Genomic DNA, 54,487 nt, shown 5'->3' with positions numbered 1-54,487 from the left:
CTATCTGTCGAACTACGCCCTGCTCAACATCATCGACGAGCTGAAACGTATCCCTGGCGTGGGTGACACCGCCCTGTTCGGCGGCACCGACTACGCCATGCGGATCTGGCTGCGCCCGGACCGGCTGGCGCAGCTGCAACTCACCCCGAGCGATGTGATCGGCGCCATCCGCGAGCAGAACACCCAGTTCGCAGCGGGCAAGATCGGCTCCCAGCCCACCAGCACCCCCACCGACTTCACCTACACGGTGCAGACCAAGGGGCGCCTCGATGACGTGAAGGAGTTCGAGAACATCATCATCCGCGCCATGCCGGACGGCTCCAAGATCCGTGTCCGCGACGTCGCCCGGGTCGAGCTCGGCGGCAAAGACTACGACGTGCTGGCCCGCGCCAACGGCAAGCCGGCCATCGGTATCGCCACCTACCTGCAACCGGGTGCCAACGCGGTCGCCGTGGCCGAGCAGGTGCGCGCCACCTTGGAGCGCCTGCAGCAACGCTTCCCGCAGGACGTGGAGTATCAGATTCCCTATGACACCACCGACTTCGTGAAGATCTCCATCGAGGAGGTGGTTCACACCCTGCTCGAGGCGATCGTGTTGGTGTTCGTGGTGGTCTACCTGTTCCTGCAGAACTTCCGTGCCACCCTGATCCCCTGTATCGCGGTGCCGGTGTCGCTCATCGGTACCTTCGCCGGCATGCTGATGCTGGGCTTCTCCATCAACCTGCTGACCCTGTTCGGCATGGTGCTCGCCATCGGTATCGTGGTGGATGACGCCATCGTGGTGCTGGAGAACGTCGAGCGGATCATGAGCGAGAAGAAGTGCTCCGCCAAGGAGGCCGCCGTCCTCGCCATGCAGGAGGTCTCCGGCCCCGTGGTCGCCATCGTGCTGGTGCTCTGCGCCGTGTTCCTGCCGGTCGCCTTCATGGGCGGCATGACCGGGGTGATGTACAAGCAGTTCGCCATCACCATCGCCGTGTCGGTGGCCATCTCCGGCCTGGTGGCACTGACCCTGTCGCCGGCCCTGTGCGCCATCTTGCTCAAAGAGGGTCACCACCAGCCGGCCCGCTTCTTCGTCTGGTTCAACAACGCCTTTGATCAGCTGACTCGCCGCTATGTGCGCGGGGTGGCCTTCCTCAACCGCCGCGTCGGCGTGGCCTTCGGCATCATCGCCATCATCCTCGGCAGCAGCTATGTGCTGTTTCACAAGGTGCCGGGCGCCCTGGTGCCGGACGAGGATCAGGGCTACCTCATCGGCTCGGTGATGCTGCCCGATGCCGCCGCCCTGACCCGTACCCAGGCGGTCGCCAATGATTTTGACAAGATGGCCATGGCCAACCCCAATGTGAAGGATGTGATCACCTTCTCGGGCTTTGACATCCTGTCGGGCTCCATCATCAGCAACCGCGGCCTCACCTTCGTGACGCTCAAAGACTGGAGCGAGCGTAACGGGGCAGGACAGGACTCCTTCTCCCTGGCCAAGACCTTCCAGGGGATGAGCCTGATGGGGCTGGCCGATGGCTTCACCGCCACCTTCAACCCGCCCCCCATCCAGGGCATGTCCACCACCGGGGGCCTCGAAGGCTATCTGCAGAACCGCGGCACCGGCGACGTGCACGCCTTCGCGGGTGAGGTGCAGCGTCTGCTCGACGCGGCCAAGGAGCGCCCTGAGTTTGCCAGCGTGACCACCACCTTCCGTGCCAACGTGCCCCAGGTCTTCCTGGATCTCGATCGCGAGAAGGCCAAGGCGCTGGGGCTGCCCATCAACGCCGTGTTCGACACCATGCAGGCCACCTTCGGCCAGGTCTATGTCAACGACTTCAACCAGTTCGGTCGTACCTACCGGGTGCAGTTGCAGTCCGAGGCGGACTACCGCGCCAAGAAGGATGACATCCGCAACGTCTATGTCCGCTCCAACAGCGGCGAGATGATCCCCCTCACCAGCCTGGTGACGGTGCGCGATGCCACCGGCCCCGAACTGGTCGAGCGTTTCAACATCTTCCCGGCCGCCAAGATCATGGCCCAGCCGGCGCCGGGGGTGAGCTCGGGCCAGGCCATCAAGGCTCTGGAAGAGGTCGCCGCCCAGACGCTCGGCAACGACGCCAAGCTGGAGTGGACTGGCGCCGCCTACCAGGAGAAAGCGGCCGCCGGCAGCGCCGCCATGGCATTTGGCTTCGGCATCGTGATGATCTTCCTCATCCTGGCCGCCCAGTATGAGCGCTGGAGCCTGCCGTTTGCGGTGATCACCGCCGTGCCGTTCGCCCTGTTCGGCGCCCTGCTCGCCACCTGGGCCGTGGGGCTCACCAACAACGTCTACTTCCAGATAGGTCTGGTGACGCTGGTGGGATTGGCGGCCAAGAACGCCATCCTGATCGTGGAGTTCGCGGTCATGAAGCATGAAGAAGGGATGAGCCTCATCGAGTCGGCCCTGGAGGCGGCGCGCCTGCGCTTCCGTCCCATCGTGATGACCTCGCTGGCGTTTATCCTCGGCTGTGTGCCCCTGGTCACCTCCAGCGGCGCCGGCGCCGCGAGCCGCCACGCCCTCGGCTGGCCGGTGATCGGCGGCATGCTGGCGGCGACCTTCATCGCCATCTTCTTCATCCCGCTCTTCTTCCGCCTCATCATGAAAAGCTCGGAGAAGCGCCAGAAGCAGGCATAACTGCCAATAAGAGAGAAAACGGCGGCCCACGGGCCGCCGTTTCGTTATGGGCCCCTTGCGGGCAGCCACACCATTGCCCTGAGGACCGTTCTGACGCAAGATCTGGGCGACCGGGGCTAGGTAACATGCCCACGGGAGAGCGGGTTGCTATATCGCGCCCCGCATCACCTGCCCCCCTATCGCATGCCAACAAGAGATGCCCATGTCCAACGCGCCTGACTCCCTCTTCGCCGTCATCCTCGCCGGTGGCCGTGCCACCCGTATGGGGGGCAGCGACAAGGGATGGATCCCCCTTAGGGGCAAGCCCCTCATCTGCCACGTGCAAGAGCGCCTCGCCCCCCAGGTCGACCGCCTGCTCATCAATGCCAACCGCAATCTGGCCCGTTACCAGGCGCTCGCCCCTATCGTTCGCGATACCCTGGCCGACTACCCGGGTCCCCTGGCCGGCATACTGGCAGGACTGGACGCCGCCGAGAGCGACTGGGTGCTGTTCGTCCCCTGTGACACCCCCTTCCTCCCGCTGGATCTGGCGCAGCGCCTCTGCGCCGCCCGTACCCCTGAGTGCGAGGTGGTGGTGGCCCACGACGGCGAGTGGCTGCAGCCGGCGGTGGCCCTGATCAAGCGCAGCCTCAGGGCGTCGCTCGCCGACACCCTGGCCGCCGGGGAGCGCCGCGTCGATCGCTGGTACGCCCGTCACGCCATGGTGTTGGCCGATTTCTCCGACTGCCCGCACGCCTTTGACAACTTGAACAGCCCAGATGAGCTCGCCCGCCATGAAACCGACTGACCCGGATCTCCCCATCATCGGCTTCGCCGCCTGGAGCGGCACCGGCAAGACCACGCTGCTCGAAAAGCTGATCCCCGAGCTCACCAAGAGGGGGCTGCGTCTGGCCGTGCTCAAACACGCCCATCACGACTTCGATCTGGATCAACCGGGCAAGGATAGCTGGCGCCTGCGTCAGGCCGGGGCCAACCAGGTGCTGATCGCCTCGGCCCGGCGCCACGCCCACCTGACCGAGACCCCGCAGGGTGAGCCCTCCCTGGCCAAGCTGGATCGGCGCGCCCTCGATCTCATCCTGGTCGAGGGGTTCAAGCACGATCCCATCCCCAAGATAGCCCTGCATCGCGCCGCTCTGGGCAAGCCACTGCCCGAGGTTCGCCCCGAGGAGCTTCTGGCCGTCGCCTCGGACGTCCCCCTCGACCTCACTGTGCCGCAACTGCCGTTCAATGAGATCGGCATCGCCGACTTTATCGAGGCCCGCCTGGCCGCCTCGTCCCCGGATGACGGCGCCCCCCAGAGCGCCGCCCCCCTGTCGGTCGAGCAGGCTCGCGGGCGCATTCTTAAGGCCCTCATCCCTCATCCCCACCACCAGACGCTGCCCCTGGCCCACTGTCTGGGCCGGGTGCTGGCAGGGGACCTGACAAGCCCGGTAAACGTACCGCCCCACGCCAACTCGGCCATGGATGGTTACGGCCTGTGCGGCGCGGATCTCGCCTGCGGCCAGTGGCAGCTGGTGGGTGAGGTGCTGGCCGGTCACCCGAGCCCACGCCGGGTGGCACCGGGCGAGGCGGTACGGATCATGACGGGGGCGCTCCTGCCGGCCGGGGTCGATACCGTGGTGATGCGCGAGCAGGCCGTTGAGGAGGCAGGCGTGGTGCGCTTCGGCGCGCCCATCACGCGGGGCCAGAACGTGCGTCAGGCGGGGGAAGATCTCGCCGCCGGCACCGTCGCCATTCCTCACACCACCCGCCTCAGGGCCCCAGAGCTGGGGCTGGCCGCCTCTTTGGGGTACCGGGAGTTGACGGTACTGACGCCCCTCAAGGTGGCGCTCTTTAGCACGGGGGACGAGGTGCAGGCCCCCGGAGAGCCTCTGCGCCCGGGCGCCATCTACGACAGCAACCGCGTCACCTTGCGCGCCCTCATCGAGCGCGCCGGTGGCGAGGTGGTGGATCTGGGGATCTTGCCCGACCAGCAGGCCGCGATAGAGAGCGCCTTGAGTCTGGCCGCGGCCGAATGCGATCTGGTGCTGAGCTCGGGTGGAGTATCGGTGGGCAATGCGGACTTTATCCGCAACGCCCTGGCGGCGCTGGGAACCGTGGACTTCTGGCATATCCAGATGCGCCCGGGGCGCCCCCTCGCCTTTGGCAAGCTGGCAGGGACGCCCTTCTTCGGCCTGCCGGGCAATCCGGTGGCGGCAGTGGTCTGCTTCCTGCAATTCGTGCTGCCGGCCCTGCATGCCCTGCAAGGCCGCAGCTGGCAACCGTGGCGCCTCAAGGCTCGCGCCCTGGAGCCGATACAGAGCCGCCCGGGGCGCAGCGAGTTCTTGCGTGGCATCGCCGAGCAGGATGCCAACGGTCAGCTGGTGGTGCGCACCACAGGGCCTCAAGGCTCGGGGATCTTGAGCTCCCTCGCGCGCGCCAACTGCCTCATCGAGATCCTGCCCTCCCAGGGCGCGATTTACCCGGGCGAGGCGGTCTGGATCCACCCCCTGCAGGGGCTGCTCGGTTAAGCGACAAGGTCCCTTCGTCGGGGGCCCGGAGGAGAGATGATAAGAGGCATCGTCGGCGTCGTTATCGCCTTGCTGGCCCACTGCGTGTCAGCCGAAACACTGAAGGTTGGGGTCAGCTTCGCCATCCCTCCCTACGTGATCCGTGAAGATAGCGGCGGCATCGAGCTCAACCTGCTGCGGGAGGCGCTGGCCGAGACCCCCTACCGCCTCTCGTTTCACTACCTGCCCCTGCGCCAGACTTTCGAGCTGATGGAGCAAGGCAAGCTCGACGCCATCATCAATGTCAAACCGGGCATGCTGAAGCGGGGATACTTGTCGGCCCCCGTCATCACCTTCTATAACCGCGTCTTCACCCTGGCCCCCCGCAGGATCAAGCGGCTCGACGAGCTGGCGGGCCTGCATCTGGTCGCCTTCCCCAAGGCTCGCGAGATCCTGGGGGCCGATTTCGACCATGCGGCCGCCTTGGGCCACTCCTATCAGGAGCAGTCACGCCAGGCACAGCAGGTGCGCCAGCTGTTCGAGGGGCGGGCCCAGGCCATAGTGCTGGAGAGGCGCATCTTCGAGTACTACCGGGCTCACTTCGCCAGGAAGTCGCCGGCCCTCTATGACAGAGGCAGAGCCATCGAGAATCCGCTCTTTGCCCCCACCGTCTATCACTTCGCCTTCGGCGATCCCAAGGTGCGCGACCGCTTCGATGCGGGGCTGCGCCACCTTCGCACCAGCGGCCGCTATCAGACTCTGTTGAGCGGCCACTAACGACGACAGGGCCCGCAGGCCCTGTCCATATGATGCAGCGGCATCAGAAGTAGAGACGAGTGAGCGACTCGATGACGCAACCGGGGCGACGCACCCCTTCGATCTCTACCTTGATCTCCTTGAGGAGCTCGATCCCGCCCTTGATCGGGGTCACTCTGGCCAGCTTGGTGCGAGCTCGAACGCGACTATCCACCTTGATGGGATAGGGGAAGCGCACCGAGTCGAGACCAAAGTTCACCACCATGCGGGCGGTGGGAAACTCGGGGTTGCTCTCGTCCACCGAGCCGGTCAGCTGCGGGAGCAAGGCCAAGGTCAGGAAACCGTGGGCTATGGTGGTCTTGAAGGGAGACTCGGCGGCGGCACGCTCCGGATTGGTGTGGATCCACTGATGATCTCCCGTGACCCGGGCAAAGCCGTCGATCATGGCCTGATCCACCAGTAACCACTCACCCACGTGGGTCTCTTCACCCACCCGGCCGAGCAGCTGCTCATAGACGGCGGCCGCCTCCCCTTCCAGGGCAATCGTGCTCACTTCGGGCGATCCGTTGACCACCTGGGCCTCGGCAACGTGCTGGGCCGTCTGTGCCTGCGGTTGGGCGGCATCGCCCCACTCGATCACCCGGCCAAACAGGGGATGGTGCTGGGCTTTTTGCTGAAACTCGTGCCAATAATCGCGTATGGCGGGAGAGAGCCAATCCTTGAGCTCGAATGGATGTTGCGCCAGGATCTCCTTCTTGCGCTTCAGAAAATCGACAACCTTCATCAACCTTTCCTTTCAGTCAGGGTGTGCCTTGGACAGGTCAAACCAGTGACTATTTTAAGAAAGTCGCAGGTGAAATTGCAAAAAAATCTCGGCGTACAGCTGTACCAAAGGGCGAAGTGGACACTCACATCCCCCCTGGAGGCTGGGCTCATGACCCCATTTTGGGGAAGCGCCAGGCCAGGATCCGGGTCACCTTGTTGCCCTGCTCCATGGGGATCACTCGCACCTCGCCGGCGTTGACCGCAGCCAGTGCCTTACGAGCCGGGGCCAGGTTATCCCCCTTGGAAACCAGGGTGGTAAACCAGCCACACTGGGTCGCAAACGCGGCACTCTCGGCAATCATGCGGCGCAGGAAAGCCAGCTCCCCACCATCGCACCAGAGCTCGTTGTGCTGGCCGCCGAAGTTTAGCCGCGGCCCCTTGCCGCCCTGCGGCTGGCGATCCCCACGGGAGCGGGCCAGATTACGCAGCTTGCGCTCGCTACCGCTGCTGGCCTCTTTGGCCGAGGCATGAAACGGAGGATTGCAGAGGGTTGCCGCGAAGTCGTCGTCCGGCTTTATCAAGCCTTGGAAGATGTGGCGCCGATCAGGCTGTAGACGGCACTCTATCTGCCGCTGCAGGGCGTTGCTCTGCACGATAAGGCTCGCGCTCTTGAGAGAGGCTGACTCCACATCCGAGCCGACGAAGCTCCACCCGTACTCCTGATGCCCGAGCAAGGGGTAGATACAGTTGGCACCGGTGCCGATGTCGAGCAGGCGCACCTCTTTACCACGAGGCACCGTCTTGCCGTCCGCCAACAGATCCGCCAGATGGTGCAGGTAGTCGACCCGACCCGGTATCGGCGGACAGAGGTAACCGGCCGGAATGTCCCAAAATCGCAGACGATACATGGCGAGCAAGATGGCGGCATTGAGGGCCTTGACCGCAAGGGGATCGGCAAAATCGATGGTGAGTCGCCCATGAGGGCCGGGTCTGACGAAGGGAGCCAGAGGCGGGTGCGCCTGGGTCAGTGCCTTGAAGTCATAGCCATTGCGATGGCGGTTGCGGGGGTGAAGACCATTGCGGGGTGGGGTCGACATGAGAAGGCTCGCCTGAAAAAACCGGCGCTCACTATAGTGGCGGTCTGCACAAATGCCAAGGGCCCCCGAAGGGGCCCTGACTGTCTATCTGGAGAAACGGTCCAGGCTGCTTGAGCCGTTTTTCCAGAGGGACGAGCCATCAGATCTCGATGCGTCTTGCCTGCCAGAACTTGGCCCGCCAGTAGCGGTCATCCAGCTTGGAGCGGGTCACGCCCTTGCGGGTCGAGGCATGAATGAACTCACCGTTCCCCACATAGATGCCGACGTGGTTGAGGCGGGAGTTGATCTTGAAGAAGACCAGATCCCCTTCCACCAGCTCGTTGCGTGCAACCCGGGTCCCTTCGTGCACCTGAGAGCGGGTGGAGCGAGGCAACTCGATGCCGAGGGCATCGCGAAACACCTCACGGGCAAAGGCGGAGCAGTCAACGCCGCGCTGGGTGGTGCCGCCCATCCGGTAAGGAACGCCACGCCACTCCTTATAAACCATCATGATGTCGTCGAGGCTGGGGGCACTGCTCTCGGGCTCGATGACCGGCTCGACCATGGAGACTTCGATCTTGCTCGCCAGATCAGGATCGGGCGTCGAAGAGCAGCCCGCCATGCCCAGCGCAACCAACAGTAGCATCAGATAACGCAATCCCTTATCTCCTAAATGTAATCAATAGGTTACAATCAGGTTCCCAGAACCTTTAAAGACAATAGGTTTCGACTATAAAGAAGAAACGGGTCAGATCAAGAAATAAAACCCATCGACATCACATTTTTTTGCAAAAAATCCTTATTTTTCATGTCAAATGTGATCGTGGCCAAACAATAGACAATTCTCGGCAAGGCTATCTTGCCGATAGCAAATGTGGTTTTATTGGCGCTTCAAACCCTTTTTGGAGTGAAAAATGGCGCATCGGGTCGACCTCTTCCTGCTCTCCCTCACCCAGGTGCAGACGCCGATTTCACCCGAGCTGCTGGCGCTGCTCTCACCCGACGAACGCCAGCATGCGACCACGCTTTCCTCTCCCCACAGGGCCAGGCAGTGGCTCCTCAGTCGAGCCCTGCTGCGCCGTGAGCTGGGCCATCGCCTGCCGGATCAGGCACTGCACTTTGGGGCTACAGAGCAGGGTAAACCCCGGCTGCTCGACGGGGAGTACCACTTCAACCTCTCTCACAGTGGCGACTGGTTGGTGCTGGCACTGTGCCGGAGCGCGCCGGTCGGCGTCGATCTGGAGCTGGGTGGACGGACGAGGGATCTGCTGAAACTGGCCCGACGCTTCTTCGCCGCCGACGAGAGCCGCTGGCTCGAGACCTTGCCCAGCGAGGCGCTGGCAGATGGCTTCTACCGGCTCTGGGCGCGCAAGGAGGCGCTTCTCAAGGCACACGGGGGTGGGCTGGCAGCCGGTCTCGACAAGATCATCTTCCATCCGGCGCAGCACTGGCGACTGGAAAATCGTCTCGACCAGCACTCTTATGAGGTGAGTGACACCCCCTTTGAGAAGGGGTGGCTCGCCGTCGCGACCCCAAACGCCCATCAGCTTGTCTGGCACTGGCTCGACGAGAGGCTTGAAATCTGCCCCGAGCCCCCCCATCTAGGCATTAATCCGTAGCGAGAGCCTCCGTATGATCGTCGACATTACTCCCCAGAATTTTCACGCCGCCCTGCTCGATGCCTCCATGCAAAAGCCGGTGGTGATTTATTTCCATGCCCCCCAGATGCCCGAATGCCAGGCGATGACCCCGGTGGTTGAGGCCCTGGTCGGCCAGGACAACCCGGCCGTCACCCTGGCCAAGGTCGATATGAATGACCCCCAGCTGCAGTCTCTGGCTACCCAGCTGGCCCTGCGCGCCCTTCCGGCGCTGGTGAAGTTTCATCAGGGTCGCCCGGACGAAGAGGGTTTTCTGGAAGGTCCTCAGGACGAGGCCGCACTGCGTCACTACTTTGCCGCCTTCGCGCCCCGCGAAGAGGAGACTCTGCTGGGTCAGGGCCGTGAGCTGCTGGCTCAAGGCGCCGCCGGCGATGCCCTCCCCCTGCTGACCCGCGCCCATCAACTGGCGCCGGAGCGACATGACATCGCCCTCTGGCTCATTCAGGCGGAGCTGGATCTCAACCAGCTGGATCAGGCGCAGCAGCGCCTCGCGACTATCCCCATGGTGGCGCAGGATGATCACTACCAGCAGCTCTGCTCGCGTCTGGATCTGGCGCGTCAGGCCTCAGACAGCCCCGAGCTTCGCGCCCTCGAAGAGCAACATGCCGCTCGCCCCGACGATTTCGCCATCAGCCAGGAGCTGGCCGTGCTGTACCATGCCGCAGGCCGACAGGAAGAAGCACTGGAGCTGCTGATGACCATACTTCGCAAGGATCTGGGATTTGGCGAGGCGAGGAAGATCTACCTCGACATTCTCAATACCATGGGGACCACGCCGGTCGCATCGGTCTGGCGGCGCAAGCTCTATAGCCTGCTCTACTGAGATGAGAAGCCGGTCGCTCGACCGGCTTTTTTGATTCCGGTAAGCATAAAGAGGGAAGAAAGGAGAGAGTGGTCAGACCACCTGATTGGAGGCGAAAAAAATGGCGCAGTTGCCTGCGCCACTTTTTACATGAATTACTTCTTGTAGGAAGTAGCCATGTTGTCCAGGCGCTGGTTAGCACGAGCAGCTTCAGCCTTGGCATCAGCTACGTCGGCAGCGATCTTGGACTGGTCAGCACGAACGGCGCTAACATCTTGAGCCAGTTGATCAACCTTGTTAGACAGGTTCTGAACAGAGGTTTCCAGCTCGGTGTTAGCACAACCGCCCAGCAGAGCAGACAGACCTACAACACCTACCAACAGCATTTTTTTCATTTTTAGCTCCCTTTAACTCGCCAGACGTTTAGCAAGCGGCGTAATTATGGCACAAATAAAAAGAAGTTTGCATAGGGCTTTTCAAGGATAAATGCATTAATTCACTCATTTTTTTTCGATCGCCCAAAAAAGCATCAGGCGAAACAAAAATTGGTGAAATTCCCATCAAAGCCGAGACAGAGCGTAACCAATTGCAAATGAAATGACAAACCTCATCTGCCATTGAGCCCCTATCTCAACAGCGCCAGACGATACTGCACCAGATCCTCTATGGTCAATACCGGCATGCCCTGTTTCAAACCGAAGGCGACCAGATCCGGCAAACGGGCCATGGAGCCATCCTCCTTGGTCAGCTCACACAAGACACCAAACGGCTTGAGACCCGCGAGCGTCATCAGATCCACGGTTGCCTCGGTGTGGCCACGGCGGGTCAGTACGCCACCCTCACGGGCGCGCAGTGGGAAGACGTGACCGGGACGGTTGAGATCGGACGGACGGGCATCGTCGGCGATGGCGGCGCGAATGGTGGTGATGCGATCGGCCGCCGAGACGCCTGTGGTGACCCCCTCGGCCGCCTCTATGGTGACGGTGAAGGCGGTCTGATACTGGCTCGAGTTGGCCTCAACCATCATGGGCAACTCGAGGCGGCGCACCCGCTCCTCGGTCAGGCAGAGGCAGACGATGCCGGAACACTCGCGGATCATCATGGCCATCTGTTCGTGGGTCATGGACTCGGCGGCGAAGATGAGATCCCCTTCATTTTCACGGTCTTCATCGTCGGCAACCAAGACGCCACGACCCTGACGCAGGGCCTCGAGGGCCGCCTCGACACGCTCGAGAGGGGATCCGAAGGGGGAAAGCAGAGACTGATTCATGGTAATACTCCGTTAATTAACACATACCAGAATCAGGGCACAGAAAGGCAGACAGAAGCACAGAGGCGCAGACACTATGTCCGCACACCCGCGCCCTTATCCTCTTTCATCCGGACTATCACCGTCGGCTCCGGCCTCTCACCGGATCTGCTGACCCCGACCTGAGTCGGGCGCTCGCGGGCTCCCTGCCGAGGCAGGATACCGCCGGTGGGGAATTGCACCCCGCCCTGAGAATAAGCAGCGACAGGGTAGTGAAAACCTTTGCTCGAGACTAGGGTGCACCGGAAAAAAGTTCTTCTCTGTGGAAGCGGTCACGCAGTCGTGGCGCCTGCGCCTACTCTCATGGCATAGTGCGACAAAAACGGCGCGCGACGCCCATCACAATGGACACGATGACAGAGAAAATGGAAAAGAAAATATTGCTGACCGACTGCCCCGACGCCAAGGGGCTGATCGCCAAGATCACCAACATCTGCTACAAGCACCAGCTCAACATCATCAAGAACGATGAGTTCGTGGATCATGAGCAGGGACGTTTCTTCATGCGTACCGAGCTGGAGGGACGTTTCAACGACGAAACCCTGCTGGCCGACCTCGATGATGCCTTGCCTCAGGGCGCCTCACGCCGTCTGGTCAAGGCGGGGGCCAAGCGGGTGGTGATCCTGGTCACTAAAGAGGCGCACTGTCTCGGCGACATATTAATGAAGAGCTATGCCGGTGCCCTCGATATCGAGATCGCCGCCGTCATAGGTAACTACGATGCCCTGGCCGAGCTGTGCGGCAAGTTCGATATCCCGTTTCATACCGTCTCCCACGAGGGGCTCGAGCGCGGCGAACACGAGCAGCAGGTGCGCCAGATCATCGACGGCTATACCCCCGATTACGTGGTGCTGGCCAAGTATATGCGGGTACTGACCCCTGAGTTTGTGGCGGCTTATCCACGCAAGATCATCAACATCCATCACTCCTTCCTGCCCGCCTTTATCGGGGCTCGCCCCTATCTGCAAGCCTTCAACCGCGGCGTCAAGATCATCGGCGCCACCGCCCACTTCGTCACCGACGACCTGGACGAAGGCCCTATCATCGAGCAGGACGTGATCCACGTGGACCATGCCTTCGATGCCGAGGCCATGGCCAAGGCCGGCCGCGATGTGGAGAAATCCGTGCTCTCGCGCGCCCTCGAGCTGGTGCTGTGTGAGCGCGTGTTCGTTCACGGCAACAAGACGGTGGTGTTCAAGTAGTCACAAAAAAGGCGCCCGAGGGCGCCTTTTTGATGAGGGCTACATGAGCGGCAGGCTATTGATGGTCACCTTGCCCTGTGCCAGATTGATGTCGGCCTTGAGGCTATCGCCATCGCGCTTGAAGTAGCCCATCTCGGTCAGACTCTGAAGCGCCGGCGCCGCCTGAGGGAGCGCCTCACCCAGCTTGCCCGAGACGGTGGCGTCGAACTGGCCTGTGAGGGCACGCCATCCATCCACCCCGTTGGTCAGCTGTGCCAGGGTCGTGGAGGAGAGCACCAGATTACCCTTGACGGCTACCGGCTCCCCATTGATGCGGGCCGACAGGCGATCCAGCTCCAGCGTCATCCCCCTGCCGAGCAGTTTGTTGAGGGCCAGCTCCAGCTTGGCCGGATCCAGCTCGCCACCATTGGCCTGCGCCAAGTCACGATATCCCTCCAGATCCATCCCCTTGAGATGCAGGGCGAGCGCCCCCTCGCTCAGGGCAACCTTCTCCCCTTCCAGCTCCAGATTGAGGCGCTCAAAACCGGTCTCATACTGGCTGCCCAGGGTATCGGCCGTGTCCCCTTCCAGCCGCGAGTGGGAGCTCATCCCCTGCAGCGTCATGGTGAAGGCCTCACCGGCTTTAACCGAGAGACTGGCCAGCTTGCCCTCGCTGGCGGGTACCATCCAGATGCCGGCAACCCGGTCGAGATCCGCACTGCCGCTGGCCCCTGCCAGCGTCAGCTCGAGGGACTCGTCGCTCTCGCGATACTGCATCCCCTGCCAATCGAAGGTGACTCGGCCGCTGCCGGTCAGATCGCCGCTGTAATCGAGGGTCAGCGGATGCAGCGCTATGGTGCTGCCCTGCTCGTCGAGCTTGATCTCGGGCAGCATGAGGCGGGAGGCATTGCGCCCATTCCAGTAGCTAATGCGGCTATCCAGGGTGGGTTCCCACCCCTGCAACCCCAGCTCAGTCAGCAGTGCGGCCATATCACCACGCTGCTTGTCGAGTGTCACCAGGGTGCGCCCGTAGAGGGGGAAGATGGTCGTCCGGCTATGAAGGTAGATGTCGACGGGTTTGTCGAGACTGGCATCCGCGCCAAGGCGCTGCAGCACCTCGGTCGTGAGGGTTACCTTGACGTCCCCGTCGCGCCGAAACAGCCCGGACTCACCGGGCAGCCACTCCAACTGCAGGCCACTCTCCTGCTGGAGCTTGGCAAACTGCACGGGGATCTGCTCATCGATGCTCTTGCCCGTATACCAGCAACTGCCTGCCGCGCCGGCCAGCAGGAGTACGACGACTCCACCCGTCACCCTCTTTTTCATTCTTTTCATCCCGTTAGTCAGATAACAGCAGGCACTCTACGAAGCGGCGGGCACAATGACAAGCTCTCAGAGCAGGGGACTGAAGAGATAGCAGAGATTCTCCATCATGCGCCGGTGCCAGCGACGTTGGCGCCACTGGACCAGCGTCATGGGGCTGGCCTTCTCCATGTACCCTTCCACCAGCTGACGCAGTTGCCCGACAAACGCCGGATTATCCACCAGCAGGGTCATCTCGAAGTTGAGCCAGAGGCTGCGCCGATCCAGGTTGACCGTACCCACCAGCGCAAAGTCCCCGTCCACCAGCACACTCTTGGTGTGCAGCAGCCCCGCATCGTAGCGGTAGATCTCCACCCCCGATTCGAGCAGCTCCTCAAGAAAGGCGTTGCCCGCATGGTGGGCGAGGCGTGAGTCGTTGCGATGGGGCAGGATAAGCTGCACCTGCACCCCGCGATCGGCCGCCGAGCGCAAGGCGGCGGCCAGGGAGTCATCGGGTACGAAGTAGGGGGTGGTCAGGATCAGGCGCTCTCTGGCCTGATACACAGAGAGCAGCAGGATCTGCTGGATGCAGTCCCCCCCCTCAAACGGGCCTGAAGGGATGAGCTGGGTGCGAACGTTGATAAGCGGCCAGGCTTCGGGCTGATGCTGCAGGCTGTCGAGCAGACGCTCGCCGGTCTCCATCTCCCAATCCCACACGAACAGCGACCACATGAGGGGCACCATGGGCCCCTCGACCCTGAGCATGATGTCGACCCACTGACCGACACCGGCATCTTGCTTGAAGAAGCGCGGATCGACCATGTTCATGGAGCCGGTGTAGCCCACCTTGTCGTCGATCACCACCAGCTTGCGGTGCATGCGCAGATCCTGGCGCTGGAAGGGTATGCGCCAGGCGCCGACCGGCAGCACCTCGACCAGGCGCACCCCGGCCTCGTGCAGACGCCTGGGCCAGGAAGAGCGGAAAAAGGCCTTGCTCCCCACCGAATCGAGCAGGACGCGACAATCCACGCCGCGCTGCGACGCCTCGAGCAGCGCCTCCCCCACCTCATCGGCCCAGCCGCCCGGGTTCCAGATGTAGAACTCGAGATAGCAAGATTGCGTGGCACGGCGGATATCGCGCGCAATCTCGCCGAGAATGCGCTCCGGATGATCGAGCAGGGTCATGCGATTGCCCGAGAGCATCGGCATGCCGAGGCGCCCCTGCACCAGATCGTGCAGGGGGGCGGCCTTCTCGCCCACCGGGCAGCGATACTGGGGAAAGCGGCTGGCCAGCTGACGGATCCAGACAGCATAAGGGGTGTACATGGTCTTGGCCCGCTCACCGCGACGGCGACCGAGGCGGATTTCGCCAAACAGTATGTAGAAACCGACGCCGGCAAAGGGGATGGCATAGATGAGGGAGAGCCAGGCCAGAGAGACCCCGATGGGTCGCCTCTTCTGGATCACGCGTAGGGAAATCCCCGCCACTATGACCGTATGAAACAGCAACAACAACAGGCCGAGAAAATGGGTGACGAGATCGTGCAGCTCTTTTTCAAAACCGTTGAACAACGCCGCTCCTTAGATGGGCCGGGATGAGGGCAGAGGGCATGCAATCCCTGCTGTGGTATGCTTGGTGCCCCCATACTATCAGGTTATCCATATGGTTCTCCAATCTCTGCTACTGAGCCTGGCGCTCTTGACTCCGGGACAGAGCGAAATCAGCGAACAACAGCTGACCAGCCTGCTCAACCAGAAGGGACAGATAGAGCGACAAGTCCAGATGCAGGGGCTCTTCGACGCCCGTCTGCGCCTGACCGAGGGGACGGTCCAACTCGGTCGCGATCAGCCTGGCTTGGCCAGGGTCACCGGTCGGGGCACCGCCACCATCGCCATGGGCAACAAGCCCCCGGTCGATGCACGACTCTCTGTCACCCTGGATGGCAAGCCCCGCTATGAGGCGCAAAGCCATGCCCTCTATCTGGATGATGCCAGGATCGTCGACTATAAGATGGAGCCCAAGGAGGCCCAGATGCAGTACGGCATGATGGTCAATCTACTGCTGCAAAACCTGCAACAACGAATGCAGGGGCAACCCGTTTACCGCCTCGATGGCAAGGATGCACATAGCCGTTGGTGGCGCGATAACCTGACGGGCATTGAGGTGTTGCCCGGCAAGTTAAAGCTCAATCTCAAGGGGACGGCCGCAGGTAGCGGAAGGGGATAGTGGGCGTCAGGCGGTGCAACGATGGCGGATTAAGGGCTCGACATGATAACCGAGCTCGACCTGCCCGCTGACCCGGGAGCGCATGGGCTCGGGGAGCTGCGGCAGGTCGCAACGAAGAAAACCGACTCGCAGGTAAAACTCCCGCTCGAAGGGGAGCACCTGGCAGAGCACGGGACGATCCCCCAAGGCTTCGCAGGCATATTCGAGCAAGAGGGAGCCGATTCCCCTGTGTTGGTAATGAGGGAGCAGTTGTAAACCACATAGGTGGTAGTAGCCTTCCTCTGCGCGCATGCGCAGCACCCCCACCAACCAGTGGGAATCTTTCGCAATGAAGATCCGCTCCGACAGATCGGGATCGTAGCGTGAGAAAACCCGCTCATAGAAATCGCGGATGAGGGTCAGATCTGGATCGAAGAATTCAGAAAAGTTCAAAGTCATCCTGATGGATGAGGCCTTCCTGGCCCACTCCCGAAACGGTGAATAGTTATGAGCACAGATTAACCCGCAATCGACGCTCTGTCAGCCCATCAATAAGAATCCTCTCACTTCTGTCTCTCTCTTTTCGGGCGTATGCTCGGGAAAGTGTCAAGCGAAGAGGTCCAGTATCATGTCGCATCTTGCCCCCGTCTGGTTTATCTCTCACGGCTCACCGGATCTGGTGCTACGCCGCCCGTCGGCCTGTGCCTTTCTCGAGGGAATGCATCTGGAGGGGATCCGCGCCCTGATCGTGCTCTCGGCACACTGGTATAGCCGGGAGCCACAGATAGGCATCTCGTCCGGCCAAGCGTTGATGTATGACTTCTACGGCTTTCCCGAGCCCCTCTACCAGATCCGCTGGCCCGGACACAGCTCCCGGGAGCTAGTCGAACGTGTCTGCGCACAGTTAGGCGAGGGGGTCGAGACCCTGATCCGCCCCTTCGACCATGGGGTCTGGTCTCCCCTCTCCCTCATGGATCCTGAAGGCACCATCCCCCTGCTGCAACTCTCCCTGCCCGAGGGGTGGTCGCCGGCAGCGCTGTGGGCATTTGGCGAGCGACTCGCTCAGCTGCGTGGTGAGGGAATTGGGATCCTGGCATCCGGCTCCCTGACTCACAATCTGAGCGCCCTGAAGTGGCGTGGGGGCGAGCCGGATCCCTGGGCCAGTCACTTCATCGACTGGCTGGAAGAGAAGATGCAAAGCGGGGATCACAGTGCCCTGCAAGACTACCGAACCCTGGCCCCCCATGCGGCCATGGCGCATCCCGTGGATGATCACCTAAGGCCACTCTTTATCGCCCTGGGGGCCGCTGGCGGCGGCGCACCGACCCGGCTACACGCCAGCTGGGATCTGGGCAACCTCTACATGGGGAGCTACCGCTGGGACTAACCCACCAGGGCCTCAAGCCTGGGCTTGCTCTGCTGAGTGCGGCCACGGCAAGCCTCTCCGAAGGCCTTGAAGAGACGGATCGAATGGGGATTCTCGGCCGCCTTCCACTCGGGATGCCATTGCACCCCCAACACGAAGGGGGTGCCCTTCATCCCAATCGCCTCAATCAGACCATCTTCGGCATGGGCCAGCGGTACCAAGCCCTCCCCCAGGCGACAGATCCCCTGACCGTGCAGTGAGTTCACCATGATAGTGTCGCTGCCAAGCACCTGACGCAGCCACTCCCCCTCGACCAGGTTGATGGCATGACTCGCACCGTACTGCTCGTCCACCGAGGCGGCGCTGTCCTCCCGATGATCCTCATACTGAGGCTCGCTGTAGACCTTCTGATAGAGATCGCCTCCCAGGGCCACGTTCAGCTCCTGCATGCCGCGGCAGATCCCGAAGATGGGCAGGCCACGCGCCAGGGCGCCGTGAATGAGGGCTATGTCGACCCTGTCCCTCTCCTGATCCTGCTGCTTCTCCGGGGTGAGATTCTCCTGGCCATAGAGCCGGGGATCTATGTTGGAGCCGGCACCGGTCAGATAGAGGCCGTCGGCCATATCCAGATAGTGATCGAGATCGGCTACCCCGCAGCAGGTAGGCACCAGCAGCGGCACGCAGCCCGCCTGCTCCACCAAAGGCAGTATGTATTTGTGCGTCATCACCTGATAGTCGTGACCGGCGCGGGCCTGGTTACCCATGGTCATCAATACGGTCGGCTTGCGCTTGCCTTGTCCCTGGGGTCTGGCATGGGCGAGCTGACCATGTGAAGCGAGGGGGAGAGTGTTTGGCATAAATCACCTGCATTTCCCTGTCACTGGCCTGGTTCGCGCCACCCCGGGCACTCCCGCTCGGGCAACCATGTGACAGATGGCTGGGCGGTGGCGCGACGCGATCCGACGAGATCGCGCTTACCCACAGTCTGCCCTCGCCGTTTAATATATCAACCCCTTTTTGATACATTTCTTTAACATCGTGATGAAAAGACCCGATGGGAGAGCAATTTTAGGGGGCGACAGACCCATGGATGACAGAAACAGAGGCTCATGTGATTAAAATGCTAAACATCAGCATGGTTATGCGGGGATGGATGCAGGCAGGGTTGCACTGGCAACCTGAAGTGAAGCCACTCTCCGTTGCCAAGGGGGCGCTCGAAGAAGGTCGCAAACCCCTCGACCAGCAAGGCCCGGCACATGCGCCCCACCACCCCATGGGCCACCATCAGCACCCGCTCCCCATGATACTGCTGCGCCAGGGCCGTCAGCGCCATCCCCAATCGGGCGGCCATCGCGGTCAAGGGTTCACCGCCAGGGGGGACCAAGTGCCAACGGCGGGTGATGTCGAGGGCCCAGAGATCGGGATAACGCTGCGCCGCCTCCTCGTGCGTCAATCCTTCGAAGCAGCCGACCCCTCGCTCGCGAAAGGCGGGCACCACCCTGGGCGCAAGCCCCAGCCGCTCCCCCAGCAGGGCCGCGCTCTGGCGTGCCCGCAGCAGGGGGGAGCAGAGCAGGCAGTCAAACGGCATCTCGCGGGCCAGCTCTTCCCCAAGCGCCCGCATCTGCTCCTGCCCTACCGGGTCGAGGGGCAAGTCCAGTGTGCCCAAGTAACGCCCCTGGGCATTGGCCAGGGTCTGCCCGTGGCGCACCACAACAAGCTCCATATGTCTCTCCACCTTGATAAGCGGCCTTTGTATCACGGCGGCGCGCAGACAAAAAAGGCGGGCCGAGCCCGCCTTGTGACGCAGGAACGCTTATCCCCTCAAGTGGGCGATAAAGGCGTCGATCTGCTCGCGGCCGCAGGCCGGGTTCATAAACACCGCCTTCTCGCCGGCGATGTAGGAGTAGCGTCCACGCTCGTCGTAGTCGGAGCGGGCCACCGCCTCCACCCAGTTGGTGAAGAGCCCCACCTTGCCGCGCCCCTTGAAGATCTGACGGTGCCAGTCGGTGTTGCGCGCCAGCCTCGCCTTGTAGGCGGCGTCTGGGCTACGGGCCAGTTCGAAGGCGAACTCGGCCTCCGGGTCGTGCACCCACTCGGGGTTGTAGATCTTGAAGCCCACGCTCGGCCCCTGGTTCTCCTGGGCCACCAGCTTGACGTTGCCGAGCTGGCTCAGACGGAAGCGGAAGTAGTTGGCGTTTTGCAGGCAGTGGGCCAGCACGATGCGATATCCCTCCACCCCCATGTAGTTGAGCGCCGCGTAGGCGCCGAACAGGCCGCTCGCCCCGCGAGAGCACTCTATGGTCGACTGCAGGTGGGTGTGGCCCTGGATGTCGCGCTCGAAATACGAGAAGTTCTCCGGGTCGTTCTCCATCGCCTTGAGATCCTCCTTCTCCCGGATCATCACCAGGCTGGAGGTGTAGGGCACATAGCCCCATTTCTGGAAGTCGACGGTGAACGAATCGGCGTATTTGAGCTCGGCAAAGCGCGCCACGTTGCGCTCTATACCGGCCAGGGTTGCGGCGTTGATGGCGAGCGGGTTGGCGGCAAAGTCGTAATCCAGGAAGAAGATCATCGACCAGCCGATGGCGGCGTCCACGTGGATGTGCGGCTTGACCGCCACCTCGAAGCGCTCGCACAGGCGATCACGCAGGTCCACCACGGGTTTGACCTGATCCACCCCGAAGGTGTCGGTGGTGCCCATGGTGAGCATGATGGTGGGCACCACGTGGTTGAGGGCGAAACAGGCGGTCAGGGTGCGCTCGAGATCAGTCAGATCGATGTCGTTGTTCTCGCCGACCTGGATGCGGATGGTCTTGTTCTCTATGTCCACCCCGAGCAGGGAGAGGTTGGTGATGTTGGAGTAGTGACCGCCCTGGGAGTTGATGATGCGGTAGTCCTGATAGTGGCCGAGCCCCTTGTGCTTGGCCTCGGGCAGACTCTTGCGAATGCCGAGCAGGTAGCCGTAGAGGTTACAGAAGGTTCCCCCCTGGGTGAAGATGCCGGTGGCCCGGTCCGGATCGTAGCCCGCCAGCAGGGCAATCTGGCGCACCACCTTCTTCTCAAGCTCCTCGGCCACCCCGGCGTACTCGGAGTAGACCAGGTTGGGGTTGGCGAGGATGCCCATCTGGGCGCCATAGATGGCGGGATCCGCCGGCATGGTGACCACGTTCTCGACGCTCGAGGGGTTCTCCCAGTCCTTGGAGAGGGCGCCGGCGAAGATCAGCTCGTCCAGGGGCGTTTTCGGATCGCGCATGGCGGCCGGCACCGGCATCAGCTCGCACAGATCGGTGAGGCGGGCTTGGCCATCCGGCCAGGCGTTGAGGCGCTCCGAAGGGGCCAGTGCGCGGGCGCGAAAGGCGTTGAGGGCGGCGAAGCCGGGTTCGCGATAGACGGGCCAGAGATCCGGGTCACGTGAGAAATAGTTGGCTTTAACGGTGGAGAACAAACGGGAAAATTCGGGGGAAACGGCGTTGACCGCCTCGTCTTGCAAGTAGAGTAGATGATGCATTGTTATGATGTTCCAACTTTCGGGTAGCGCAGTTATACGCCCCGACCGGACGACTGAACACCGACAATTGCTAATGGCTTTCCCTACTTTTTGTTATCCGTGATTCAGCTCACGCCGATTGCAAATGAGGCCGCATAGTAGCGCCAGCCCACGCACTCAATAGCGCACGTTGAGCGAACTAGTCACCGCGAAGGGCCACTACCGGGTCGAGGCGCACCGCCCTGAGGGCCGGCGCCACCCCGGCGAGCAGCCCCACCAGGGCGCTGCCCGCCAGCGCCAGCAGCAGATAGAGGGGGTGCAGCGCCAGAGGCAGAGCCGGCAGCAACCAGCCGGTCAGCAGGCTGGCTGCAAACAGCAGCAGGAGCCCGAGCAGGCCCCCCGCCAGGGCCAGCACCATGGCCTCGAGCAAAAACAGGGTGAGAATTTGGCGGCGCGGGCTGCCGAGGGCCATCAGCAGGCCAATCTCGGGGATCCGCTCCTGCTGGCTGATGCTCATGATGCTGAAGATGCCGACCGCCCCGATGAGCAGCGACACCACCCCGAGCCCGCCGATGGCGAGCTTCACCATCGCCAAGATCTTGTCGAGGCTTGCCAGCATCTCCTGCTGGGAGAGCAGGGTGAAATCCTCCGCCCCGTGGCGGGCGATGAGCAGGCGTCGCACCCGCTCCAGCACCACGGACTCAACCTCCCCGGCCCCATAGACGAGATCGATCTCCTGCAGCCCTTCCCGGTTGAACAGGGCCTGGGCGTGGGCCGCCGGCACATAGATCATGTCGTCGAGATCGAAGCCGAGGAACTGCCCCTTGGGGGCCAGCACCCCCACCACCCGAAAGCGCCGATCGCCCGCCCGGATCAGGCTCCCCGGCGCTCCGCCGCGGGGGAACAGCTCGGCCGCCACCCTGGCCCCCAGCACCGTCAGGGCGCGCGGCATGGCCCCCTCCTCGGCCGGCAGGAAGCGCCCCTCGGCCAGGGTCAGGCGCCAGCCCGCCAGCGCCGCCGAGCCGGTACCCAGGATGGCGGTGCTGCGGGTCAGCCCCCGGCTGCGCACCTCCCCCTGTCCCTGCACCACAGGCAGCACCGACTCCACCCCGGGCAGGCGCGCCAGGGCCTCGGCGTCCAGCAACAGCAGTGGGCGGCTGCTCGACAGCAGGCCCGGGGGTCCGCCGCCGGTCTGGGTCTTGCCCGGGGTGACCGCCACCAGCCGGGTGCCAAACTGGGCGAAGCTCCCCTGCAGGTAGAGGCGCAGCCCCTCGCCGATGCCGGTGAGCAGGGTGACGGCGGCGATGCCGATGGCGATGCCGAGCGCCGAGAGCAGGCTGCGGCTGCCGGCGGCCCCAAGGGCGCGCCACAGCCAGGCCATCAGATCCCCGGCGCGCATCAGGCCCCCCACTGGCCGCTGCGCAGGCTGCCGACCGGCTCCTGACGTGCCGCCCGGCTGGCCGGCAGCCAGCTGAAAAAGAGCCCCACCGCGATCGCCGCCGGCAGGCTTATCAGGGGCGCCTGCCAGGGCACCGCCAGGGGGAAGGCGGGCCAGAGCACGCCACCCAGCGCCACCAGCAGGTAACCGAGCGCCACCCCGAGCAGGCCGCCGCCCCCGGCGAGCAGCAGCGCCTCCCACAGAAACAGCCGGCGTATGGTGGCACCGTCCGCCCCCAGCGCCTTGAGCAGGCCTATCTCGCCGGTGCGCTGGCGGGTGCTGATGAGGGCCAGGTTCATCATCATGATGCCCGACACCAGCAGGCTGATGGCGCCGATGCCGGCCACCGCCAGGGTCAGGGTGGCGAGGATGGAGGAGAAGGCAGCCAGCATGGCGTCACGCCGCACCAGGGTCACGTCCAGGGTGCCGTGGCGCGCCTGCATCAGCCGCTCGAGGCGCGCCGTCAGCGCGTCCAGTCCCTGACCGGCCAGGGGCTGGATCACCAGGCGAAACAGCACCTCGGTGTTGAACTGGGTGAGGGCCCGCTCGACCGGGATCAGGGCGGTCTCGGCGAGATCCATGCCGAGGTTGCTGCTCTGGCTGGTAAAGCGCCCCACCACCCGGTAGCGGCGCCCGTCGAGACGCACCCACTGCCCCACCGGATCCCGCTCGCCGAACAGCTCGCGCGAAAGCGTGGCACCGAGCAGGATCACCGGCGGACTGCCCGCCGGCAGCCAGCGGCCGGAGGTAAGAGAGAGGCCGTGGGTCTCGCGCAGCCCGTTGCGGGTGCCGAGCACCATGGCGCTGCGCAGCCGCCCGCCGGCGGCCACCTCGGCGGTGCCGAGCACCAGGGGCACCAGGCGAAGTGCCGGTTCGCGCCGGGCGAGAAAGTCCACGTCCTCCAGAGTGATGCCCCGCAGGCTGTTGCCGGTCAGGGGCGGCAAACCGCCCCGGGTCTCCTTGCGACCGGGAAACATCACCAGCAGATCCTTGCCGAGGCTGGCAAACTCCGCCGCCACATAGCGCCGCGCCCCCTCACCCAGAGCCGTGAGCAGCAGCACGGAAGCGACGCTCAGGCTCACCGCCGCGATCAGGGTCAGGGCCCGGCCGCGATGGCGCAGCAGGGCGGTGGCGGCGAAGGCGATGGCGTCGCGCCCTAGCATGGGGGCTCCAGCCTGCCGTCGTTCATGCGGATGCGCCGTCCCGCCCGCGCCCCGATCCGCTCGTCATGGGTCACCACCACCAGGGTCACCCCGCGCTCCCGGTTGAGACGCTCGAGCAGGGCGATCACCTCCTCCCCTGAGCGGGAATCCAGGTTGCCGGTGGGCTCGTCGGCGAGCAGCAGGCGCGGCTGGGTCACCATGGCGCGGGCGATGGCCACCCGCTGGCGCTGGCCGCCGGAGAGTTCGGCGGGTCTGTGGTCGGCGCGCGCGGAGAGCCCGAGCTCGGCGAGCAGGGCCGCCACCCGGGCCGTGCGCTCGGCAGAGGCCATCCCGGCCAGCATCAGGGGCAGAGCCACGTTCTCGAAGGCTGTGAGGCGCGGCACCAGATGGAACGACTGGAACACGAAGCCGATGGCCTGGCCGCGCAGGCGGGCGAGATCGGGCTCCGCCAGGCGGGCGGTGCGCGCCCCCTCGAGCCAGTACTCCCCCTCGTCGGGCCGATCCAGCAACCCCAGCACGTTGAGCAGGGTCGACTTGCCCGAGCCCGAGGGGCCCATCACCGCCAGGTACTCCCCCGCCTCGATGGCGAGGCTCACCCCATTGAGGGCCAGCACCTCGCTGCCCCCCAGATTGAAGCGCCGGCACACCCCCTCGAGACGAATGAGCTCACTCATGGGCGTCCTCGGGTCGGTAGGGCCCCTCCCCCTTGATGAGAGCCGGCTGGGCGGCGAGCCTGTCCCCCTCGGCGAGGCCCGAGGTCACCTCAACCCAGTTCCAGCTCTCGAGCCCCCAGCCCGGGGTGAGGCGCACCAGGCGATCCCCTTCCAAACGCAGCACGCTGCCATCCTCGGCCCGGGCGCTGGCGGGGATGCGCAGGGTCCTGGTGGCGCGCCCCGTGGTCACCTCGAGATCGGCGCTGTAGCCCACCAGCAGGGGGGCGTCACCGGGCAACTCCTCGAGGGCCGCCTCCACCTCCACGGTGCGGGCCTGCTTCTCGAGCTCCTTCACATAGGGGGCGATGCGGGTGATCCTGGCTGCCAGCTCGCGCCCTGGCATGGCGTCGAGCAGCACCCGGGCTGGCTGGCCGAGGCGCAGGCGGGCGGCGTCCACCTCGTCGATGGGGGCGGAGACGTAGAGGCAGGTATCGTCGATGAGATCGATGACGGGGGGCATGGCAACCCCGGGGGGCGAGGGAGTCATGTATTCGCCGAGCTTGCTGTTGACCTCGGCCACCACCCCGTCGAAGGGGGCGAGCAGGGTGCGCTCGGTCAGGCGCGCCTCGACCTGCGCCACCTGGGCGGCGTCCACCCCCAGCTGATCGCTCGCGGCCTCGCAGGCGAGGCGGCGGCTGTCGGCCAGGTTCTGGGCCTGCTCGGCCAGAGTGCGAGAGGTGAGGTTCTTGGCCAGCAGGGTGGCCAGGCGCGCCGCCTCGCGCCGGTAGAATTCGGCCTCGGTGCAGCTGCGCGTGCGCTCGGTACGCCCCAGGATGGCCTGGGCACGGGCGCGGGCGAGCTCGGCCTCGAGATCGCCACTCCACAGGCGCAGCAACCGCTGCCCCTGCTTGACCCTGTCCCCCGCCTGCACCGCGAGCTCGCTCACCACGCCGCCGCCCGGCAGGCTCAGGCCGGAGCGGCGGCACGACTTGATGGTGCCGGCCCGGGTGTTGACGACGGTGACGCGCACCTCGCCGCGCTCCACGCTCACCAGTGGGACGGGCGTCGTCACCGGGCGCAGCCACCAGGCCAGGGCGAGGGTCGCCAGCACGGCGGCCCCGCCTCCCCACCACAATTTTCTCATGGCTGTTTCCCCATCCGGGGCGCGCCGTCAGCCCCGGCGCGCGAGCAGGGCGTAATAGAGCAAGGGTATCACCACCAGGGTCAACAGGGTCGAGACCAGGATCCCGAAGATGAGGGAAATGGCCAGCCCGTTGAAGATGGGGTCATCCAGGATAAACAGGGCGCCTATCATGGCCGCCAGCGCCGTCAGCAAGATAGGCTTGGCGCGCACCTGGGCGGCGCGGATCACCGCCTGCTCGAAGGGGGTGCCCTGGGCCCGCTCCAGCTCGATGAAGTCCACCAGCAGTATGCTGTTGCGCACTATGATGCCGGCCAGCGCTATCATGCCGATCATCGAGGTAGCGGTGAACTGGGCGCCGAGCAGGGCGTGGCCCGGCATGACGCCTATCAGGGTGAGCGGGATCGGCGCCATGATGATGAGGGGCACCAGGTAGGAGCGGAACTGGGCTACCACCAGCAGGTAGATGAGTACCATGCCGATGGCGTAGGCGATCCCCATGTCGCGGAAGGTCTCGTAGGTCACCTTCCACTCCCCGTCCCAGAGCAGACCCACTTCGCCCGGCGCCCTGGGCTGGCGCACATAGTACTGGGGCAGGTCGATGCGGCTGCCCGCCTCCACCATGCCGTAGAGTGGGCTGTCGAGAGGGCCGGCCATGTCGGCCACCACCATCACCATGGGCAACATGTTCTTGTGGGTGATATAGGGGGGCAGGGTTTCGTCCCGCCGCTCGACCAGCTCGGAGAGGGGAATGAGCGCCCCTGACGCCCCACGCACCTTGAGGGCCAGCACACCGGTGAGATCGACCCGGTCGGCCTGGCTCAGGGTGAGGCGCACCGGCACCGGGTACTTGGCCTCTTCCCGGTGCAACCAGGTGACGTCCGCATCCCCGACCCCGGCGGCCAGGGTGGCCACCACCTCGCTCACGTCGACCCCAAGCCGAGCCGCCTTGTTGCGATCGACCCAAAGGTGCCACAGGGGCTGGTCATCGGGGCGATAGAGATCGATGTCGGCCACATCCGGCGTCTCGCGCAGGGCCGTCATCACCTGCTCGGCGCCGCGGGCGCGCGCCATCTCGGTCGGGCCATACACCTCGGCCAGTATGGGGGACCAGACCGGCGGGCCGGGCGGCACCTCCACCACCTTGAGATTCCCCCCCTCGGCGCGAGCGATGGCCTGCAATGGCTCCCGCAGGGCGCGGGCGATGGCGTGGCTGCTGCGACTGCGCGCGTGCTTGTCCACCAGGTTGACCTGGATGTCTCCCACGTTGGCGCCGCCACGCACGAAGTAGTGGCGCACCAGGCCGTTGAAGTTGATGGGGGCAGCGGTGCCGGCGTAGATCTGGTAGTCCTTCACCTCGGGCACCTTACCAAGCTCGCTGCCAAGCGCCATCAGGGTGCGCTGGGTCTGCTCCAGGCTGGTCCCCTCGGGCATGTCGAGCACCAGCTGGAATTCGGACTTGTTGTCGAAGGGGAGCATCTTGAGCACCACCCACTGGATTGCCGGCAGGCTGGCCGCGGCCCCCACCAGCAGGATCACGGCGAGCCACAACAGGCGCCGCGCCCGCTTCGCCCCCGCTCCGATGAGAAAGGGCGACATCAGCCGCTCGAACAGACTCCCCGTGGCCGCTCCCGGCACCAGATGGACCTTGCTGCCCAGCAGGTGGCCGGCGAGCCAGGGGGAGAAGATGAAGGCCACCAGCAGGGAGAGCAGCATTCCCATGCTGGCGTTGATGGGGATGGGGCTCATGTAGGGGCCCATCAGGCCGCTGACAAACGCCATCGGCAGCAGGGCGGCGATGACGGTGAGGGTGGCGAGTATGGTCGGCCCCCCCACCTCGTCCACCGCCCCCGGGATAAGCTCACTCAAGGGGCGCGGGGAGAGCGCCCGGTGACGGTGAATGTTCTCCACCACCACGATGGCGTCATCGACCAAAATGCCGATGGAGAAGATGAGGGCAAACAGCGACACCCGGTTGAGGGTAAAACCCCAGCCCCAGGAGGCAAACAGGGTGAGCAGCAGGGTGATCACAATCGCCAGCCCCACCACCAGAGCCTCGCGCCAACCCATGCTGACCACCACCAGCAGCACCACGGCCGCGGTGGCGAAGATGAGCTTGCCGATCAGGGTGTTCGACTTGTCGGCGGCGGTCATCCCGTAGTCGCGGGTGATGCTGACCTCGATCTCGCTCGGCAGCAGGCGGTTTTTCAGCGCCGCCACCCGCGCTTCGATCTGCTTGGCCACCGCCACCGCGTTCTGCCCCGGCTGCTTGCCGATGGCGATGGTCACCGCCGGATGGGGGCCGCTCTGGGGCGTGCCGAACCAGGCGAAGCGGGTCGGCTGGGCAGCACCGAGGCGTACCTGCGCCACCTCGCCCAGATAGATGGGATTGCCATCCCTGACCCCGACCACCAGTTGCTCGACCTCCTCGGGCGTATGCAGGAAGCTGCCCGCCTGCACCTTCAACTCCCGGTTCTCCTGGGTGATGGCGGCCAGTGGCCCGACCCGGTTGGCGGCGCCGAGCCGCTGGCTCAACTCCTGCACCGTCAGGCCATGGGCCGCCAGGGCGGCGGGGTCCAGGGTCACGTTCAGCACCTCGTCGTGCCCGCCCAGGGTGGTGATGTCACGGGTACCCGGCAGGCGCTTGAGCTCGGTCTCGAGCTCGTGGGCGGCGCGAGTCAGGGCAGCGGCGCCCAGGCTCTTGCTCCACAGGGTGAGGCTGACGATGGGCACGTCATCGATGCCGCGCGGCTTGATGAGGGGCTCCCCCACACCGAGACCGGCGGGAAGCCAATCCTTGTTGGCGTAAAGCTGGTTGTAGAGATCGACGATGGCCTGCTCCCGCTTCACCCCCACCTTGAACACCACGACGATGAGGGCGCCGTCGGGCTGGGAGAACGAGTAGAGGGTGTCGATGCCGGCCAGCTGGGAGATCACCTGCTCGGCCGGGGTGGTGACCAGGTTTTCCACCTCGCGCGGGCTGGCCCCCGGATAAGGGATGTAGACGTCGGCGAAGGTGACGTCGATCTGCGGCTCTTCCTCTTTCGGCGTCACCATGACGGCGAACAGGCCGAGCAGCAGGGCCACCAAGGCCAGCAGCGGCGTGATGGCACTGCCCTGGAAGGTAGCGGCGAGGCGGCCGGCGATGCCGAGGGGCTGATCACTGCTCATGTTCGCCCTCCCGCACCCGAGCCCAGGCGTCGGTGGCGATGCGATCGCCGGCCTTGAGACCGGCCAGGATCTCGACGCGCTCTCCGGCACTCTCACCGACCCGCACCGGGGTAAGGGCCCACGCCTCACCATGGCGCAGGTAGACGGCGCTGAGCTCCCCCTGACGCAGCAGGGCCGTAGCGGGGATCATCAAGGTGCTGCGCTCGTCCAAACGCACCCGTACCTTGAGCCACATGCCGGGCAGCACCCCAGGCAGGTGCTCGGGCAGGTCGAGACGAAGATGGAAGGTATGGCTCTGGGGATCGGCATAGTCGAAACGCTTGACGCGCAGCGGCCGCACGGCCCCCTCCGGCGACAAGACCTCGATGGCGCTGGCCTCCAGGCTGGCGCGGCCGAGGGCCGACTGGGGGAGTTCACACTCGACCCGCAGGGCATCGAGGGAGAGGCCGGAGAGCAGCGGCGTGCCGGGGGCGACCGTCTCTCCCAGCTCCACGTGGCGGGCGGTGACCACGCCGGCATAGGGGGCCAGGATCCGGGTATAACCAAAGGCCTCGCGCGCCTGAACCAGGGCCGCCTCGGCCGCCTTTACTTCGGCCCGAGCCGCCAGGGCGGCGGCCTGAGCGTTGTCGAGCTGGGAGCGGGTCACCACGCCCTTGACCGAGAGGGCCTGAAAGCGGGTGAGCTGGCGATCGGCTTCGCTCTGCTGGGCCTGGGCACGCGCCAACCGGGCGTTGGCCCCGGCCACCGCGGCCGACTGCTCGTTGCCGCTGATCTCCAGCAGCGGTGCCCCGGCCTCGACCCGATCGTTGACGTCCACCAGCATACGCACGACGCGGCCACTGGTCTGAGCGGCTACCGTACCCTGATTGATGGGTTCAACCCGACCATCCAGGGTGAGCCAACGCGCCACCGACTCGGCCTGCAGGGTCACCATCTCGTCCGCCCGGGCCTGACCGCCCAGCAGCAGAGCCCCCAGCAGCAGACTACCCATTACCATCCTCATGGTTCACCTCCCTGTGCGAGTGCGTCAGGCGCGCAGCGCCAGCCAACGCGGTAGTAGTAGCCTGTCCACCAGCAGCAGACCGGCCCCCATGGCTGCCACGAACAGCACGATGAGCGGCTGCCCGCTGGCCAACAGGCTGATACCAGGCCCCGGACAAATCCCCACCATGCCCCAGCCTACCCCGAACAGAGCCGAGCCGCCAAGCAGGCGAGCGTCAATCCGAGCCAGGGGGACCTGGGGTAAGGGAGCCCCGAGCAGGCTCTGGCGCCGCGGGCGCACCAGCAGCAGGTAACCCGGCAGGAAGACCGCCAGGGCCCCGCCCATCACGAAACCCAGGCTAGGATCCCAGGCGCCGGCCAGGTCGAGAAAACCGGTGACCCGAGCCGGGTCCACCATGCCCGAGACGGCGAGACCGAGACCAAACAGGGTGCCCGAGAGCAGGGCGACAAACAGTAGCATGGGCGCTCCTTACCAGAGGTGATGGGTGACGAAGACGGTGACGATGCCGCTGGCCATGAAGGTCAGGGTCGCGACCAGGGAGCGCAGCGACAGCCGGCCCATGCCGCAGATGCCGTGACCACTGGTGCAGCCGTTGCCGAGCCGGGTGCCGACCCCGACCAGAAGCCCGGCACTCACGACCCAGGGCCAGGACGGCAGGGCATCGAAGGCGGGCAGGCTGGCCCAGCCCAGGATGAAGGCGAGCCAGGCGCCGAGCCCAAGCCCCAGCAGGAACACCCAGCGCCAGGAGGGGCGGCTTTGCAGGGCGCCGGCCAGGATGCCGCTTATCCCGGCAATACGGCCGTTCACCAGCAGCAGGAGCAGGGCGGCGCTGCCCACCAGGGCCCCGCCCAGCAGGGACAGCAGCCATTGGGTCTCAATCATGCGTGTTCTCCTCAACGTGACAGAAGTGGCGCGCCAACGCAGCCAGCACATCGCTCACCGCCTCGCTGGCGAGCGAGTAATAGATCTGTTGGGACACCTTGCGCGAGCGGATGAGGCCGCCGCGGCGCAACACCGCCAACTGCTGGGAGAAGGCAGACTGGCCGAGACGGCTGTGGGCGAGCAACTCACCGACCCCCTTCTCCCCCTCGAGCAGCTGGCACAGCACCAGCAGACGCTCGGGATGGGCCAGGGCCTTGAGCAGGGCGGCAGCCGTTTCAGCGTGACGATTCATCTCATCGAACTGGCTCATGGCATTAAATTAGCAATCCCTGATATTTGTTCTATTGTATAAAGCGAGGCTAAATTAGCAACATCTAATTAAGTGTTGCGAGGAGGGTGTGATGACGGTAGACAATGGGGTGAGGGTGGTGGCGGGCTGCATGCTGCTGCTCTCCCTGGCACTGACCACCTGGGTGCATCCAGGCTTTATCTGGCTGAGTGTCTTTGTGGGGGCCAACCTGATCCAGAGCGCCTTCACCGGCTTCTGCCCGGCGGCCATGGTACTCAAGCGGCTTGGCTTCAAGACATAAGAACGACGGCCATGGTGCCCAGGTGGCTTGGCTTCAAGACATAAGAACGACGGCCATGGTGCTCAGGTGGCTTGGCTTCAAGGTATAAGAACGACTGCCATGATGCCCAGGTGGCTTGGCTTCAAGGTATAAGCACGACTGCCATGATGCCCAGGTGGCTTGGCTTCAAGGTATAAGAAGGGCGGCCATGGCCGCCCTTTCGTTACCCCTGATGCAGCCCGTCGGGCTCCACATGGATGAGCACCACGGCGTGGGGCAACAGTCCCCTGATGGCGCGTTCCAGCTCATCACACAGGGCGTGGGAGCGGGCCACCGTCATGGCCGGCGGCACCGTCAGGTGGAAGTCGATGTGGCGACGACGACCGGACTGGCGGCTGCGCAGATCGTGATAGTCGATGCCTTGAGGACAGTGCTCCCTTAACAAGGCCTCGAGCGAACCTAACTCCCCCTCCTCCATGCGGTGATCGAGCAGGCCGCGCAGGGCGCGGGCCAAGAGCTCGATGGCCTCCTTGAGGATGAACAGGGCCACGCCGATGGCGACCAGGGGATCGAGGCGTGCCAGATCCCAGCCGAGCGCCGTGCCGCCCCAGATGATCAACAGCCCAGCCGCCACCCCAAGGGAGGTGAGCACGTCGGCCTTCAGGTGCAGGGCATCGGCCTCGAGCGCCAGGGATTCCTCCTCCAGGGCGACCCGATAGAGATGGCCGGATACCAGCACGTTGACCAGGGCCGAGCCCCCCATCACCAACACGCCCCAGCCGGGACTCGCCAGCGGCGCTGGCTCAAGCAGCTTGGCACCCGCCTCCAGCAGGATCCAGACCGAGGCAGCCAGGATCAGCAGCGCCTCGATGACGCCGGAGACGTTCTCTATCTTGTCGTGTCCGTAGGGGTGGCAGTCGTCGGGGGGCGCATCGGAGCGCGACACCGAGAAGAAGGCGATGAGGGCGGCCACCAGATCCATGGCCGAGTGGATCGCCTCCGAGATGATGCTGACCGCCCCGGTGAGCAGGCCGACGGCCAGCTTGGCGACGATCAGCACGCTGTTGGAGCAGACCGACATGAGGGCGGCGCGACGTTTACGGTTCATAACAACCACTCCGTGTTGAGTAACAGGCCCCCCTTTTAACCCAGGATGGCGCCACCGCCTGCCGGTTATTTTGTAAAGAAGTGTGCCAGGGCATGGAATGCAAATCGCAGCGCATCGCGTTGGGATTGGGGCGCCCGATTCTCCTCTGCCATCAAGAATCAACGCATTGATGCACAACAACAAAATACAAATTTATATAAACGTACTTGATTCCTTCCTGCATTAACCACTTGTTTGTGATTGGCGATCTCTGCGGTTGAGTTCATCCCGGCGGCAATCTGTTTCAACATGTTTCCGGGGGGGACAAGGCTCTTTACCCCACCCGGTCGAGGACATAGAATTTCGCCACTCATCAACGACAGGAGACCTTCCGTGGGCAATTCATCAGGTGACAGTTGTCCGCTGGCACGCGCCAGCGACTAGTCGCGAGAGTCCCGCAGGTCTGCTGCCCCTCTCGCGCCAGCGAGAGGCGGTCACGGCGCACGCCGTATCCCCTTCTCTTCACTGACCTTGATCATCCGGCCATCTGGCCCGATGCGCCTGCATGGGTTCTCCTCCTTGTCTCAAGGAGGTCACCATGTTTATTAAGCACACGACGCACGCCCCCCCTGACTGGCTGCGCACCCTCTCGACCCGACTGTTTGGCTGGCCGCGGCGCCACAGTTACCGACTGCAGATCCGCTGCCAGGATCGGGCCGACATGGAGCGAGTCATGGCCGAGGTGGAGGCCCTGCTGCTCCCGGCCGGCCTTAACCCGAGTCAAGCCATGCTGGGTCTCGGTCGGGCCGGCACGTCGCGCGAGCTGGTGCTGAGCCTTGCCTGCACCCCGGCCGAGCGCCGCCATCTGGTGCGCTTCGTCAACCGGGTCGGCCTGGATCACGGGATACGCTGGATCCTCCATCCCACGGCGCAAGAGAGCAGAGCCGCCAAGGCGGCGAGAGGACGCCAGACATGCCAGCCCCTCCCCGCGAGGCCAGCCAGGAAAGAGCAGGTCGGCCATGGAGCGGCCAGGTCATCGGCAGAGGGCTAGTCGGCATGCGTATGTGGCAACAGATCGATCTGCTCTCTCTGGGGGATACCTTGGCGAGCCTGACGCTCGCCTTCGTGCTCGGCGCCCTGGTGGGGCTAGAGCGTCAATACCGCCAACGCACCGCAGGGCTTCGCACCAACGTACTGGTCGCGGTAGGCGCCGCCCTGTTCGTCAATCAGGCCCAGCGCATCCATGAGCTCTATGGCGGTAACTACGGCATGATCCAGGTGCTCGCCTACGTGGTGTCGGGGATCGGGTTTCTCGGTGCCGGGGTCATCATGCGCGAGTCGGGCAACATCCGCGGCATCAACACGGCCGCCACCCTGTGGGGCGTGGCGGCCGTGGGGGCGGCGGCGGGATCCTCTCTGGCGCTCGAGGCGGTGCTCGGCGCCCTGTTCGTGCTGGCGGCCAACACCCTGCTGCGCCCCGTGGTCAACCGCATCAACCGCACCCCCATGGACACAGAGGAGAGCGAGGCCACCTACCGGGTGACCCTGCTCAGCGAGCGAGCCTCTCAGAAGGTGGTGCTGCGCTGGCTGGAGGAGACCCTGGAAGCGGCCCACTACCCCTTGAGCGAGCTCGACATAGCCCCGTTTGGCGAGCAAGGGGTGGCCATCAGCGCCGTGTTGCTCCCCACCGCCATCGACGGGGACGACCTCGACGCCGTGGTGCTGCGGCTGGGGGATCATCCCGGGGTGGAGCAGGCCTACTGGAGCAGCAGCCCCCACGCCTGAGTCACCACCAGAAAGAACAACGCCGGCGAAAGCCGGCGTTGTGGATGACCCATCAGTTGGTCAGATCGTCGAAGAAGCGTTTCACCCCTTCGAAGAAGCCTTCCGATTTCGGCTTGTGGGTCTTGGCCGCAGCCCCGCTGAAGGAGTTGTCCAGCTGACGCAGCAGCTCTTTTTGCTCCTCGGTGAGGTTGACCGGGGTCTCGACCACCACCTTGCACATGAGATCGCCCACCTGGCCGGAGCGCACCGATTTGACACCCTTGCCGCGCATCCGGTACATCTTGCCGGTCTGGGTCTCCGGGGTGACCTTGAGCTTGACCCGGCCATCCAGGGTCGGCACTTCGATCTCGCCGCCCAGGGCCGCCGCGGTGAAGCTGATCGGCACCTCGCAGTAGAGGTTGTTGCCATCGCGCTCGAAGATCTCGTGCTCGCGCACGTGCACCTGAACGTAGAGATCCCCGTTCGGCGCACCGGTCTCGCCCGCTTCACCTTCACCGGAGAGGCGGATGCGATCGCCGGTGTCGACACCCGCCGGGATCTTGACCGACAGGGTCTTGGTGCGCTGATAGCGCCCTTCGCCGTGGCACTTGCCACACGGGATGGCGATGATCTTGCCGCGCCCGTGGCAGTGGGGGCAGGGCTGTTGCACCGCGAAGAAACCCTGGCGCATCTGCACCTGGCCGGAGCCGTGGCAGGTGGGGCAGGTCTTCACGTCGGCACTGCTCTTGGCGCCGGAGCCGTTGCACTGCTCGCAGTGAACGTGAGTCGGGATCTTGATCTCCTTGGAGACGCCGCGCACGGCCTCCTCCAGGGTCAGCTCCATGTTGTAACGCAGGTCGGCCCCACGGGCCGGACCGCGCCGGCCACCACGGCCGCCGCCGAAGATGTCGCCAAACACGTCGCCGAAGATGTCGCCAAAGTCGGCACCGCCGCCAAAGCCACCGTGTCCGCCACCCATGTTGGGGTCGACCCCGGCATGGCCAAACTGGTCATAACGGGCCCGCTTCTCGGCGTCGGTCAGGATCTCGTAGGCCTCTTTGACCTCCTTGAACTTCTCCTCGGCGTCCGCGTCACCCTGGTTGCGATCCGGGTGGTACTTCATGGCCAAGCGCTTGTAGGCCTTCTTGATCTCGCGCTCGTCGGCGCCTTTGGCCACACCCAGCACTTCGTAGTAATCGCGCTTCGACATACTCATCCTGTTGCTATATCAGCATTTATGCAGACGGGCGTTGGTCTCCCAACGCCCGTGAATTCATGGACAGTGCACTCAGGGGCGCACCCTGCGGGCCGTTACCGACCCGCCGGGACAATTACTTCTTGTCGTCCTTCACTTCTTCGAACTCGGCGTCGACCACGTCATCGTCAGCCTTGGCGGAGGATTGCTGCTGGCCGGCACCGGCCTCGCCACCCTGCTGAGCCTGGGCTTGCTGCTGAGCGATCTCCATCAGCTTCTGGGAGACTTCCAGCAGAGCCTGCTGTTTGGCCTCGATGGCGGCCTTGTCGTCGCCCTTGATGGCCGCTTCCAGCTCGGACAGAGCGGCTTCGATCTTGCTCTTGTCGTCGGCCGGCAGGGCTTCACCGGCTTCGGTAACCTGCTTGCGCACGGAGTGGACCAGACCATCGGCCTGGTTACGGGCGTGGATCAGCTCTTCGAACTTCTTGTCCTCGGCGGCGTTGGCCTCGGCCTCGCGGACCATGCGCTCGATCTCGGCATCGGACAGACCGGAGGAAGCCTGGATGGTGATCTTCTGCTCCTTGTTGGTCTCTTTGTCCTTGGCGGAGACGTGCAGGATACCGTTGGCGTCGATGTCGAAGGTCACTTCGACCTGCGGCAGGCCACGCGGCGCCGGACGGATGCCTTCCAGGTTGAACTGGCCGAGGGACTTGTTGTCACCGGCGCGCTTGCGCTCACCCTGCAGCACGTGAATGGTCACGGCAGACTGGTTGTCTTCGGCGGTGGAGAACACCTGGGACTTCTTGGTCGGGATGGTGGTGTTCTTCTCGATGAGCGCGGTCATCACGCCACCCATGGTCTCGATACCCAGGGAGAGCGGAGTCACGTCCAGCAGCAGTACGTCGGTCTTCTCGCCGGAGAGTACGGCACCCTGGATGGCAGCACCCATGGCCACGGCTTCGTCCGGGTTGACGTCTTTACGCGGCTCTTTGCCGAAGAACTCGGCCACGGTCTTCTGAACCAGCGGCATACGGGTCTGACCACCCACCAGGATCACGTCGTCGATCTCGCCGACCGACAGACCTGCGTCTTTCAGGGCAACACGAACCGGCTCCAGGGAGTCCTTCACCATGTCTTCCACCAGGGCTTCCAGCTTGGCGCGGGTCACCTTGATGTTCATGTGCTTGGGACCGGTGGCATCGGCGGTGATGTACGGCAGGTTGACGTCGGTCTGCTGGGCAGAGGAGAGCTCGATCTTGGCCTTCTCGGCGGCGTCCTTCAGGCGCTGCAGCGCCAGCTGGTCGTTGCGCAGGTCAATGCCTTGCTCGCGTTTGAACTCGTCAACCAGGTAGTTGATCATGCGGTTGTCGAAGTCTTCGCCGCCCAGGTGGGTGTTACCGTTGGTGGCCAGTACTTCGAAGGTGGTCTCGCCTTCCACTTCATCGATCTCGATGATGGAGATATCGAAGGTACCACCACCCAGGTCATAGACGGCGATCTTGCGCTCACCCTTGACCTTGTTCACGCCATAGGCGAATGCGGCCGCGGTCGGCTCGTTGATGATACGCTTCACTTCCAGACCGGCGATGCGACCGGCGTCCTTGGTGGCCTGACGCTGGGCGTCGTTGAAGTAAGCCGGCACTGTGATAACGGCTTCGGTCACCGGCTCGCCGAGGAAGTCTTCGGCGGTCTTCTTCATCTTTTTCAGCACCTCGGCAGAGATCTGCGGAGGGGCCATCTTCTTGCCCTTCACCTCAACCCAGGCATCACCGTTGTCGGCCTTGGCGATGGCGTAAGGCATGATCTCGAGGTCACGCTGCACTTCATCGTCTTCGAAACGACGACCGATCAGACGCTTGATGGCGAACAGGGTGTTCTTCGGGTTGGTGACGGCCTGACGCTTGGCAGGCTGACCAACCAGGATTTCGCCGTCATCGGCATAGGCAATGATGGACGGAGTAGTACGGTCACCCTCGGCGTTCTCGATCACGCGAGCGTGGTCGCCATCGAGGATGGCTACGCAAGAGTTGGTAGTACCCAGGTCAATACCGATGATTTTACCCATTTGACGAATCTCCAAATGCTTCAACTGATGTGGCAGGCAAACCTGCCTTTTTGTCTCGTTAACGGCTAGATAGGGTCGCCCCCACTGGCTTTCAAGGGGTCGGCGATAAATTTCCCGACCGCCCCGGCCACTCCCGCCGCAGGCTTGAATCCTATATGGGGGTCAGGATCGACCCTTCAAGGGGTAGGCCTTAAAAAAAATCAACAAAAAGCCCGCCACGGGGCGGGCTCACTCCCGGCCGGACGACTCAGTCGACGGCCTTGGAGACCATCACCATGGCCGGACGAATGACGCGGCCGTTGAGCTCATAGCCCTTCTGCATCACGGCGATGACGGTGTTGGGGGCGACATCGGCGCTCGGCACCAGGCTCATGGCCTGATGGGCGTTGGGATCGAACGGCTGGTTGGTGGGGTCCACGGCCACCAGACCGAACTTGGCCACGCCGTTTTGCATGGATTTCAGGGTCAGCTCAACCCCTTCCACCATGGGCTTGAGGGCCTCGCTCTCCTTGTCGGCCAGCTCGATGGCGCGCTCCAGGTTGTCCATGACGGGCAGCAGCTCAGCGGCAAACTTCTCGAGGGCGAACTTGTGTGCCTTCTCGACGTCCTGGGCGGCGCGGCGACGCAGGTTCTCCATCTCGGCGACGGCGCGAACCGCACGATCCCGCTCGTCGGCCGCGGCGGCAGTGGCAGCCTCGAGCTGGGCCTCCAGCTCGGCAATGCGTGCCTGCTCCGGGGTCAGTTCGCTGTCCACATCGGGCTGCTCGACGTGATCTTCCAGCCCTTCCACCTGTTCGACCTTCTGCTCTTCGTGGTTCATGACATCTCCAAATTACAGGTAACTTCTTTACGTGGGGCTATTATGGGGACGACAAACCGGCTTTCAAGAGGGCATGTGCCGGTTTGGCTATATAGCAGCAGAAAAGCCGGGCAAACGCGGTATACTCGGCCCATCACGGGCGACATACGACGCAAACCATGAATTCTCCGTTCAAGACCATAGGCCTCATCGGCAAACCTCATCACAATGGCGCCAACCAGACCCTGAAAGGGCTGCACGACTACCTGACCCAGCGCGGCTTCACCGTGCTGGTCGAGAGCCGGGTCGCCCTGGCCCTCGGCGTCGCCGACAGTGAGTCCATCGTCGATCTGGTGCAGCTCGGGGAGCGCGCCGATCTCGCCATCGTGGTGGGCGGCGACGGCAACATGCTGGGGGCGGCGCGGGTCTTGTCGCGCTTCGATGTGGCGGTGATCGGCGTCAACCGGGGTAACCTCGGCTTTCTCACCGATCTCTCGCCGCAAGACTATCTGGTGCCCCTCGAGCAGGTGCTCTCGGGCCACTTCAAGAGCGAGCAGCGCTTCTTGCTTGAGGCCTCCGTCTATCGCCACGGGGAGCGCAAGGCGAGCAACCTCGCCGTCAACGAGGCGGTGCTGCACCCGGGCAAGATCGCCCACATGATTGAGTTTGAGGTCTACATAGACGGCAGTTTCATGTACAGCCAGCGGTCGGACGGACTGATTGTCGCCACCCCAACCGGCTCCACCGCCTATTCGCTCTCGGCCGGCGGCGCCATCCTCACCCCCAAGCTCAGCGCCATCACGCTGGTGCCCATGTTCCCGCACACCTTGAGCAGCCGCCCCATAGTGCTGGACGCCGACTGCGAGGTGCGCCTGCTGGTCTCTCCCGACAACCAGGACGACGCCATGCAGGTGAGCTGCGACGGCCAGATCACCCTGGCGGTGCACCCGGGTGACGAGATCATCATCAAGAAGAGCCACCACCAGCTCAAGCTGGTGCACCCCCTCGATTACAGCTACTTCCACGTGCTGCGCAACAAGCTGGGTTGGGGCAGCAAGCTCTTCTAACCCTCCCCTTCTGGCGCTGTGTCATTCGGCCCTGCGCGGTCCGTTTTTCGAGATCCTCGGCTCGGCATCTTTACTGTATGTAAAACCAGTATATACTGGATGCATAGACAGTAATGTATGGCCTTACAGGACACGCAACCATGCTGGCACAGCTCACCATCACCAACTTCGCCATCGTCAAGTTCCTCGAGCTCGATCTCCAGTCGGGCATGACCTGTATCACGGGTGAAACCGGTGCGGGCAAATCCATTGCCATCGATGCCCTGGGCCTGTGCCTGGGCGAGCGGGCCGAGGCCAGCATGGTGCGCCCCGGTTGCGACAAGGCCGAGGTGAGCGCCCGTTTCCTGCTTGCCGGCAACCCCGCCGCCCGCGGCTGGCTCACCAGCAACGAGCTGGAGGGGGAAGAGAGAGAAGAGTGCATAGTGCGCCGGGTGGTCTCGGCCGAGGGGCGTTCACGCAGCTATATCAACGGCGTGCCCGTGCCCCTGGCCCAGCTCAAGAGCTTGGGCCAGCTGCTGGTTAACGTGCACGGCCAGCACGCCCACCAGCTGTTGCTGCGCCCCGACTATCAGCTTGCCCTGCTCGACGGTTACGCCGGTCATACCCTGCTCCTTGGCGAGGTGCGCGAACACTATCAGCGCTGGCGCCAGCTGCAAAACGAGCTGGCTCGCCTCAAGGCCGAGCAGCAGCAGCGCGAGGCTCGTCGCCAGCTGCTCGAGTATCAGGTGCAGGAACTCGACGAGTTTGCCCTGCAACCCGGCGAGTTCGAGGAAGTAGAAGAGGAGCACCAGCGCCTGGCCAACGGCACCGAGCTGATGCAAGAGTGCGGTAGCTGCATCGATCTGCTCTATGAGAACGACGACACCACCATCACCAGCCTGCTGCAGGTCGCCATCGACAAGACCGAAGGGCTGGTCGGCATGGACTCCCGCCTCACCCCAGTGCTCGAGATGCTCAATGAGGCGCTCATCCAGGTGCAGGAGAGCCATGGCGAGCTGCGCGGCTATCTGGATAATCTCGAGCTCGATCCCCAGCGGTTTGTCGAGCTCGAGACCCGGCTGTCGCGCACCATCTCGCTGGCCCGCAAGCACCACGTCAAACCGGCCGAGCTGGCTTTGCATCATCAGGGGCTGACCGAAGAGCTGACTCGCATCGGCTCCGACGAGGCGCGTCTCGAGGGGATGGAGACTGAGCTCGCCGAGGCGCGCGAGGCCTTCCTCACCGCCGCCGAGGCGCTGAGCCAGAGCCGCCGCCGTCATGCCGAGGCGCTGGCCGGCCGGGTCAGCGAGAGCATGGCCGAACTGGCCATGCCCCAGGGCCAGTTTGCCATCGAGGTGGTTGCCGATCGGGGGCAGAGTCTCTCGCCCCTTGGCATCGACCGGATCGAGTTTATGGTCACCACCAACCCGGGCCAACCGCTGCAACCCCTCGGCAAGGTTGCCTCGGGTGGTGAGCTGTCGCGCATCAGCCTGGCGCTGGTGGTGATCAGTGCTCGCCAGATGGCCACCCCCACCCTGATCTTCGACGAGGTGGACGTGGGGATCAGCGGCCCCACCGCCGCCGTGGTGGGGCGCCTGCTGCGCCAGCTCGGGGAATCGACCCAGGTGCTGGTCGTAACCCACCTGCCCCAGGTGGCTGGCAACGGGCACCAGCACATGGTGGTGAGCAAGCACACCGACGGCCACACCACGGAAACCCGCATGCAGCCCCTGGCCCAGCGGGACCGACTCAACGAGCTGGCCCGTCTGCTCGGGGGCGATCACATCACCGACAACACCCTGGCCAACGCCCGCGAGCTGCTGGCTGGCTAAGCGCACACGAGGGCAATCAGGCCCTCTTCTCGCTTTAGGGAACACATCACCGACAACCCCCTGGCCAACGCCCGCGAGCTGCTGGCTGGCTAAGCGCACAAGAGGGCCATCGGGCCCTCTTCTCAGTGTGGGAGACTGATAATCGGCCCCCCCTCACCGGCGGTGAAGGGCATAAAAGACAGGGGCCTGAAGGCCCCTTGACCGTCAGACGGTCGCTTCGATCCGGTAGGCGCAGCGGCGCGCTCCGGCCAGGATGTGCTCCTCTCGCACCACAGTCACCCCCTCCCCCAACAGACTGCTGAAGAGCGCCAACTCGGAGCGGCAGAAATTCTGACAGTGGCTGGCGGCGGCGCAGATGGGGCAGTGGTTCTCGAGCAACCACCAGGTTTCCCCCTCTTGCATCACCTCGGCCATATAGCCCTCACGGCTGCGCTCTTCGGCCAACCGAGCCAGTCGTTCGGCAAGGGTCGTGGCGCCGGCCAGTGCCGCCCGATAGTTCGCCTCACTGGTCGCCTCGCGGTGGGCAATCAAGGCCTCCATCCCCTGCTCGCCGAAGATGACCCGTACCGAGTCGATCAGCTTCAGGGTTAGCTCCTCATGGCGATCCCCGAAATGGGGCTGCGCCTGCTCGGTGAGTCGCCAGTAACGCGCAGGCCTGCCGCGCCCTTCGCTGCGATCCTCGAAGCTGAGCATGCCGCCGGCCTCCAGCGCCTGCAGATGCTGACGCGCCCCCATTGAGGTCATCTCCAACTGAGCGGCCAGCGCCGCCGCCGTCATGGGTCCCTGCTGCTTGAGCAGCGCCAGGATCCGCTCTGTGCTCTTCATCGTCTCACTCCCCCTTGTCGGCCTATTATGGCCGCCGACGAGGTTAAGTAAACTTTTTTGTTTACTTTATCTTGCGCCATTTAAATAAAGCAAATACATTACAAAAACAATTTAACAACATTTTGGTTTATTTATTATGAGGCTCACCATCATCAATGGCAGTCCGCGACAAGAGGCCCAGAGTGCCCGTGTCGCACGGTATTTAGCCGAGCAGGCGGTCGGGTTTCACGACATTGAGCGGATCGATCTCGCCCGGGATCCCATCCCCTTCTGGGATGGAGAGGATGAAGCAAGCAAGGGAGAGGCCTGGCAGGCGATGGTCCCCCGGCTGGCCCAGAGCGATGCCTTCATCCTGATCTCTCCGGAATGGAATGGCATGGCCTCTCCACTGCTCAAGCAGTGGCTGATGAATGCTGATGTCCCTCTGGTTGGCCATAAGCCAACCCTGCTGGTGAGCGTCTCGAGCGGCATCCACGGCGTCTATCCCATCCCTGAGCTGCAAAGCAGCAACAAGAACAACAAGCTGCTCTTTATTCCCGCCCACCTCATCGTCCGCAGGGTCGGTTCGGTCCTGCATCCGCAGCCAGAGTCGGCACAGAGTGAACGCGAGCGGTCCCTGCGCCGTCGCATCGACGAGAGTCTCGCCCTGCTGGCGCGCTACAGCGAGCTGCTACTGCCGCTACGCCACTATCGGGACCCTTATCCCTACGGCATGTGAACCCGAGTCTATTCAACCAAGGAGCATCCCATGATTCATCTCGAGCATCTCAATCTGGTGGTCACCGATCTGGACCGCAGCCTCGCCTTCTATCGCACCGCGTTTCCCCAGTGGCGGGTGCGCGGCGGCGGCGAGGGCAGCTGGCATGGCAAGGCGCGCCGCTGGCTGCACTACGGCGACGACTATCAGTACCTGACCCTGAACGACGATGGCGAGGGGCGCAGCCGCGATCTGGCCGGCCACCAGCCGGGTCTGGCTCATTTTGCCTTCGTCACCAGCAACCTCGACACCCTGGTCACCCGCATGACCTGCGCCGGTTACCCCATCAGCAGCCAGGGTGCGCCCGACTCGGGACGGCGCAACGTCTATTTCATCGACCCGGACGGCATAGAAGTGGAGTTTGTCGAGTACCTGAGCGACGATCCACGCCTGCGCAACCAGTATCCCGCCTGACGACCGGGGGCCGCGGCGGCGGCCCTCTCGCCTACACTCAGGGAACGACGCCTGACGCTGGAGCATCCCATGCCGACACCGGACTGGCTCCCCTGGGCCCTGCTATCGGCTCTCTTCGCCGCCCTCACCGCCATCTGCGCCAAGCTGGGGCTACAGGAGGTGGACCCGGATCTCGCCACCCTGATCCGCACCCTGATCCTGCAGCCACTCCTGGCACTGCTGGCGGCCGGCAAGTGGGGGGAGGCCGGCACGCTGACGGGGCGAACCTGGATCTTTCTCATCCTCTCGGGAATGGCCACCGGCGCCTCCTGGCTCTGTTATTTCCGCGCCCTCAAGGTGGGCCAGCTCTATCAGGTGGCCCCGGTCGACAAGCTGAGCCTGGTGCTGGTCACCCTGCTCGCCGTGCTCTTGCTCGGTGAGCGGCCGCAACTCAGGGAGTGGCTCGCTCTGGCCCTCATCTCGGGGGGCGTGGTGCTGCTAGCGCTGCGGCGCTAGCTTCATGAGGGATTCATCGATGACTGGCACAGTGAGTGCCGAGCCTCACAGGAAGGAGAGAGCGATGAAAAACGGTATTGTATTGCTGCTGGAAGGAAAGGCGTACGAACGCGAGACCCTGGCCAAGGCGAGCCGCCTCTCCCGGGCCATGGACAGCCCGCTGACACTGCTGCACCTGACCCACAGCAGCCAGGTGCGAAACGAGCATATCGAGCTGCCCGATGCAGAGCGCAGCGCCCACGCCGAGGTCGAGGCCAAGGCCTGGGTCAGCGCCCTGGTCGCCACCCTCTCCCACCCGGTCGATTACCAGTGCCTGGTCGTCGATGACGTGGTTCGGGATCTGGCGGCCTGGCTGGCCACCCACCCCTGCGAACTGCTGCTGGTCGGCAGCCGGCACCATTGGATGGAGGGCTCCCTGGCGCGCCTGCTGCTTTACAAGCTGCCGGTGGATATCCAGATCTGTCACGAGCCCGTGTCAGAGCGGGTCAGGGTAGCGGGATAAGCGTCGCCCCGCGCACTATGGCCCCGCCCTCCAACACCCGCGCCGTGATGCCGCCGTGCCCGCGCAGGGCGTTGTAGCCGCCGGGGCCAAGGGCAAGCTCCATCTTCGAACAGGGCTCGCACGGTCCCGTGTATTCCAGTAGCGCCTCACCGAGGCGAAAGGTGCGCCCCTTGAGGGCGAGCAGGTTGATGCCACTCACCACCAGGTTGCGTCTAACGCGCGCCGCCATCTCCTCCAGGAAGAGGGTGCTGCCGAGCGGAGCCAGCCCGGGCAATTGCAGCAAGCCCGCGACCACGGCCAGATGCTCGGCCTGGATCAGGGTCACCTGCCGTTTGCTCTGCTCCCTGCCCGCGAAGCGATCCCCTTCCAGCCCCTTGCCCGGCTGCAGCCGGGCCTGCTCAACCAGCACAACCGGGGCGCCACGCGCCGGACGCAGGGCGATGAGCTCGAGCCGGCCCGCGTGAGGAAAGCGCCCCATCAGGGCCGCCAGGGGCGAGGCCTCATTGATCCTCATCGTCTTCCTCGGGGCGGGTGCAGTCGAGCACGCTGGTCTCGAGATCCTCACGATTGCGGGTGAGCAGCGGGGCCGAGCCATCCCGGTAGGGACGCACGTCCGAAAAGTCGTTGCCGACGTAATGCCTAAACTGGCGCCGCGCCTCCTCGAGGGGGAGCGGGATGAACAGCAGGTGCACGTCGAAGCTGGAGGCCGGCACCACGAAGCCACTCACCGGGATGTCGCGATAGTGCTCGTCGACCCGAAACCAGGCGAGCCCCTCCTCCACCTTCCAGGGGCGATAGCGGGCCAGCGCCAAATTGCCCGGCTCGCCGCTCTCGGGGTCGAGATAGAGGCCATCGAAACGGCACTGCTCCAACCCACTCCACATTCGCTCGAAGGGGGACGAGCAGCCCCCCAGAGCAAGGGCGGCCAGCAGCCACCCCAGATTCCCGCGCATCCTCTACTCCCTAGTCATAGGCGTGCAGTTGCTCCACCAGCAGATCGATAAAGCCCGGACGATCCACCCCCAACAATACGGTGGCGTTGGGGGTCATCCCCGACAGGCCGTAGCGATCCACCACCGTCATGCCCACAGTGTACTCGCCACGGGTCTCGATGCCGACCCGGCAGTCGATGCCGTGAAAGAGGCTCGGGCGCAGCAGCCAGGCGATGGTGCAAGGGTCGTGCAACGGGGCACCGGCGAAGCCCCACTTGGGATCTCTATGGTAGATCATGAAAAAATCGAGCAGCTCGGCCACGGTGCGGGCCACCGGGTTGCCGATAGCGCGGATGCGCTCTATGTCCTCGTCCATCACCTGGGCCTCATGGGTCACATCGAGCCCGCACATGGTGATGGGTACACCGGATTGGAACACCAGCTCGGCCGCCTCGGGATCCACATAGATGTTGAACTCGGCCGCCGGCGTCCAGTTGCCGGGGCCGGCGCTGCCGCCCATCAGCACGATGCGGGCGATCCTGGGCTTGAGCTCGGGGTGCGCGGCCAGCAGCAGGGCCACGTTGGTGAGCGGGCCGGTCGGCACCAGGGTCACCGGCTCGGTGCTGCCGCGCAGGGTCTCGGCCATCAACTCGACGGCGGTCAGTGACTGCGGGGCGAAGGCGGGCTCGGGCAGCGCCGGGCCGTCCAACCCGGACTCCCCATGCACGTTGTCGGCGATGATGAGATCGCGCAGCAAGGGCTTGGGCGCGCCGCCGGCGACGGGAATATGGGTGCGCCCCAGCAGGGTGAGGATGCGCAGGGCGTTGTTGAGGGTCTTGTCCGGCGTCTGATTGCCGGCGCTGGTGGTGACGGCCAGCACCTTGAGGTCGGGGCTGGCGAGGGCCAGGATGAGGGCGATCGCGTCGTCGTGGCCGGGATCGCAGTCGATGATGATGGGCTGCGCCATGGGTTTCTCCTTACTACTGGAAAAACGCCTATCCTAGCAGCCCCGTTCGCTGCCTTCCGGCAACCGGCTCACACTTCACCGGCCCCACAAAAAAAGATGGGGACCGTGCTTTCGCAGCGGCCCCCACCCCCCACTCGTTGTGGTGCTATCAGATCAGCTTGCGGGCAGCGCCCAGCACGATCTTGATGGCATCAGATTCGGTCTTCGCCATGGTTTCGGCGTTCGGGATTTCCTGTTGGGTACGGTTCACGATGACACCGGCCACCATGCCCGCACGCAGCCCCTGGCTGGAACACATGGTCAGCAGGGTGGCGGATTCCATTTCGAAGTTGAGCACGCCCATGGACTGCCACTCCTTCATGGAGCCCTGGAAGCGCTGTACTACGCGGCCGGAGAAGGTGTCGTAACGCTCCTGACCCGGGTAGAAGGTATCGGAAGAGGCGGTGATGCCCACGTGCAGCTTGGAGCCCAGCTCCTTGGCGGTCTCAACCAGGGCGGTGGTGCACTCAAAATCGGCCACGGCCGGGAATTCCATCGGGGCGAAGTGCAGGCTGGCACCGTCGAGGCGCACAGAGCCTGTGGTGACGATGACGTCGCCCACGTTCAGGTGCGGCTGGATGGCGCCTGTGGTACCGATACGCAGGAAGGTGCGGATCCCCAGCTGGGCCAGCTCTTCCACGGCGATAGAGGTAGACGGGCCGCCGATGCCGGTGGAGCAGACGATGACTGCCTTGCCGTCCATTTCGGCGCGCCAGGTGGTGAATTCACGGTGGCTGGCCAGCAGCACAGGATTGTCCATCAGCTCGGCGATACGCTTCACACGCTCCGGGTCGCCCGGCACGATAGCCAGGGTGGCGCCTTGCAGATCCGCTTTCTTCAAACCCAGGTGAAATACATCAGACATATCGAACTCCTGATCGCCACCGCCAGCTCTGGCAGGCGCAGTGTTATAAGGTGCTTTTGAAGCCATCTTTCCCCCCATTTCGGGGAGCGCCAACTATGGTCCATCCCAACGGCCATTTCCTTGAAGATCCTCACATTTCTGCACGAATAATCTGGAAAATTCCGCGCAAAACGTTTGCTAACATAATGAATTTATTGAAAAACGTTTCGACGTCGCCACGCTATTTCCCCCTCGCTGTCAACCCTGGGAAGGATAAGGTTTTTCGCATCGTGATCGCCGCCATAAAGTAGCAAAATGAATACTCATATGGCTTCTCAAAGGGCGGTGACCTTGGCTAGAGTGAGCCCAGGAAAGTACCCCTTTAGTATTAAAAAAACGGAGCAATGAAACATGGCAGCATTCAAATTCTACATCCCCGCCATCAACCTGATGGGTGCCGGCAGCCTGACTACCGCCGCCGCCGATATCCAGGGCTATGGCTATAAGAAGGCCCTGATCGTCACCGACAAGATCCTCAACCAGATCGGGGTCGTCGCCAAGGTCAGCGCCCTGCTGGCCGAGCGGGGTGTCGAGAGCGTCATCTTCGATGAGACCAAGCCCAACCCGACCGTCACCAACGTCGAAGCCGGCCTGGCCCTGCTCAAGGCGCAGCAGTGCGACTTCGTTATCTCACTCGGCGGCGGCTCGCCTCACGACTGCGCCAAGGGGATCGCCCTGGTGGCCACCAACGGCGGCAACATCAAGGACTACGAAGGGGTGGATCGCTCCGCCAAGCCGCAGCTGCCGCTGATCGCCATCAACACCACCGCCGGCACCGCCTCCGAGATGACCCGTTTCTGCATCATCACCGACGAATCTCGTCACGTGAAGATGGCCATCGTCGACAAGCACGTCACCCCCCTGATGTCGGTCAACGATCCCGAGCTGATGCTGGCCAAGCCGGCCGGTCTGACCGCCGCCACCGGTATGGATGCCCTGACCCACGCGGTCGAGGCCTATGTCTCCACCATCGCCACCCCGGTCACCGATGCCAGCGCCATCATGGCGATCGAGCTCATCGCCAAGCACCTGCGCCGCGCCGTGAGCCACGGTGACGATCTGCACGCTCGCGAGCAGATGGCCTATGCCCAGTTCCTCGCCGGCATGGCCTTCAACAACGCCAGCCTCGGCTACGTGCACGCCATGGCCCACCAGCTCGGCGGCTTCTATGACCTGCCGCACGGGGTGTGCAACGCCGTGCTGCTGCCCCACGTTCAGGCCTACAACGCCCAGGTGTGCGCCGGCCGTCTCAAGGACGTGGCCCGCTTCATGGGCGTGGACGTGAGCGCCATGAACGACGAGCAGGGTGCCGCCGCCGCCATCGACGCCATCAAGGCCCTGGCCCGTGATGTCCAGATCCCGGCCGGTCTGGAGCAGCTCGGCGTCAAGGCTGACGACTTCGACGTGCTGGCCACCAATGCCCTGAAAGATGCCTGCGGCCTGACCAACCCGAAACAGGCGAGCCACGACGAGATCAAGGCGATTTTCCGCGCCGCCATGTAAACCGGGCGCCAACGCATTGAAAAGTCAGGAGGGCCACAGAGCCCTCCTTTTTACTTCCGGCATGGGTGCCGGTATGATGTGCCGAGCTCATAAGACGGTATGGATGATCTGAACTCGCTATGCGGATGAAACTCTTGATGGCCGCGGCCCTGGCCGCCCTAACCCTTTCCGGTTGCAGCCTGGTCTATCGCATCGATATTCCCCAGGGCAACTATGTGGAGCAAAAACAGGTAGACAAGCTGCGCCAGGGGATGACCCGCGAGCAGGTGGTCTATGTCCTGGGCTCCCCCATGCTGAAAGATGCCTTCGATCACGACACCTGGCACTACCTCTATGAGTTCCAGCCGGGCCGTGGCGACAAGGAGCGCAAGGAGATGACCCTGAAGTTTGTCGGCGATCGTCTGGCCACCATGACCGGCGACTTTACCGTCCCGGCCACCTTCAACACCCCGCTCTGACGAGACAAGACCGGCCACTGGCCGGTTTTTTATGCCCGGAGAGTCGTGATGCAGCAGATCCTGATAGCGGGTGCCAGCGGGCTGATCGGCCGCGAGCTGGTCGCCTGCCTGGCCCCTCAAGCCGAACTCTGGCTGCCCTGTCGCCGCCCTGTTGCCAGCGCGCCCCATCTGCACTGGTGTGAGACCGACTTCGAACAGCTGGAGCAGCTCACCCTGCCCGTCACCATCGACACCGCCTTCTGCGCCCTCGGCACCACGCGCCGCGATGCCGGCTCGGCGGCGGCCTTTCGCCGGGTCGATCTCGACTATGTGCTGGCCTTTGCCAGGCTGGCCCAGCGCCACGGCTGCCGCCGTCTGGTGGTGGTCTCGAGCCTGGGCGCCAACCCCGGCTCGCCGTTTCTCTATCCGCGCACCAAGGGGGAGATGGAGCAGGCCCTGCAGGCCATGGGGTGGGAGCGCCTGGTGGTGGTGCGCCCGGGCATGCTGCTCGGGGATCGCCAGCCACCGCGGCGCGGCGAACAGATAAGCCAGCGCCTCTACCCCTTCATCGCCCCCTTGCTGCGTGGCCCGCTGACCCGTTTTCGCGCCATCGAGGCGAGCAGGGTGGCCCGGGCCATGGTGGCCCTCGCCGGCGGTGAAGGCCTTGAGACGGTGGAGAACGAGCGCTTGCAGCTCTGGTAATCCTCGCACGACGAAAAAGAGCGGGGCGCCGTGGCGCCCCGTTTCATTCTCAGCCTATTCCTGTGGCCTTTAACCCTGCTTGGCCCCGGTGACGGGGTTGGCACGCCCCTCTTCCTTCGCCTTGTCGGCCCGTTTCTTGCGCATCTCGCGCGGGTCGGCGGTGAGAGGGCGATAGATCTCGACCCGGTCGCCATCGTGCAACCGCTCGGACTCCTTTATGGGACGGCTGTAGACGCCGATCTTGTTGACCGCGAGATCGATCTCGGGGTGTTTGTCCAAGATGCCCGACGCCTCTATGGCCTGGCGCGCCGTGGCACCGGCCCCCAGACGCAACGCGATGACGGTCTGCCGATCGGGCAGGGCATAGGCGACTTCAACCTGGATCTGCTCAGACACCGTACACCTCCTTGGCGCGGGTGGTGAAGGCGCTCACCATGGCCCCCACCAGATCCCGGAACACCTTGCCAAAGGCCATCTCGACCAACCGGTTGGAGAACTCGAAGTCGAGCTCGAATTCCACCTTGCAGGCATCCACGTCGAGGGGGGTAAAGGTCCACCATCCCACCAGCTTGCTGAAGGGGCCGTCCACCAGCTGCATGCTGATGCGGCGGTTCTGCTCCAGGGCGTTGCGGGTGGTAAAGGTCTTGGCAATTCCCCCCTTGGCCACCTCGACCGAGGCAGTCATATAGTCGTCACCGTGCTCATGAACCCGGCTGCCGACACACCCCGGCAGAAACTGGGGATAGGCATGAACATCATTGACCAGAGAGAACATCTGCTCGGCGCTGAACATCACCAGCGCACTTCGATTGATACGGGGCATGGCTTTTCCTCATCCTTTCGCCGTGATTTTATCACCGAGCCACACAAAATCATCGTCATCACTGCCTAACAAATGGTCACTCGCATCCCTGTGCGTTTTACAGCCGCCTGCGGCCACGTATAATGGCACCCCTTATCACCTGCCGGAATCGCCCGTCATGACCAAAAAGAACAGTAAAAACAAAGCCGGCTCCAGCACGATTGCCCTGAACCGGACGGCCCGCCACGAGTACTTCATCGAGGAGAAGATCGAGGCCGGCCTCTCGCTGCTGGGGTGGGAGGTGAAATCCCTGCGGGCGGGCAAGGCCAACATCGGCGAGGCCTATGTCACCTTCCTGCGCGGCGAAGCCTATCTGTTTGGCTCCACCTTCCTGCCGCTGCAGATGGCCTCGACTCACGTCATCTGTGATCCCACCCGTCTGCGCAAGCTGCTGCTGAGCCGCCGCGAGCTCGACCGCCTCACCGGCCTCATCGAGCGCCAGGGCTACACCATAGTGCCGCTCTCTCTTTACTGGAAGGGCCCCTGGGTCAAGGTAGAGATCGGCCTGGTGAAGGGCAAGAAGGACCACGACAAGCGCGAAGCCACCAAGGCCCGCGAGTGGGACCGCGAGAAGGCGCGCATCATGAAGAACAAGCGCCTGGGCTAACCCCTTGTCTGCACAAACTTTCTGCGATTGACCGGCGTTTGCCGGTCAATTCGTCTAAGCGCCTTGCCACGGCCTCCCCGATGGGCTTACAATCGCTGCAACTTGGGGCTGATTTTGGATTCGACAGGATTCTCGAAACCCAAGGTGCATGCCGAGGTGCGGTTGGCCTCGCTAAAAAGCCGCAAAAAAATAGTCGCAAACGACGAAACCTACGCACTAGCAGCTTAATAACCTGCTTAGAGCCCTTCTACCCTAGCTTGCCTGTGTCCTAGGGAATCGGAAGGTCATCCTTCACAGGATCGTGTGGAAGTCCTGCTCGGGGCGGAAGCATTAAAACCAATCGAGCTAGTCAATTCGTGGCGTGTCCCTCCGCAGCGGGTTGGCGAATGTAAAGAGTGACTAAGCATGTAGTACCGAGGATGTAGGAATTTTGGACGCGGGTTCAACTCCCGCCAGCTCCACCAAACAATGTTCCGGCCGGGAACGAAGAAGTACGAAAACCCGCAAGGGGTAAGCTCTTGCGGGTTTTTTGTTGTCCGTAAAAGTTCGAGGGAGTTCGTCGAAATCCGGCCACCTTGGTACCATGGGAGGTACCAGTGAGCCGTTGGTACCAATATCACTGGTACCAAGCATCTTGTATCAAGGAGGGTATGATATGGCACGAGACATTCTGAGTGATGCCAAGGTTCGGGCAGCAAAACCCCAAGAGAAAGAGTACACCTTGGCCGATGGTGAAGGCCTGCAACTACGAGTCACCCCCAATGGCTCTAAACAGTGGGTGTTCAAGTACTACAAACCCATTAGCAAGGCCCGTTCTAACCTTGGTTTGGGGACCTATCCAAGCTTGAGTCTTGCTGCTGCTCGCGAAAAACGAGATGAAGCTCGTGCACTGCTAGCGAAGGACATCGATCCCAAAACTCATAGGGATGAACTCCTCCAGAAGGCTCGTGAAGAGCAAGAAGCACACGCCAATACCTTTAAGGTGATGGCTGAAAAGTGGCTGGAGATGCGACGCAACGAGGTATCGGAAGACTACGCCGCAGACTCTTGGCGCTCGCTCGAGTTGTATGTACTTCCCTTTATTGGCCACATCCCCATTCATCAGATCCGTGCACCTCAGGTGGTTGAGCTGCTCCGGCCTCTCGAGGCTAACGGCAAGCTGGAGACGCTTCGCCGGCTCTGCCAGCGAATCAATGAAGTGTTCGATTACTGCGTGAACTACGGCCTACTCCACTCAAACCCCTGCTCTGCCATCCGCAAGGTGTTTAAGAAGCCCTCCAAGAAGCATATGCCGACGCTCTTGCCAGCCGAGCTTCCCCTCCTGATGGCTGACATTGCCACAGGACGCATCGACCAGATTACACGTATGCAGATAGAGTGGAGTCTACATACTTTGGTACGTCCTGGTGAATCAGCCGGCACTCGGTGGGATGAGATCGATTTCGAAGCCCGAGTCTGGAACATCCCTGCCGCACGGATGAAGATGGATCGCCCACATCGTGTTCCGCTCACCCCGCAATCTTTGGCGCTGCTAGAACTGATGAAGCCAATCAGCGGTCACCGCCCCTTTGTGTTCCCTGGCTATCGTGACCCGATGAGTCACATTAATGCACAGAGTGCAAATACTGCGCTACGACGGCTAGGGTATGGCGGACGGCTCGTCGCACACGGGCTTCGCTCACTGGGGAGCACCATACTCAACGAGCAAGGCTTTAACGCTGATGCTATTGAAGCTGCCCTATCGCACTCCGATAGCAACGAAATCCGTCGAGCATACAATCGTTCCGACTACTTTGAGCAACGTGTGATCATGATGACCTGGTGGAGTAACCACATAGACGTTGCGAAACGTGGGCGCTCTTCTCTTTACGACCATCAAGACACCTTAACTACCATCGAATGAACTCCCTTTGGGAGAGACCTTAGTCAGAGGTGGATGCCTGCAGGCATTCACCTAGTCCCATCTTATTCCCCTACCCAACCCACTCTCTCCGCTCACATCATCACGGGCTGCTTCTGCTCTTGTGTTGTGCTCGCCACAATGAGCAAGAAAGTATCAGATTTGTGATGGCCATCACTAAAAAAGGTCTTTTTCACCTACAAACCGGGACGATAGCGATCGGGCTACATGGTGAACTGTGCTCCACGAACCGCAACGAACCTTGTCGATCGTTATCGCACTAACTGATAGATGGAGCTTCACTATGATACGCACGACCGCCCGCAACGCTTTCATTCAAGGATTTGAGCGTACCCCCGTTTCCACCCAAAGATTCGATGAGGCTCAACAGCTGGTCGCGCCTCAGCAGCCAAGACGTTTGATGTCTCTCAAAGAGGTCCTAACGCATATCCCGGTTAGCAAGACCACTTGGTACGACGGTATCAAAAAGGGGATATACCCCAAAGGCTATAACCTGGGTGGTCGTCGTGTCGGTTGGCGCAGTACCGACATTGATACTCTGGTAGCCAAACTGACTGGCGAAGTTTAATCATGGGCACTCAACTTCCGCTGGAGGCCTTTATGGCCTCCATGGACGTGGCGCCCTCACGCCCACTCACTCCCATTCCTGATCAGATTCTTCGCTTTCACGTCGAAGGGGACCGCCCAAGCACATGCAATGGCTGGTTGTTCGTCGATGCGTTAGGCCAGCATGCCGTCTTTGGCTCGTGGAAAACGGGTTCAAAATTTGTATGGCATCAAAACGGGCTGGCTATGCCCAGCTATATCCGCGCCCAGTTACGTGAGCAGGCAAAGCGGGCAAAAAATGACATGAACGCCCCCATTAAGGCCGCTGCACGCAAACAAGTTGAAGAGATCTGGGGTGCGGCAGAACCCCCTTTCCAGCACGCTTACCTTGCACGCAAACAGATCTCGGGCACAGGTGCACGTCAGTTCGGTAGTCTGTTAATAGTCCCTGTCTTTAATGCCAGCTCTCGGCTATTAAGCTTGCAAAGCATTGATGAGAATGGGAATAAACGGTTTCATCGCGGACTCCCCATCAAGGGTGGATTCCTTCTCCTTGGCCCCTCACCCAAGTCTGGTGCCCCCGTATTGCTTTGTGAAGGCTATGCGACGGGGGCCACGCTGTTCGAGCAACTGGGCATGCCAGTTGCCGTCGCTTTTTCTGCCACTAACCTGCTAGAGATTGGCTGCACCCTTCGCCGCCTCTATTTCAACAGCAAGCTGTGGGTGTGCGCTGACAATGATCATGCCACACCAGGAAATCCAGGCCTCACCAAAGCCACTACAGCTGCTCATCGGTTACAAGGGCATTTGATTGTTCCGCCCACCTCACCAGGCATAACCGACTTCAATGACCTCTTCTGCCTTGGCGGCAAAGCGGCGCTCCTCCAGTGCTTCGAAGCATCTCCTTCAACCAATTTAATCCGGTGTCAAGGTGTCACTGTGTCACAAACCCCAGCGAGACCGGATCGTTCAACCCCGACCATCGAAAGGAATGCATAATGAATACAACGCGTTATGAGCTTAAGGAAGAACCATTCCAACTCGGCTCCCTTCAATTTCAAGAGGGGGTCTACTGTGTCACCAATGCCGACACCAAAGAAGAGACTTGGCACAGAATTGGTAACCCACTCTGGTTAATCGCCTTTGGACGTGATCCCGCAGGTCTGGGATGGGGTTTTCAGATCAGCTGGTTCAGCCCGGATGGTCGCCCACA

57 protein-coding genes, 1 other RNA gene and 1 riboswitch (1 of these 59 cut by a window edge) are annotated in these 54,487 nt (G+C 63.4%); of the genes, 27 read left to right on the top strand and 31 right to left on the bottom strand.

Going from position 1 to position 54,487, the window contains the following annotated elements; translation table 11 throughout:
- The 4 genes from BN1121_RS00420 to BN1121_RS00405 all read left to right on the top strand — a co-directional run.
- A protein-coding gene (locus tag BN1121_RS00420; RefSeq protein ID WP_005361753.1) for an efflux RND transporter permease subunit crosses the window boundary here: on the top strand, nucleotides 1-2,656 show its 3' portion. 458 nt of this gene lie to the left of the window's left edge; 2,656 of the gene's 3,114 nt are visible here — the last part of the coding sequence; its start codon lies beyond the left edge, outside the window; the stop codon is at nucleotides 2,654-2,656.
- Between the two features lie 202 nt (nucleotides 2,657-2,858).
- Nucleotides 2,859-3,443, top strand: a complete 585-nt coding sequence (mobA, locus tag BN1121_RS00415; protein ID WP_005361754.1) for a molybdenum cofactor guanylyltransferase MobA — start codon at nucleotides 2,859-2,861, stop codon at nucleotides 3,441-3,443.
- Nucleotides 3,430-5,166 (top strand): bifunctional molybdopterin-guanine dinucleotide biosynthesis adaptor protein MobB/molybdopterin molybdotransferase MoeA, encoded by a 1,737-nt coding sequence (locus tag BN1121_RS00410; RefSeq protein ID WP_005361755.1) that lies wholly within the window; start codon nucleotides 3,430-3,432, stop codon nucleotides 5,164-5,166. The genes mobA and BN1121_RS00410 overlap by 14 nt, the downstream gene beginning before the upstream one ends.
- Nucleotides 5,167-5,202: 36 nt before the next feature.
- The gene (locus BN1121_RS00405) at nucleotides 5,203-5,922 is read left to right on the top strand and encodes a transporter substrate-binding domain-containing protein (RefSeq protein WP_005361756.1); all 720 of its coding nucleotides are present in this window, start codon (nucleotides 5,203-5,205) and stop codon (nucleotides 5,920-5,922) included.
- 43 nt (nucleotides 5,923-5,965) lie between these two features.
- On the opposite strand, the gene BN1121_RS00400 is transcribed toward BN1121_RS00405, so the two are convergent.
- The 3 genes from BN1121_RS00400 to BN1121_RS00390 all read right to left on the bottom strand — a co-directional run bounded on the left by BN1121_RS00400 (nucleotide 5,966) and on the right by BN1121_RS00390 (nucleotide 8,388).
- Nucleotides 5,966-6,685, bottom strand: coding sequence for a MaoC family dehydratase (locus tag BN1121_RS00400; RefSeq protein ID WP_005361757.1), 720 nt, complete (start codon nucleotides 6,683-6,685; stop codon nucleotides 5,966-5,968).
- A 148-nt stretch (nucleotides 6,686-6,833) separates the two neighbouring features.
- Nucleotides 6,834-7,763: a 23S rRNA (adenine(1618)-N(6))-methyltransferase RlmF gene (gene rlmF / locus BN1121_RS00395; RefSeq protein WP_005361760.1), complete on the bottom strand. Its 930-nt coding sequence runs from the start codon at nucleotides 7,761-7,763 to the stop codon at nucleotides 6,834-6,836.
- 139 nt (nucleotides 7,764-7,902) lie between these two features.
- Nucleotides 7,903-8,388 (bottom strand): C40 family peptidase, encoded by a 486-nt coding sequence (locus tag BN1121_RS00390; RefSeq protein WP_043158211.1) that lies wholly within the window; start codon nucleotides 8,386-8,388, stop codon nucleotides 7,903-7,905.
- A gap of 268 nt (nucleotides 8,389-8,656) precedes the next feature.
- Here BN1121_RS00390 and BN1121_RS00385 point away from each other — a divergent pair, with 268 nt between their 5' ends.
- A complete protein-coding gene (locus BN1121_RS00385; protein ID WP_043596941.1) occupies nucleotides 8,657-9,361 on the top strand; it encodes a 4'-phosphopantetheinyl transferase family protein in 705 nt (234 codons plus the stop codon).
- Between the two features lie 13 nt (nucleotides 9,362-9,374).
- Nucleotides 9,375-10,223 (top strand): tetratricopeptide repeat protein, encoded by an 849-nt coding sequence (locus tag BN1121_RS00380; RefSeq protein WP_005363259.1) that lies wholly within the window; start codon nucleotides 9,375-9,377, stop codon nucleotides 10,221-10,223.
- Between the two features lie 134 nt (nucleotides 10,224-10,357).
- Here the strand turns inward: BN1121_RS00380 and BN1121_RS00375 are convergent, their stop codons facing one another.
- Both BN1121_RS00375 and ribB read right to left on the bottom strand, forming a co-directional pair.
- Entirely contained in the window at nucleotides 10,358-10,597 is a 240-nt protein-coding gene (locus tag BN1121_RS00375; RefSeq protein ID WP_005363258.1) for an Lpp/OprI family alanine-zipper lipoprotein, read from the bottom strand.
- A gap of 230 nt (nucleotides 10,598-10,827) precedes the next feature.
- On the bottom strand, nucleotides 10,828-11,472 hold the full coding sequence (ribB, locus tag BN1121_RS00370) for a 3,4-dihydroxy-2-butanone-4-phosphate synthase (protein WP_005363257.1): 645 nt from the start codon (nucleotides 11,470-11,472) through the stop codon (nucleotides 10,828-10,830).
- A gap of 94 nt (nucleotides 11,473-11,566) precedes the next feature.
- Nucleotides 11,567-11,711, bottom strand: a riboswitch (FMN riboswitch).
- 165 nt (nucleotides 11,712-11,876) lie between these two features.
- Here ribB and purU point away from each other — a divergent pair.
- Complete coding sequence (gene purU, locus BN1121_RS00365) at nucleotides 11,877-12,713, top strand: formyltetrahydrofolate deformylase (protein WP_005363250.1); 837 nt, start codon at nucleotides 11,877-11,879, stop codon at nucleotides 12,711-12,713.
- Between the two features lie 39 nt (nucleotides 12,714-12,752).
- Here purU and BN1121_RS00360 read toward each other — a convergent pair whose 3' ends face one another.
- Both BN1121_RS00360 and cls read right to left on the bottom strand, forming a co-directional pair.
- Nucleotides 12,753-14,018 (bottom strand): DUF945 family protein, encoded by a 1,266-nt coding sequence (locus tag BN1121_RS00360; RefSeq protein WP_005363249.1) that lies wholly within the window; start codon nucleotides 14,016-14,018, stop codon nucleotides 12,753-12,755.
- Nucleotides 14,019-14,084: 66 nt separating this feature from the next.
- Nucleotides 14,085-15,566: a cardiolipin synthase gene (cls, locus tag BN1121_RS00355; protein WP_043596935.1), complete on the bottom strand. Its 1,482-nt coding sequence runs from the start codon at nucleotides 15,564-15,566 to the stop codon at nucleotides 14,085-14,087.
- A 91-nt stretch (nucleotides 15,567-15,657) separates the two neighbouring features.
- Here cls and BN1121_RS00350 point away from each other — a divergent pair, with 91 nt between their 5' ends.
- Nucleotides 15,658-16,221 (top strand): YceB family lipoprotein, encoded by a 564-nt coding sequence (locus BN1121_RS00350; RefSeq protein ID WP_005363248.1) that lies wholly within the window; start codon nucleotides 15,658-15,660, stop codon nucleotides 16,219-16,221.
- Nucleotides 16,222-16,227: 6 nt separating this feature from the next.
- Here BN1121_RS00350 and BN1121_RS00345 read toward each other — a convergent pair whose 3' ends face one another.
- On the bottom strand, nucleotides 16,228-16,659 hold the full coding sequence (locus BN1121_RS00345) for a GNAT family N-acetyltransferase (RefSeq protein WP_005363244.1): 432 nt from the start codon (nucleotides 16,657-16,659) through the stop codon (nucleotides 16,228-16,230).
- 169 nt (nucleotides 16,660-16,828) lie between these two features.
- On the opposite strand from BN1121_RS00345, the gene BN1121_RS00340 reads away from it, so the two are divergent.
- Nucleotides 16,829-17,587, top strand: a complete 759-nt coding sequence (locus BN1121_RS00340; protein ID WP_005363241.1) for a DODA-type extradiol aromatic ring-opening family dioxygenase — start codon at nucleotides 16,829-16,831, stop codon at nucleotides 17,585-17,587.
- Here BN1121_RS00340 and BN1121_RS00335 read toward each other — a convergent pair.
- The 12 genes from BN1121_RS00335 to BN1121_RS00280 form a co-directional block, all read right to left on the bottom strand.
- Entirely contained in the window at nucleotides 17,584-18,336 is a 753-nt protein-coding gene (locus BN1121_RS00335; protein WP_231552977.1) for a gamma-glutamyl-gamma-aminobutyrate hydrolase family protein, read from the bottom strand. The two genes, BN1121_RS00340 and BN1121_RS00335, sit on opposite strands and share 4 nt — an antisense overlap.
- A gap of 353 nt (nucleotides 18,337-18,689) precedes the next feature.
- Complete coding sequence (locus BN1121_RS00330) at nucleotides 18,690-19,289, bottom strand: histidine phosphatase family protein (RefSeq protein WP_005357164.1); 600 nt, start codon at nucleotides 19,287-19,289, stop codon at nucleotides 18,690-18,692.
- 90 nt (nucleotides 19,290-19,379) lie between these two features.
- The gene (locus BN1121_RS00325; RefSeq protein WP_005357167.1) at nucleotides 19,380-21,074 is read right to left on the bottom strand and encodes a pyridoxal phosphate-dependent decarboxylase family protein; all 1,695 of its coding nucleotides are present in this window, start codon (nucleotides 21,072-21,074) and stop codon (nucleotides 19,380-19,382) included.
- Nucleotides 21,075-21,252: 178 nt separating this feature from the next.
- Entirely contained in the window at nucleotides 21,253-22,452 is a 1,200-nt protein-coding gene (locus BN1121_RS00320) for an ABC transporter permease (RefSeq protein ID WP_005357170.1), read from the bottom strand.
- Nucleotides 22,452-23,654 (bottom strand): ABC transporter permease, encoded by a 1,203-nt coding sequence (locus BN1121_RS00315; RefSeq protein WP_043596925.1) that lies wholly within the window; start codon nucleotides 23,652-23,654, stop codon nucleotides 22,452-22,454. The genes BN1121_RS00320 and BN1121_RS00315 overlap by 1 nt, the downstream gene beginning before the upstream one ends.
- Entirely contained in the window at nucleotides 23,648-24,328 is a 681-nt protein-coding gene (locus BN1121_RS00310; RefSeq protein ID WP_005357174.1) for an ABC transporter ATP-binding protein, read from the bottom strand. Before BN1121_RS00310 ends, BN1121_RS00315 begins: the two co-directional genes overlap by 7 nt.
- Nucleotides 24,321-25,451, bottom strand: coding sequence for an efflux RND transporter periplasmic adaptor subunit (locus BN1121_RS00305; RefSeq protein WP_005357177.1), 1,131 nt, complete (start codon nucleotides 25,449-25,451; stop codon nucleotides 24,321-24,323). The genes BN1121_RS00310 and BN1121_RS00305 overlap by 8 nt, the downstream gene beginning before the upstream one ends.
- 27 nt (nucleotides 25,452-25,478) lie before the next feature.
- Nucleotides 25,479-28,619 (bottom strand): efflux RND transporter permease subunit, encoded by a 3,141-nt coding sequence (locus BN1121_RS00300; RefSeq protein WP_005357179.1) that lies wholly within the window; start codon nucleotides 28,617-28,619, stop codon nucleotides 25,479-25,481.
- Entirely contained in the window at nucleotides 28,609-29,616 is a 1,008-nt protein-coding gene (locus tag BN1121_RS00295; protein WP_231552976.1) for an efflux RND transporter periplasmic adaptor subunit, read from the bottom strand. The genes BN1121_RS00300 and BN1121_RS00295 overlap by 11 nt, the downstream gene beginning before the upstream one ends.
- Before the next feature lie 30 nt (nucleotides 29,617-29,646).
- On the bottom strand, nucleotides 29,647-30,081 hold the full coding sequence (locus BN1121_RS00290; RefSeq protein ID WP_005357183.1) for a DUF6691 family protein: 435 nt from the start codon (nucleotides 30,079-30,081) through the stop codon (nucleotides 29,647-29,649).
- 9 nt (nucleotides 30,082-30,090) lie between these two features.
- Complete coding sequence (locus BN1121_RS00285) at nucleotides 30,091-30,504, bottom strand: YeeE/YedE family protein (RefSeq protein WP_005357184.1); 414 nt, start codon at nucleotides 30,502-30,504, stop codon at nucleotides 30,091-30,093.
- Nucleotides 30,497-30,814, bottom strand: a complete 318-nt coding sequence (locus BN1121_RS00280; RefSeq protein WP_005357186.1) for an ArsR/SmtB family transcription factor — start codon at nucleotides 30,812-30,814, stop codon at nucleotides 30,497-30,499. The genes BN1121_RS00285 and BN1121_RS00280 overlap by 8 nt, the downstream gene beginning before the upstream one ends.
- A 91-nt stretch (nucleotides 30,815-30,905) precedes the next feature.
- On the opposite strand from BN1121_RS00280, the gene BN1121_RS00275 reads away from it, so the two are divergent.
- Nucleotides 30,906-31,094, top strand: coding sequence for a YgaP family membrane protein (locus BN1121_RS00275; RefSeq protein ID WP_005357189.1), 189 nt, complete (start codon nucleotides 30,906-30,908; stop codon nucleotides 31,092-31,094).
- Nucleotides 31,095-31,296: 202 nt separating this feature from the next.
- Here BN1121_RS00275 and BN1121_RS00270 read toward each other — a convergent pair whose 3' ends face one another.
- The gene (locus BN1121_RS00270) at nucleotides 31,297-32,181 is read right to left on the bottom strand and encodes a cation diffusion facilitator family transporter (protein WP_005357190.1); all 885 of its coding nucleotides are present in this window, start codon (nucleotides 32,179-32,181) and stop codon (nucleotides 31,297-31,299) included.
- A gap of 577 nt (nucleotides 32,182-32,758) precedes the next feature.
- Here BN1121_RS00270 and BN1121_RS00265 point away from each other — a divergent pair.
- Both BN1121_RS00265 and BN1121_RS00260 read left to right on the top strand, forming a co-directional pair.
- Nucleotides 32,759-33,211, top strand: coding sequence for a hypothetical protein (locus BN1121_RS00265; RefSeq protein ID WP_005357191.1), 453 nt, complete (start codon nucleotides 32,759-32,761; stop codon nucleotides 33,209-33,211).
- A 5-nt stretch (nucleotides 33,212-33,216) separates the two neighbouring features.
- Entirely contained in the window at nucleotides 33,217-33,945 is a 729-nt protein-coding gene (locus BN1121_RS00260) for an MgtC/SapB family protein (RefSeq protein WP_005357192.1), read from the top strand.
- Between the two features lie 52 nt (nucleotides 33,946-33,997).
- Here BN1121_RS00260 and dnaJ read toward each other — a convergent pair whose 3' ends face one another.
- From dnaJ to grpE, 3 genes are all read right to left on the bottom strand, one after another.
- Entirely contained in the window at nucleotides 33,998-35,134 is a 1,137-nt protein-coding gene (gene dnaJ / locus BN1121_RS00255) for a molecular chaperone DnaJ (protein ID WP_005357194.1), read from the bottom strand.
- Nucleotides 35,135-35,255: 121 nt separating this feature from the next.
- Nucleotides 35,256-37,184: a molecular chaperone DnaK gene (gene dnaK / locus BN1121_RS00250; RefSeq protein WP_005357196.1), complete on the bottom strand. Its 1,929-nt coding sequence runs from the start codon at nucleotides 37,182-37,184 to the stop codon at nucleotides 35,256-35,258.
- A 247-nt stretch (nucleotides 37,185-37,431) separates the two neighbouring features.
- Nucleotides 37,432-38,004, bottom strand: a complete 573-nt coding sequence (gene grpE, locus BN1121_RS00245; protein ID WP_005357197.1) for a nucleotide exchange factor GrpE — start codon at nucleotides 38,002-38,004, stop codon at nucleotides 37,432-37,434.
- Nucleotides 38,005-38,162: 158 nt separating this feature from the next.
- Between grpE and nadK the strand changes: the two genes are divergently transcribed.
- Together nadK and recN are read left to right on the top strand one after the other, a co-directional pair.
- Nucleotides 38,163-39,050 carry an NAD(+) kinase gene (gene nadK / locus BN1121_RS00240; RefSeq protein WP_005357199.1) on the top strand — a complete coding sequence of 296 codons (888 nt, stop codon included), beginning with the start codon at nucleotides 38,163-38,165 and terminating at the stop codon, nucleotides 39,048-39,050.
- A gap of 140 nt (nucleotides 39,051-39,190) precedes the next feature.
- Nucleotides 39,191-40,861 carry a DNA repair protein RecN gene (gene recN / locus BN1121_RS00235; protein WP_005357201.1) on the top strand — a complete coding sequence of 557 codons (1,671 nt, stop codon included), beginning with the start codon at nucleotides 39,191-39,193 and terminating at the stop codon, nucleotides 40,859-40,861.
- A 204-nt stretch (nucleotides 40,862-41,065) separates the two neighbouring features.
- Here recN and BN1121_RS00230 read toward each other — a convergent pair whose 3' ends face one another.
- On the bottom strand, nucleotides 41,066-41,686 hold the full coding sequence (locus tag BN1121_RS00230; RefSeq protein ID WP_005357204.1) for a helix-turn-helix transcriptional regulator: 621 nt from the start codon (nucleotides 41,684-41,686) through the stop codon (nucleotides 41,066-41,068).
- Between the two features lie 136 nt (nucleotides 41,687-41,822).
- Between BN1121_RS00230 and BN1121_RS00225 the strand changes: the two genes are divergently transcribed.
- From BN1121_RS00225 to BN1121_RS00210, 4 genes are all read left to right on the top strand, one after another.
- The gene (locus tag BN1121_RS00225) at nucleotides 41,823-42,404 is read left to right on the top strand and encodes an NAD(P)H-dependent oxidoreductase (protein WP_005357206.1); all 582 of its coding nucleotides are present in this window, start codon (nucleotides 41,823-41,825) and stop codon (nucleotides 42,402-42,404) included.
- A 30-nt stretch (nucleotides 42,405-42,434) separates the two neighbouring features.
- The gene (locus BN1121_RS00220; protein ID WP_005357210.1) at nucleotides 42,435-42,857 is read left to right on the top strand and encodes a VOC family protein; all 423 of its coding nucleotides are present in this window, start codon (nucleotides 42,435-42,437) and stop codon (nucleotides 42,855-42,857) included.
- Nucleotides 42,858-42,926: 69 nt separating this feature from the next.
- The gene (locus tag BN1121_RS00215) at nucleotides 42,927-43,352 is read left to right on the top strand and encodes an EamA family transporter (protein WP_005357212.1); all 426 of its coding nucleotides are present in this window, start codon (nucleotides 42,927-42,929) and stop codon (nucleotides 43,350-43,352) included.
- A gap of 64 nt (nucleotides 43,353-43,416) precedes the next feature.
- Entirely contained in the window at nucleotides 43,417-43,854 is a 438-nt protein-coding gene (locus BN1121_RS00210) for a universal stress protein (RefSeq protein WP_005357215.1), read from the top strand.
- Here BN1121_RS00210 and BN1121_RS00205 read toward each other — a convergent pair.
- From BN1121_RS00205 to udp, 4 genes are all read right to left on the bottom strand, one after another.
- The gene (locus BN1121_RS00205) at nucleotides 43,838-44,368 is read right to left on the bottom strand and encodes an MOSC domain-containing protein (protein ID WP_005357218.1); all 531 of its coding nucleotides are present in this window, start codon (nucleotides 44,366-44,368) and stop codon (nucleotides 43,838-43,840) included. The two genes, BN1121_RS00210 and BN1121_RS00205, sit on opposite strands and share 17 nt — an antisense overlap.
- The gene (locus BN1121_RS00200; RefSeq protein ID WP_005357219.1) at nucleotides 44,355-44,807 is read right to left on the bottom strand and encodes a hypothetical protein; all 453 of its coding nucleotides are present in this window, start codon (nucleotides 44,805-44,807) and stop codon (nucleotides 44,355-44,357) included. Before BN1121_RS00200 ends, BN1121_RS00205 begins: the two co-directional genes overlap by 14 nt.
- A 10-nt stretch (nucleotides 44,808-44,817) precedes the next feature.
- The gene (gene rihA, locus BN1121_RS00195; RefSeq protein WP_005357223.1) at nucleotides 44,818-45,753 is read right to left on the bottom strand and encodes a pyrimidine-specific ribonucleoside hydrolase RihA; all 936 of its coding nucleotides are present in this window, start codon (nucleotides 45,751-45,753) and stop codon (nucleotides 44,818-44,820) included.
- 148 nt (nucleotides 45,754-45,901) lie between these two features.
- On the bottom strand, nucleotides 45,902-46,657 hold the full coding sequence (udp, locus tag BN1121_RS00190; RefSeq protein ID WP_005357225.1) for a uridine phosphorylase: 756 nt from the start codon (nucleotides 46,655-46,657) through the stop codon (nucleotides 45,902-45,904).
- A 390-nt stretch (nucleotides 46,658-47,047) separates the two neighbouring features.
- On the opposite strand from udp, the gene yiaY reads away from it, so the two are divergent.
- From yiaY to BN1121_RS00175, 3 genes are all read left to right on the top strand, one after another.
- Nucleotides 47,048-48,199, top strand: a complete 1,152-nt coding sequence (gene yiaY / locus BN1121_RS00185; protein ID WP_005357228.1) for an L-threonine dehydrogenase — start codon at nucleotides 47,048-47,050, stop codon at nucleotides 48,197-48,199.
- A gap of 119 nt (nucleotides 48,200-48,318) precedes the next feature.
- Entirely contained in the window at nucleotides 48,319-48,657 is a 339-nt protein-coding gene (locus BN1121_RS00180; RefSeq protein ID WP_043157909.1) for an outer membrane protein assembly factor BamE, read from the top strand.
- A gap of 48 nt (nucleotides 48,658-48,705) precedes the next feature.
- The gene (locus tag BN1121_RS00175) at nucleotides 48,706-49,338 is read left to right on the top strand and encodes an NAD-dependent epimerase/dehydratase family protein (RefSeq protein ID WP_005357231.1); all 633 of its coding nucleotides are present in this window, start codon (nucleotides 48,706-48,708) and stop codon (nucleotides 49,336-49,338) included.
- Between the two features lie 69 nt (nucleotides 49,339-49,407).
- On the opposite strand, the gene BN1121_RS00170 is transcribed toward BN1121_RS00175, so the two are convergent.
- Nucleotides 49,408-49,734, bottom strand: a complete 327-nt coding sequence (locus tag BN1121_RS00170; RefSeq protein ID WP_005357232.1) for an RnfH family protein — start codon at nucleotides 49,732-49,734, stop codon at nucleotides 49,408-49,410.
- Nucleotides 49,727-50,161: an SRPBCC family protein gene (locus BN1121_RS00165; RefSeq protein ID WP_005357234.1), complete on the bottom strand. Its 435-nt coding sequence runs from the start codon at nucleotides 50,159-50,161 to the stop codon at nucleotides 49,727-49,729. Before BN1121_RS00165 ends, BN1121_RS00170 begins: the two co-directional genes overlap by 8 nt.
- Nucleotides 50,162-50,318: 157 nt before the next feature.
- On the opposite strand from BN1121_RS00165, the gene smpB reads away from it, so the two are divergent.
- The 6 genes from smpB to BN1121_RS20095 form a co-directional block, all read left to right on the top strand.
- On the top strand, nucleotides 50,319-50,807 hold the full coding sequence (gene smpB / locus BN1121_RS00160; protein ID WP_005357236.1) for an SsrA-binding protein SmpB: 489 nt from the start codon (nucleotides 50,319-50,321) through the stop codon (nucleotides 50,805-50,807).
- 104 nt (nucleotides 50,808-50,911) lie between these two features.
- Nucleotides 50,912-51,271: a transfer-messenger RNA gene (gene ssrA, locus BN1121_RS19080) on the top strand.
- Between the two features lie 191 nt (nucleotides 51,272-51,462).
- Nucleotides 51,463-52,710, top strand: a complete 1,248-nt coding sequence (locus BN1121_RS00155) for an integrase domain-containing protein (protein ID WP_005357238.1) — start codon at nucleotides 51,463-51,465, stop codon at nucleotides 52,708-52,710.
- 301 nt (nucleotides 52,711-53,011) lie between these two features.
- The gene (locus BN1121_RS00150; RefSeq protein ID WP_005357239.1) at nucleotides 53,012-53,296 is read left to right on the top strand and encodes a helix-turn-helix transcriptional regulator; all 285 of its coding nucleotides are present in this window, start codon (nucleotides 53,012-53,014) and stop codon (nucleotides 53,294-53,296) included.
- A 2-nt stretch (nucleotides 53,297-53,298) separates the two neighbouring features.
- Entirely contained in the window at nucleotides 53,299-54,273 is a 975-nt protein-coding gene (locus BN1121_RS00145) for a toprim domain-containing protein (RefSeq protein ID WP_231552975.1), read from the top strand.
- Nucleotides 54,273-54,487 (top strand): hypothetical protein (locus tag BN1121_RS20095; RefSeq protein ID WP_043596918.1); only part of this gene is annotated, 215 nt, incomplete at its 3' end. The genes BN1121_RS00145 and BN1121_RS20095, both read left to right, overlap by 1 nt.

Source organism: Aeromonas diversa CDC 2478-85 (assembly GCF_000819805.1).
Lineage (GTDB): Bacteria > Pseudomonadota > Gammaproteobacteria > Enterobacterales > Aeromonadaceae > Aeromonas > Aeromonas diversa.
The sequence above is the reverse complement of the archived record's forward strand: the minus strand, read 5'-3'. Positions and strand labels throughout refer to the sequence as shown.

Bases quoted from the DNA above. Each gene is read 5' to 3' on its own strand.
- BN1121_RS00295 (WP_231552976.1), bottom strand. From the start codon at position 29,616: ATGGTAATGGGTAGTCTGCTGCTGGGGGCTCTGCTGCTGGGCGGTCAG.
- BN1121_RS00230 (WP_005357204.1), bottom strand. From the start codon at position 41,686: ATGAAGAGCACAGAGCGGATCCTGGCGCTGCTCAAGCAGCAGGGACCC.
- BN1121_RS00405 (WP_005361756.1), top strand. From the start codon at position 5,203: ATGATAAGAGGCATCGTCGGCGTCGTTATCGCCTTGCTGGCCCACTGC.
- purU (WP_005363250.1), top strand. From the start codon at position 11,877: ATGGAAAAGAAAATATTGCTGACCGACTGCCCCGACGCCAAGGGGCTG.
- dnaJ (WP_005357194.1), bottom strand. From the start codon at position 35,134: ATGTCGAAGCGCGATTACTACGAAGTGCTGGGTGTGGCCAAAGGCGCC.
- BN1121_RS00210 (WP_005357215.1), top strand. From the start codon at position 43,417: ATGAAAAACGGTATTGTATTGCTGCTGGAAGGAAAGGCGTACGAACGC.
- BN1121_RS00360 (WP_005363249.1), bottom strand. From the start codon at position 14,018: ATGAAAAAGAGGGTGACGGGTGGAGTCGTCGTACTCCTGCTGGCCGGC.
- BN1121_RS00400 (WP_005361757.1), bottom strand. From the start codon at position 6,685: ATGAAGGTTGTCGATTTTCTGAAGCGCAAGAAGGAGATCCTGGCGCAA.
- BN1121_RS00145 (WP_231552975.1), top strand. From the start codon at position 53,299: ATGGGCACTCAACTTCCGCTGGAGGCCTTTATGGCCTCCATGGACGTG.
- BN1121_RS00275 (WP_005357189.1), top strand. From the start codon at position 30,906: ATGACGGTAGACAATGGGGTGAGGGTGGTGGCGGGCTGCATGCTGCTG.
- grpE (WP_005357197.1), bottom strand. From the start codon at position 38,004: ATGAACCACGAAGAGCAGAAGGTCGAACAGGTGGAAGGGCTGGAAGAT.
- BN1121_RS00385 (WP_043596941.1), top strand. From the start codon at position 8,657: ATGGCGCATCGGGTCGACCTCTTCCTGCTCTCCCTCACCCAGGTGCAG.
- BN1121_RS00205 (WP_005357218.1), bottom strand. From the start codon at position 44,368: ATGAGGATCAATGAGGCCTCGCCCCTGGCGGCCCTGATGGGGCGCTTT.
- BN1121_RS00380 (WP_005363259.1), top strand. From the start codon at position 9,375: ATGATCGTCGACATTACTCCCCAGAATTTTCACGCCGCCCTGCTCGAT.
- BN1121_RS00335 (WP_231552977.1), bottom strand. From the start codon at position 18,336: ATGACCATGGGTAACCAGGCCCGCGCCGGTCACGACTATCAGGTGATG.
- BN1121_RS00225 (WP_005357206.1), top strand. From the start codon at position 41,823: ATGAGGCTCACCATCATCAATGGCAGTCCGCGACAAGAGGCCCAGAGT.
- BN1121_RS00270 (WP_005357190.1), bottom strand. From the start codon at position 32,181: ATGAACCGTAAACGTCGCGCCGCCCTCATGTCGGTCTGCTCCAACAGC.
- BN1121_RS00155 (WP_005357238.1), top strand. From the start codon at position 51,463: ATGGCACGAGACATTCTGAGTGATGCCAAGGTTCGGGCAGCAAAACCC.
- udp (WP_005357225.1), bottom strand. From the start codon at position 46,657: ATGTCTGATGTATTTCACCTGGGTTTGAAGAAAGCGGATCTGCAAGGC.
- BN1121_RS00260 (WP_005357192.1), top strand. From the start codon at position 33,217: ATGCGTATGTGGCAACAGATCGATCTGCTCTCTCTGGGGGATACCTTG.
- rlmF (WP_005361760.1), bottom strand. From the start codon at position 7,763: ATGTCGACCCCACCCCGCAATGGTCTTCACCCCCGCAACCGCCATCGC.
- BN1121_RS00340 (WP_005363241.1), top strand. From the start codon at position 16,829: ATGTCGCATCTTGCCCCCGTCTGGTTTATCTCTCACGGCTCACCGGAT.
- BN1121_RS00320 (WP_005357170.1), bottom strand. From the start codon at position 22,452: ATGCGCGCCGGGGATCTGATGGCCTGGCTGTGGCGCGCCCTTGGGGCC.
- mobA (WP_005361754.1), top strand. From the start codon at position 2,859: ATGTCCAACGCGCCTGACTCCCTCTTCGCCGTCATCCTCGCCGGTGGC.
- yiaY (WP_005357228.1), top strand. From the start codon at position 47,048: ATGGCAGCATTCAAATTCTACATCCCCGCCATCAACCTGATGGGTGCC.
- BN1121_RS00265 (WP_005357191.1), top strand. From the start codon at position 32,759: ATGTTTATTAAGCACACGACGCACGCCCCCCCTGACTGGCTGCGCACC.
- BN1121_RS00150 (WP_005357239.1), top strand. From the start codon at position 53,012: ATGATACGCACGACCGCCCGCAACGCTTTCATTCAAGGATTTGAGCGT.
- recN (WP_005357201.1), top strand. From the start codon at position 39,191: ATGCTGGCACAGCTCACCATCACCAACTTCGCCATCGTCAAGTTCCTC.
- dnaK (WP_005357196.1), bottom strand. From the start codon at position 37,184: ATGGGTAAAATCATCGGTATTGACCTGGGTACTACCAACTCTTGCGTA.
- BN1121_RS00220 (WP_005357210.1), top strand. From the start codon at position 42,435: ATGATTCATCTCGAGCATCTCAATCTGGTGGTCACCGATCTGGACCGC.
- BN1121_RS00165 (WP_005357234.1), bottom strand. From the start codon at position 50,161: ATGCCCCGTATCAATCGAAGTGCGCTGGTGATGTTCAGCGCCGAGCAG.
- BN1121_RS00300 (WP_005357179.1), bottom strand. From the start codon at position 28,619: ATGAGCAGTGATCAGCCCCTCGGCATCGCCGGCCGCCTCGCCGCTACC.
- BN1121_RS00310 (WP_005357174.1), bottom strand. From the start codon at position 24,328: ATGAGTGAGCTCATTCGTCTCGAGGGGGTGTGCCGGCGCTTCAATCTG.
- BN1121_RS00215 (WP_005357212.1), top strand. From the start codon at position 42,927: ATGCCGACACCGGACTGGCTCCCCTGGGCCCTGCTATCGGCTCTCTTC.
- BN1121_RS00325 (WP_005357167.1), bottom strand. From the start codon at position 21,074: ATGCATCATCTACTCTACTTGCAAGACGAGGCGGTCAACGCCGTTTCC.
- BN1121_RS00285 (WP_005357184.1), bottom strand. From the start codon at position 30,504: ATGATTGAGACCCAATGGCTGCTGTCCCTGCTGGGCGGGGCCCTGGTG.
- BN1121_RS00305 (WP_005357177.1), bottom strand. From the start codon at position 25,451: ATGAGAAAATTGTGGTGGGGAGGCGGGGCCGCCGTGCTGGCGACCCTC.
- BN1121_RS00410 (WP_005361755.1), top strand. From the start codon at position 3,430: ATGAAACCGACTGACCCGGATCTCCCCATCATCGGCTTCGCCGCCTGG.
- BN1121_RS00345 (WP_005363244.1), bottom strand. From the start codon at position 16,659: ATGACTTTGAACTTTTCTGAATTCTTCGATCCAGATCTGACCCTCATC.
- BN1121_RS00315 (WP_043596925.1), bottom strand. From the start codon at position 23,654: ATGCTAGGGCGCGACGCCATCGCCTTCGCCGCCACCGCCCTGCTGCGC.
- ribB (WP_005363257.1), bottom strand. From the start codon at position 11,472: ATGAATCAGTCTCTGCTTTCCCCCTTCGGATCCCCTCTCGAGCGTGTC.
- BN1121_RS00290 (WP_005357183.1), bottom strand. From the start codon at position 30,081: ATGCTACTGTTTGTCGCCCTGCTCTCGGGCACCCTGTTTGGTCTCGGT.
- BN1121_RS00175 (WP_005357231.1), top strand. From the start codon at position 48,706: ATGCAGCAGATCCTGATAGCGGGTGCCAGCGGGCTGATCGGCCGCGAG.
- BN1121_RS00330 (WP_005357164.1), bottom strand. From the start codon at position 19,289: ATGGAGCTTGTTGTGGTGCGCCACGGGCAGACCCTGGCCAATGCCCAG.
- BN1121_RS00280 (WP_005357186.1), bottom strand. From the start codon at position 30,814: ATGAGCCAGTTCGATGAGATGAATCGTCACGCTGAAACGGCTGCCGCC.
- BN1121_RS00180 (WP_043157909.1), top strand. From the start codon at position 48,319: ATGCGGATGAAACTCTTGATGGCCGCGGCCCTGGCCGCCCTAACCCTT.
- nadK (WP_005357199.1), top strand. From the start codon at position 38,163: ATGAATTCTCCGTTCAAGACCATAGGCCTCATCGGCAAACCTCATCAC.
- BN1121_RS00200 (WP_005357219.1), bottom strand. From the start codon at position 44,807: ATGCGCGGGAATCTGGGGTGGCTGCTGGCCGCCCTTGCTCTGGGGGGC.
- BN1121_RS00375 (WP_005363258.1), bottom strand. From the start codon at position 10,597: ATGAAAAAAATGCTGTTGGTAGGTGTTGTAGGTCTGTCTGCTCTGCTG.
- BN1121_RS00390 (WP_043158211.1), bottom strand. From the start codon at position 8,388: ATGCTACTGTTGGTTGCGCTGGGCATGGCGGGCTGCTCTTCGACGCCC.
- smpB (WP_005357236.1), top strand. From the start codon at position 50,319: ATGACCAAAAAGAACAGTAAAAACAAAGCCGGCTCCAGCACGATTGCC.
- BN1121_RS00350 (WP_005363248.1), top strand. From the start codon at position 15,658: ATGGTTCTCCAATCTCTGCTACTGAGCCTGGCGCTCTTGACTCCGGGA.
- rihA (WP_005357223.1), bottom strand. From the start codon at position 45,753: ATGGCGCAGCCCATCATCATCGACTGCGATCCCGGCCACGACGACGCG.